At 65.4% G+C, this 54906-nt stretch carries 56 protein-coding genes (1 of these 56 running past the window's edge); 26 read left to right on the forward strand and 30 right to left on the reverse strand.

From position 1 onward, the window contains the following. Positions 1 to 96 precede the first annotated feature (96 nt). The 6 genes from MAF45_RS08105 to MAF45_RS08130 are packed head-to-tail and all read left to right on the forward strand — an operon-like array spanning position 97 to position 5578. Entirely contained in the window at positions 97 to 513 is a 417-nt protein-coding gene (locus tag MAF45_RS08105; RefSeq protein WP_237979135.1) for a MerR family transcriptional regulator, read from the forward strand. Then, entirely contained in the window at positions 510 to 1121 is a 612-nt protein-coding gene (locus MAF45_RS08110; protein ID WP_237979136.1) for a hypothetical protein, read from the forward strand. Before MAF45_RS08105 ends, MAF45_RS08110 begins: the two co-directional genes overlap by 4 nt. A gap of 2 nt (positions 1122 to 1123) precedes the next feature. Then, on the forward strand, positions 1124 to 1678 hold the full coding sequence (locus MAF45_RS08115) for a hypothetical protein (RefSeq protein ID WP_237979137.1): 555 nt from the start codon (positions 1124 to 1126) through the stop codon (positions 1676 to 1678). After that, positions 1675 to 2574, forward strand: coding sequence for a tRNA adenosine(34) deaminase TadA (tadA, locus tag MAF45_RS08120; protein ID WP_237979138.1), 900 nt, complete (start codon positions 1675 to 1677; stop codon positions 2572 to 2574). The genes MAF45_RS08115 and tadA overlap by 4 nt, the downstream gene beginning before the upstream one ends. Positions 2575 to 2620: 46 nt before the next feature. Beyond that, a complete protein-coding gene (locus MAF45_RS08125) occupies positions 2621 to 3634 on the forward strand; it encodes a S66 peptidase family protein (protein ID WP_237979139.1) in 1014 nt (337 codons plus the stop codon). Positions 3635 to 3640: 6 nt separating this feature from the next. Then, positions 3641 to 5578 carry an ATP-binding protein gene (locus MAF45_RS08130; RefSeq protein ID WP_237979140.1) on the forward strand — a complete coding sequence of 646 codons (1938 nt, stop codon included), beginning with the start codon at positions 3641 to 3643 and terminating at the stop codon, positions 5576 to 5578. A gap of 125 nt (positions 5579 to 5703) precedes the next feature. On the opposite strand, the gene MAF45_RS08135 is transcribed toward MAF45_RS08130, so the two are convergent. Then, complete coding sequence (locus MAF45_RS08135; protein ID WP_237979141.1) at positions 5704 to 6378, reverse strand: response regulator transcription factor; 675 nt, start codon at positions 6376 to 6378, stop codon at positions 5704 to 5706. Between the two features lie 180 nt (positions 6379 to 6558). Here MAF45_RS08135 and MAF45_RS08140 point away from each other — a divergent pair, with 180 nt between their 5' ends. Beyond that, complete coding sequence (locus MAF45_RS08140) at positions 6559 to 6834, forward strand: hypothetical protein (RefSeq protein ID WP_237979142.1); 276 nt, start codon at positions 6559 to 6561, stop codon at positions 6832 to 6834. A 32-nt stretch (positions 6835 to 6866) separates the two neighbouring features. On the opposite strand, the gene MAF45_RS08145 is transcribed toward MAF45_RS08140, so the two are convergent. The 18 genes from MAF45_RS08145 to MAF45_RS08230 all read right to left on the reverse strand — a co-directional run bounded on the left by MAF45_RS08145 (position 6867) and on the right by MAF45_RS08230 (position 22483). After that, entirely contained in the window at positions 6867 to 7511 is a 645-nt protein-coding gene (locus MAF45_RS08145; protein WP_237979143.1) for a hypothetical protein, read from the reverse strand. Positions 7512 to 7601: 90 nt separating this feature from the next. After that, positions 7602 to 8114: an RDD family protein gene (locus MAF45_RS08150; RefSeq protein WP_237979144.1), complete on the reverse strand. Its 513-nt coding sequence runs from the start codon at positions 8112 to 8114 to the stop codon at positions 7602 to 7604. 35 nt (positions 8115 to 8149) lie between these two features. Next, positions 8150 to 9202, reverse strand: a complete 1053-nt coding sequence (hypE, locus tag MAF45_RS08155; RefSeq protein WP_237979145.1) for a hydrogenase expression/formation protein HypE — start codon at positions 9200 to 9202, stop codon at positions 8150 to 8152. A gap of 57 nt (positions 9203 to 9259) precedes the next feature. Beyond that, positions 9260 to 10402: a hydrogenase formation protein HypD gene (gene hypD / locus MAF45_RS08160; protein WP_237979146.1), complete on the reverse strand. Its 1143-nt coding sequence runs from the start codon at positions 10400 to 10402 to the stop codon at positions 9260 to 9262. Next, a complete protein-coding gene (locus tag MAF45_RS08165; protein ID WP_283207043.1) occupies positions 10399 to 10650 on the reverse strand; it encodes a HypC/HybG/HupF family hydrogenase formation chaperone in 252 nt (83 codons plus the stop codon). The genes hypD and MAF45_RS08165 overlap by 4 nt, the downstream gene beginning before the upstream one ends. 27 nt (positions 10651 to 10677) lie before the next feature. Continuing rightward, entirely contained in the window at positions 10678 to 13053 is a 2376-nt protein-coding gene (gene hypF / locus MAF45_RS08170) for a carbamoyltransferase HypF (RefSeq protein WP_237979148.1), read from the reverse strand. Positions 13054 to 13085: 32 nt separating this feature from the next. After that, positions 13086 to 13877 (reverse strand): hydrogenase nickel incorporation protein HypB, encoded by a 792-nt coding sequence (hypB, locus tag MAF45_RS08175; protein ID WP_237979149.1) that lies wholly within the window; start codon positions 13875 to 13877, stop codon positions 13086 to 13088. Positions 13878 to 13897: 20 nt separating this feature from the next. Then, the gene (gene hypA, locus MAF45_RS08180; protein ID WP_237979150.1) at positions 13898 to 14266 is read right to left on the reverse strand and encodes a hydrogenase maturation nickel metallochaperone HypA; all 369 of its coding nucleotides are present in this window, start codon (positions 14264 to 14266) and stop codon (positions 13898 to 13900) included. Then, positions 14259 to 15398 carry a hypothetical protein gene (locus MAF45_RS08185; protein WP_237979151.1) on the reverse strand — a complete coding sequence of 380 codons (1140 nt, stop codon included), beginning with the start codon at positions 15396 to 15398 and terminating at the stop codon, positions 14259 to 14261. Before MAF45_RS08185 ends, hypA begins: the two co-directional genes overlap by 8 nt. Further along, positions 15395 to 16012, reverse strand: coding sequence for a [NiFe]-hydrogenase assembly chaperone HybE (hybE, locus tag MAF45_RS08190; RefSeq protein WP_237979152.1), 618 nt, complete (start codon positions 16010 to 16012; stop codon positions 15395 to 15397). The genes MAF45_RS08185 and hybE overlap by 4 nt, the downstream gene beginning before the upstream one ends. Continuing rightward, complete coding sequence (locus MAF45_RS08195) at positions 16005 to 16268, reverse strand: rubredoxin (protein WP_237979153.1); 264 nt, start codon at positions 16266 to 16268, stop codon at positions 16005 to 16007. The genes hybE and MAF45_RS08195 overlap by 8 nt, the downstream gene beginning before the upstream one ends. 31 nt (positions 16269 to 16299) lie before the next feature. After that, positions 16300 to 17121, reverse strand: a complete 822-nt coding sequence (locus MAF45_RS08200; RefSeq protein WP_237979154.1) for a hydrogenase expression/formation C-terminal domain-containing protein — start codon at positions 17119 to 17121, stop codon at positions 16300 to 16302. An 81-nt stretch (positions 17122 to 17202) separates the two neighbouring features. Continuing rightward, positions 17203 to 17661: a thioredoxin domain-containing protein gene (locus MAF45_RS08205; protein WP_237979155.1), complete on the reverse strand. Its 459-nt coding sequence runs from the start codon at positions 17659 to 17661 to the stop codon at positions 17203 to 17205. A gap of 52 nt (positions 17662 to 17713) precedes the next feature. Beyond that, positions 17714 to 18034 carry a HypC/HybG/HupF family hydrogenase formation chaperone gene (locus MAF45_RS08210; RefSeq protein ID WP_237979156.1) on the reverse strand — a complete coding sequence of 107 codons (321 nt, stop codon included), beginning with the start codon at positions 18032 to 18034 and terminating at the stop codon, positions 17714 to 17716. A 31-nt stretch (positions 18035 to 18065) separates the two neighbouring features. Next, the gene (locus MAF45_RS08215) at positions 18066 to 18710 is read right to left on the reverse strand and encodes a HyaD/HybD family hydrogenase maturation endopeptidase (RefSeq protein ID WP_237979157.1); all 645 of its coding nucleotides are present in this window, start codon (positions 18708 to 18710) and stop codon (positions 18066 to 18068) included. 201 nt (positions 18711 to 18911) lie between these two features. Continuing rightward, complete coding sequence (gene cybH, locus MAF45_RS08220; protein WP_237979158.1) at positions 18912 to 19622, reverse strand: Ni/Fe-hydrogenase, b-type cytochrome subunit; 711 nt, start codon at positions 19620 to 19622, stop codon at positions 18912 to 18914. 12 nt (positions 19623 to 19634) lie between these two features. Next, complete coding sequence (locus MAF45_RS08225) at positions 19635 to 21389, reverse strand: nickel-dependent hydrogenase large subunit (RefSeq protein ID WP_237979159.1); 1755 nt, start codon at positions 21387 to 21389, stop codon at positions 19635 to 19637. Continuing rightward, positions 21386 to 22483 (reverse strand): hydrogenase small subunit, encoded by a 1098-nt coding sequence (locus tag MAF45_RS08230; protein WP_245398869.1) that lies wholly within the window; start codon positions 22481 to 22483, stop codon positions 21386 to 21388. The genes MAF45_RS08225 and MAF45_RS08230 overlap by 4 nt, the downstream gene beginning before the upstream one ends. 561 nt (positions 22484 to 23044) lie before the next feature. Between MAF45_RS08230 and ccmA the strand changes: the two genes are divergently transcribed. The 11 genes from ccmA to aroD all read left to right on the forward strand — a co-directional run bounded on the left by ccmA (position 23045) and on the right by aroD (position 32025). Continuing rightward, complete coding sequence (ccmA, locus tag MAF45_RS08235; protein WP_237979160.1) at positions 23045 to 23740, forward strand: cytochrome c biogenesis heme-transporting ATPase CcmA; 696 nt, start codon at positions 23045 to 23047, stop codon at positions 23738 to 23740. Continuing rightward, positions 23733 to 24401, forward strand: coding sequence for a heme exporter protein CcmB (ccmB, locus tag MAF45_RS08240; RefSeq protein ID WP_237979161.1), 669 nt, complete (start codon positions 23733 to 23735; stop codon positions 24399 to 24401). Before ccmA ends, ccmB begins: the two co-directional genes overlap by 8 nt. Before the next feature lie 84 nt (positions 24402 to 24485). Continuing rightward, a complete protein-coding gene (ccmC, locus tag MAF45_RS08245) occupies positions 24486 to 25220 on the forward strand; it encodes a heme ABC transporter permease CcmC (RefSeq protein WP_237979162.1) in 735 nt (244 codons plus the stop codon). Then, positions 25221 to 25424 (forward strand): heme exporter protein CcmD, encoded by a 204-nt coding sequence (gene ccmD / locus MAF45_RS08250; RefSeq protein WP_237979163.1) that lies wholly within the window; start codon positions 25221 to 25223, stop codon positions 25422 to 25424. It begins immediately after the preceding gene. Between the two features lie 7 nt (positions 25425 to 25431). Beyond that, a complete protein-coding gene (gene ccmE, locus MAF45_RS08255) occupies positions 25432 to 25890 on the forward strand; it encodes a cytochrome c maturation protein CcmE (RefSeq protein WP_237979210.1) in 459 nt (152 codons plus the stop codon). A gap of 53 nt (positions 25891 to 25943) precedes the next feature. Continuing rightward, complete coding sequence (locus MAF45_RS08260; RefSeq protein ID WP_237979164.1) at positions 25944 to 27893, forward strand: heme lyase CcmF/NrfE family subunit; 1950 nt, start codon at positions 25944 to 25946, stop codon at positions 27891 to 27893. Positions 27894 to 27912: 19 nt separating this feature from the next. Then, the gene (locus MAF45_RS08265; protein ID WP_237979165.1) at positions 27913 to 28452 is read left to right on the forward strand and encodes a DsbE family thiol:disulfide interchange protein; all 540 of its coding nucleotides are present in this window, start codon (positions 27913 to 27915) and stop codon (positions 28450 to 28452) included. After that, positions 28449 to 29039, forward strand: coding sequence for a cytochrome c-type biogenesis protein (locus MAF45_RS08270; protein ID WP_370659315.1), 591 nt, complete (start codon positions 28449 to 28451; stop codon positions 29037 to 29039). The genes MAF45_RS08265 and MAF45_RS08270 overlap by 4 nt, the downstream gene beginning before the upstream one ends. Next, positions 29039 to 30313 carry a c-type cytochrome biogenesis protein CcmI gene (ccmI, locus tag MAF45_RS08275; protein ID WP_237979166.1) on the forward strand — a complete coding sequence of 425 codons (1275 nt, stop codon included), beginning with the start codon at positions 29039 to 29041 and terminating at the stop codon, positions 30311 to 30313. Before MAF45_RS08270 ends, ccmI begins: the two co-directional genes overlap by 1 nt. A gap of 133 nt (positions 30314 to 30446) precedes the next feature. Then, a complete protein-coding gene (locus MAF45_RS08280; protein WP_237979167.1) occupies positions 30447 to 31187 on the forward strand; it encodes a gamma-glutamyl-gamma-aminobutyrate hydrolase family protein in 741 nt (246 codons plus the stop codon). A 46-nt stretch (positions 31188 to 31233) separates the two neighbouring features. Then, positions 31234 to 32025 (forward strand): type I 3-dehydroquinate dehydratase, encoded by a 792-nt coding sequence (gene aroD / locus MAF45_RS08285; RefSeq protein WP_237979168.1) that lies wholly within the window; start codon positions 31234 to 31236, stop codon positions 32023 to 32025. Between the two features lie 120 nt (positions 32026 to 32145). Here aroD and MAF45_RS08290 read toward each other — a convergent pair whose 3' ends face one another. The 4 genes from MAF45_RS08290 to MAF45_RS08305 are packed head-to-tail and all read right to left on the reverse strand — an operon-like array spanning position 32146 to position 37417. Further along, on the reverse strand, positions 32146 to 32859 hold the full coding sequence (locus MAF45_RS08290; RefSeq protein WP_237979169.1) for an ankyrin repeat domain-containing protein: 714 nt from the start codon (positions 32857 to 32859) through the stop codon (positions 32146 to 32148). A gap of 29 nt (positions 32860 to 32888) precedes the next feature. Next, positions 32889 to 33698 carry a TatD family hydrolase gene (locus MAF45_RS08295; protein WP_237979170.1) on the reverse strand — a complete coding sequence of 270 codons (810 nt, stop codon included), beginning with the start codon at positions 33696 to 33698 and terminating at the stop codon, positions 32889 to 32891. A 3-nt stretch (positions 33699 to 33701) separates the two neighbouring features. Next, positions 33702 to 35564 (reverse strand): AMP-dependent synthetase/ligase, encoded by a 1863-nt coding sequence (locus tag MAF45_RS08300; RefSeq protein WP_237979171.1) that lies wholly within the window; start codon positions 35562 to 35564, stop codon positions 33702 to 33704. Positions 35565 to 35566: 2 nt separating this feature from the next. Further along, on the reverse strand, positions 35567 to 37417 hold the full coding sequence (locus MAF45_RS08305; RefSeq protein ID WP_237979172.1) for an AMP-dependent synthetase/ligase: 1851 nt from the start codon (positions 37415 to 37417) through the stop codon (positions 35567 to 35569). Positions 37418 to 38086: 669 nt separating this feature from the next. Here MAF45_RS08305 and MAF45_RS08310 point away from each other — a divergent pair. Continuing rightward, positions 38087 to 40114 carry a ribonucleoside triphosphate reductase gene (locus tag MAF45_RS08310; RefSeq protein WP_237979173.1) on the forward strand — a complete coding sequence of 676 codons (2028 nt, stop codon included), beginning with the start codon at positions 38087 to 38089 and terminating at the stop codon, positions 40112 to 40114. Between the two features lie 19 nt (positions 40115 to 40133). Further along, complete coding sequence (locus tag MAF45_RS08315; RefSeq protein WP_237979174.1) at positions 40134 to 40937, forward strand: anaerobic ribonucleoside-triphosphate reductase activating protein; 804 nt, start codon at positions 40134 to 40136, stop codon at positions 40935 to 40937. Between the two features lie 22 nt (positions 40938 to 40959). Here the strand turns inward: MAF45_RS08315 and MAF45_RS08320 are convergent, their stop codons facing one another. Continuing rightward, positions 40960 to 41550 carry a tetratricopeptide repeat protein gene (locus MAF45_RS08320; protein ID WP_237979175.1) on the reverse strand — a complete coding sequence of 197 codons (591 nt, stop codon included), beginning with the start codon at positions 41548 to 41550 and terminating at the stop codon, positions 40960 to 40962. Further along, positions 41547 to 43106, reverse strand: coding sequence for a Na+/H+ antiporter NhaC family protein (locus MAF45_RS08325; RefSeq protein ID WP_237979176.1), 1560 nt, complete (start codon positions 43104 to 43106; stop codon positions 41547 to 41549). The genes MAF45_RS08320 and MAF45_RS08325 overlap by 4 nt, the downstream gene beginning before the upstream one ends. 351 nt (positions 43107 to 43457) lie before the next feature. Between MAF45_RS08325 and MAF45_RS08330 the strand changes: the two genes are divergently transcribed. The 3 genes from MAF45_RS08330 (at position 43458) to MAF45_RS08340 (ending at position 47052) form a co-directional block, all read left to right on the forward strand. After that, on the forward strand, positions 43458 to 44933 hold the full coding sequence (locus MAF45_RS08330) for an aldehyde dehydrogenase family protein (protein ID WP_237979177.1): 1476 nt from the start codon (positions 43458 to 43460) through the stop codon (positions 44931 to 44933). Between the two features lie 505 nt (positions 44934 to 45438). Further along, on the forward strand, positions 45439 to 45642 hold the full coding sequence (locus tag MAF45_RS08335; protein WP_237979178.1) for a hypothetical protein: 204 nt from the start codon (positions 45439 to 45441) through the stop codon (positions 45640 to 45642). Positions 45643 to 46503: 861 nt separating this feature from the next. Then, positions 46504 to 47052: a DJ-1 family glyoxalase III gene (locus MAF45_RS08340; protein ID WP_237979179.1), complete on the forward strand. Its 549-nt coding sequence runs from the start codon at positions 46504 to 46506 to the stop codon at positions 47050 to 47052. A 36-nt stretch (positions 47053 to 47088) separates the two neighbouring features. Here MAF45_RS08340 and MAF45_RS08345 read toward each other — a convergent pair whose 3' ends face one another. Further along, positions 47089 to 47844 (reverse strand): Crp/Fnr family transcriptional regulator, encoded by a 756-nt coding sequence (locus MAF45_RS08345; protein ID WP_237979180.1) that lies wholly within the window; start codon positions 47842 to 47844, stop codon positions 47089 to 47091. Between the two features lie 181 nt (positions 47845 to 48025). Between MAF45_RS08345 and MAF45_RS08350 the strand changes: the two genes are divergently transcribed. Next, positions 48026 to 49516 (forward strand): FAD-dependent oxidoreductase, encoded by a 1491-nt coding sequence (locus MAF45_RS08350; protein ID WP_237979181.1) that lies wholly within the window; start codon positions 48026 to 48028, stop codon positions 49514 to 49516. A 250-nt stretch (positions 49517 to 49766) separates the two neighbouring features. Here MAF45_RS08350 and MAF45_RS08355 read toward each other — a convergent pair whose 3' ends face one another. The 4 genes from MAF45_RS08355 to MAF45_RS08370 all read right to left on the reverse strand — a co-directional run bounded on the left by MAF45_RS08355 (position 49767) and on the right by MAF45_RS08370 (position 54107). Beyond that, positions 49767 to 50291, reverse strand: coding sequence for a cysteine hydrolase family protein (locus MAF45_RS08355; protein ID WP_237979182.1), 525 nt, complete (start codon positions 50289 to 50291; stop codon positions 49767 to 49769). Positions 50292 to 50325: 34 nt separating this feature from the next. After that, positions 50326 to 50658, reverse strand: coding sequence for a hypothetical protein (locus MAF45_RS08360; RefSeq protein WP_237979183.1), 333 nt, complete (start codon positions 50656 to 50658; stop codon positions 50326 to 50328). A 19-nt stretch (positions 50659 to 50677) separates the two neighbouring features. Beyond that, on the reverse strand, positions 50678 to 51340 hold the full coding sequence (locus MAF45_RS08365) for a hypothetical protein (protein WP_237979184.1): 663 nt from the start codon (positions 51338 to 51340) through the stop codon (positions 50678 to 50680). Between the two features lie 196 nt (positions 51341 to 51536). After that, positions 51537 to 54107 carry a heavy metal translocating P-type ATPase gene (locus tag MAF45_RS08370; RefSeq protein WP_237979185.1) on the reverse strand — a complete coding sequence of 857 codons (2571 nt, stop codon included), beginning with the start codon at positions 54105 to 54107 and terminating at the stop codon, positions 51537 to 51539. A gap of 106 nt (positions 54108 to 54213) precedes the next feature. On the opposite strand from MAF45_RS08370, the gene MAF45_RS08375 reads away from it, so the two are divergent. Together MAF45_RS08375 and proC are read left to right on the forward strand one after the other, a co-directional pair. Continuing rightward, positions 54214 to 54642 (forward strand): winged helix-turn-helix transcriptional regulator, encoded by a 429-nt coding sequence (locus MAF45_RS08375; RefSeq protein ID WP_237979186.1) that lies wholly within the window; start codon positions 54214 to 54216, stop codon positions 54640 to 54642. 182 nt (positions 54643 to 54824) lie between these two features. After that, positions 54825 to 54906, forward strand: the beginning of a protein-coding gene (gene proC, locus MAF45_RS08380; RefSeq protein WP_237979187.1) for a pyrroline-5-carboxylate reductase. 800 nt of this gene lie beyond the right edge of the window; only the first 82 of its 882 coding nucleotides appear in the window; the start codon lies at positions 54825 to 54827; the stop codon falls past the right edge of the window.

Raw genomic sequence — 54906 nt, forward strand, 5'->3', positions numbered from 1 at the left:
TCAGCGCTCTCGCCGCCCGCTCATCTCTGATAAGATTCAACAATTAACTCTGCAGTTTCTTCAGGGTTTGGTGTATTGAGAAAAGAGCGAGGCGCCATGAGAATCGGCGAGCTTTCCAAGGCCACGGGGCTGCCCGTGGAAACCATCCGCTACTATGAGTCGCAGGGGCTCATCGATCCGCCGGCAAGGCTGGAGAACAACTACCGCGCCTACGGGCCGCGGCACTACTCGCAGCTGCAGTTCGTCTCGCACTGCCGCAAGCTCGGCATGGGCCTGGCCGAAATCCATGAGATCCTCGCCTACGACGGCAGCAACCCCGAGCAGGCCGCCCGCATCCACGACGTGCTGCACAGCCAGATCGCGGCCGTGGACCGCCAGATCAGCGGCCTGAAGACCCTCAAGAAGAAGCTGCTCGAACTCGAGGGCAGCTGCCATGGGCATGTCGCTGGACGCCAGTGCGGCATCATCACCGAGCTTTCGAGTCCGGTGCCCGACAACCTTAAGGACAAGTGAGCAACATGGTTCATTTCTCGACCGCCCAGGCGCTGCTTTCGGCCGGGCTTATTTTTCTTGCAGTGGCGATACCGGTCTGGGTGCTTTACCTGGTGGGTCGCAGGATCCCGCCCGCGCTCGAGCGCAGGGGCCGCAAGTCCGGCTTTGCGGGCTCGCTCGTGCTGCTGGACGCCGCGTTCGTCTTTTTCTTCCTTTACTGGGTGCTTTTTGCGGCGATAGACGCCGCTCAGGCCTCGCGCTTCCTTTCCTACCGGGTCGACGTGCCCGCCTGGCAGATCCTCGCACCGCTCATTCCCGACGTGGTCTTTGTCGCGCTCTTCGGGTGGGTCGCCGTGCGGCTCGCGCTGGTGCGCCGCCCCCGCGTCCAGGCCGAGGCCATCGCAGTGGTCTGGGTGCTGGGGCCTCTGGCCGGCATCGCCGAGGGCCTGATATACAAAGGCGCGGTTGACTGGCAGGGACTCGCGTTTTCAGCCGCCTTCGCCGCGGTGGCGACCCTCTACCTTCTGCTCTCGGACCGCGTGAACCTCACCTACGGCACGCGCCGCGGCACGACGCTGCCGGAGCTCGATCCCCCAGGCTCCCGGACCCGCCGCGCCGGAGGAAAGTGAGCATGGGCTCCTCTGGATTCAACTGGCAGGGCTGGATCGGGGCCGCGATTCTGATCGGGCTTCTCTTTGTTCTCGTCGCGAGCCTGCGGCAGAGCGCGGCCCGGGTCGACGCGGGGCGCGGCGACCTCGCGCCCTGGCGCGGGGGCATGACGGGGCTGCTCCTCGGCTTTCTTGCGCTCGTGGTCCTCATGGCCTTCCAGAACCTCGTGCTTCTTACCGTGATCGTCTCCACGCTCTGGAGGCCGATCGTGGAAATCCCGGGGGGCTCCGCGCTGTTCTTCCGCTACGTCGTCCCTGCGGCGGCCTCCTTTGCACTGTACTCGGCGGCCGTGGCGCTTCTAGTCTGGTGCCGCAGGACCTGGGTGCCGCGCGCCGCGGCGCTGCTGCTCTGGGCCGCGGGACCCGCCGCGGCCATTCCTTCCTTTGCGCTCTACGGCGTCCAGCCCGGCCTCATTGACTTCGGGATTCCCTCGGCCGTCGCGTTCGTGGGCACTTTCTTTCTCTTTTTCTCGCGGCATGTGAAGACGCTCTACTGCGCGGGAGGCTCTCGCCCATGACGGAAAGCCCTCCCGAGTGGATCGGCCGCGCCGAACTCGACCGTTTCCTCGACCTCACGGTGCGCGGGGGCTGGCCGATCGCGCGGCTGCCCTCCGCAGAGGCGCCCGACCGCCGCGCGGTGCTCGCGGTTTACGCGCTTTATCTTCTGGCCGATCCCGAAGGCGGCCCCGAGGCCGCCGCGCGCTCCTTTCTCTCTTCGGCCGGCAGCTTTTTGAGCGGCACGCCCTCGGAGCTTGCTGCGCTCGCCCGCGCCGAGGGCTGGATCGGCCCCGACGGTCTCGCCCGGGCCGCAGCCTCGCCCGGCTTCAGCGCCCGCCGTCTCGCCCTTGAAGTGGAATTTGCGGAGAATCTCAGGCGCGACCGCCGCGAGCAGATCCGCCGCGCGCTGCAAAGGAAAAACAGCCTCGTCAACGCCCCCCGCTCTCCCGAGCCCGCGCCGGGCGAGGACGAGCGCTTCATGCGCGAGGCCCTGCTCGAGGCGCGGCGCGCAGGAAGCGCGGGCGAAGTGCCGGTGGGCGCGGTCCTTGTGAGCGGGGGCGAAGTCATCGGCCGCGGCCGCAACGCTCCGCTCGCCCTCCACGACCCCACGGCCCATGCCGAAGTGCAGGCGATCCGGGCCGCCGGCGCGGGATGCTCGAATTACCGGCTCAGCGGCTGCACGCTCTACGTGACCCTCGAGCCCTGCCTCATGTGCGCCGGGGCGATCGCGCACGCGAGGCTTGGGCGTGTAGTCTACGGGGCGCCTGATCCGAAGGCGGGAGCCTTCGGAGGCGCCTGCGACGTGCGCGGGCTCGCGCCGTACCCCCGGCACCTTGCCGTCGCGGGCGGGGTGCTCGAGTGCGAGTGTGCGGGGCTTCTCAGGGACTTTTTTGCGAACCGGCGCCGATCGCAGTAGGCTTTCCACGCCCCAACCACAAACTCGGAAAAAGCAAGGCCTTGAAATGGAAAACGTGAAGCCCCTTGTCTCACTCGTGGTCCCGAGCCGCACCTATGTGCTCGAAGATCCCTCGGAAACCGACATCGAGCGGCTGGAGGGCTCGGTCCGCGGGCTTGAGGAGCTCGGCTTCGAGGTGGTCCGCACGCCCGGCTCCTGGCGGAACTGGAAGCGCTTCGGGGGCACCGACCAGGAGCGGCTCGCGGAGTTCATGACGGCGCTTTCCGACCCCGACGCCGATCTTGTGCTTCCGGTCCGGGGAGGTTACGGCATGACGCGGATTCTGCCCGGAATCGACTGGAAGCGGGTCGCGGAGCGCAATCCCGTCGCAATGGGCTTTTCCGACTTCACGGCCTTCAACATGGCGCTTTTCGCCCGCACGGGCCTGTCCTCCTGGCAGGGCCCGATGGCCGGAGGGCTCGCTCCCGGGCATACGACCCGCTCCTCCCAGAGAAGCTTCCTGCGCGCACTTACCGCCTCGGACTGGTCGCTCGACTGGGTGCAGCCGGGCGACCCCGTCGCGTTCGAGGCCGCGGGCACGATCTGGGGCGGCAACCTTGCCATGATCGTCTCGCTGCTGGGCACGCCCTGGTTCCCCAAGCCCGAAATGATCCGCGGCGGCCTCCTTTTCCTTGAGGACGTGGGCGAGGCGCCCTACCGGATCGACCGCATGCTCACGCAGCTCGAGCAGGCCGGAGTCTTCGACCTGCAGAGTGCCGTGGTCCTCGGACAGTTCACGGACTGCGGCGAAAACGGCGCGCGCGGAGACTTTACCCTCGGGGATGCGCTTGACGGACTGGCCGGGAGGCTGGCCCGAAAAGGCATCGGCTGCGTGCGGGGGCTGCCCTTCGGGCATGTCCGGGAGCTCAGCGCGGTGCCCTTCGGGGTACCGGGGCGGCTGCAGGCGCTCCCGAGCGGCAGCGCGAGGCTCAGCTCTTCCTCCACTCCGGTCATTTTCCGCGGCAGGGCAGAGCTTGAGACAAGGCTCGCGGAACTGAGCTCGCCGCACTTCGAGGACTGACGGAACATGGGGGCGAAGCTCAACGCGTTCCGCAGCTCGGTGCGGAGGGTGTTCGGCATTTCGGGAGGGCGCGAGGCGCTCGCGCACCGTACGAGCCGGGTTCTTTCCCAGCAGCTCGAGCGCGCCATGAACGTGATTGCCGTGCCCCTCATCCTTGAAGGGGCCTCCGCGGCACTGCTCATTTTTTCGCTCTGGGACCATGCGCCGCGGCTCATTCTTCTGATCTGGGGGAGCGTCATCGCGCTCTCCATCGCGGCTTCGATCGAGTTCTACCGGCGCTTCATGGCTGACAAGGCCCGGGTCGCGCGGATCCGCTTCTGGCTTCGTGCGCAGATGGCCCACAGCGTCATCACCGGGCTTCTCTGGGGGGTGGCGGGCTCCGTTTTTCCCTTTTTCGACTCGAGCATCGTCTCGCTGGTAAGCCCGGTCACCGCAGTCGTCGTGGTGGCGCTCGGCTCCTGGCCCTTCTACGCCATGTGGCTGCCCGGCCTTTCGGTTTTCTCCCTGCTTTCGCTCGGGGCCACGGGACTTTCGCTGATCGGCAGCTACTTCTTCACCAACCAGCTTTATGCAACGGTCTTTTTCCTCGCTCTGATCGCGGTGATCCTCTACTCGGGGCTGAAGCTGAACGAGCTCATGACCTCCTCGATTCTCGCCGAGAGCGAGAACCGCAAGCTCCTGCAGCGGCTCGAGCGCGAGCGCAACACCGCAGAGGCCGCACGGCGCGAAGCCGAGGAGGGGAGCCGCCGGCGCGCGGCCTTTTTCCGCGCCGCGAACCACGACCTGCGCCAGCCGCTTCAGGCGATGGGCATCTACCTGCAGATCCTGCGCATGAAGAAGACCCCGGACACTGCTCCCGCGATCGAGCAGCTCTCGGTGTGCGCCGGCTCGATCTCGACGCTGGTCGAGCAGATCCTCGCGCTCAGCCGCATGACGGCCGACGACTTCACCGTGCACCGGGAGCTTGTGTCCGTGTCCGCCCTGCTCAGGGCTCTGGCAAGCGAGTTCGCGCCGGTGGCGGCGGAAAAGGGTGTCAGCCTTTCGATCCGCCCCCTCGAGCTGCGGATCGACACCGACCGGCTGCTGGTTTCCCGGGCGCTTCGCAACCTGGTCTCCAATGCGATCAAGTACTGCGGCAGCGCGCGCCCGGAAGGCGGCGAGGTGATCGTGGCGGCCAGGCGCTGTCCCGCGGGCCGGGTGCGCATCTGCGTCTACGACAACGGCCCGGGCATTCCTCGCGAGGAGCGCGAGAAGGTGTTCCATTCCTTTTACCGCGGCAGCGCCGGAAGAAGCGGACCGGGGGGCTATGGGCTGGGGCTTGCCATTGTGAGCGCGATCTGCAGGAGGCTCGGCATCGGACTGAGCGTGGGGTCGCTTCTTGGCCGCGGGACCGTCTTCCGAATGGAGTTCGGCGCGGCCGAGCGCTCGGAGCCCGCGGGGGTGGCCCCTGCCCGCCGGGCGGCCGGCCCGGAGGCCGTGCAGCCCCTGCCGCGGCGCGTTCTCTTTCTGGAGGACAACTCGGCGGTGCGCCGCTCCGTGAGCGAGCTGCTCCGCAGCTGGGGCGCGGAGGTGGTGGCCGAGCCCTTTTTCAGCCCGCAGCTCACTGAGCGCATGAAGGCCTTTAAGCCGGAGGTGCTGCTCACTGACTACGATTTGGGCGAGGGCGTGCCCAACGGCATCGACAGCTGCCTCACCCTGGCGCACGAACTGCGCACCCCGCTGCCTGCCGTGGTGCTCACCGCGGTGCCCGACGGGGTGATCGAGGAGGCCTGGCGGGAGAGGCTGCCGACGAGGGGGCTCGCGGAGATGCCGGAAATCCTGCAGAAGCCGGCGGGCGAGGCGGAGCTCAATTCGGCCCTGCGCAGGGCCTGCGAGTCGGGGAGCACGGGCAGCGGCCCTCGCTCCCAGGCGCCTCTGCCCGACTTTTCCCGCTACCCGGCATAAAGCGCGGCTGCGCAAAGCCTGAGGCCCGGCCCCGCATGCGCCTCCCGCCTCTCTCTTCTGAAAATGCCCCGCGGCCAGGCCGCCGGACGCAGCTTTTTTCAAAAAAAGAGCCGGATTCCGGCTGCCTACAGCCTCACGTCGTAGCCCGCGCGGTGCGCGGCGATGAGCGCCTCGGTGCGGTTGCGGGCGCCGAGCGCCCGGTAGATGGCGGAAACGTGGGTTTTGACTGTGCCCTCCGAGAGCCCGAGCGTCTGGCAGATTTTCTTGATGGGGCTGCCCTTGGCCAGCTCGCGCAGCACGTCCATCTGCCGGGGCGTGAGGGCCTGGGGGGCCGCGGCGGGCTCGCGCATGGACCTGGAGGCCTCGTCGAAGAAAAGCGCGCGCTGGCTCTCCTCGATGATCCGCGAGGGCAGGTACACGCCGCCTTTGAGCACAAAGTGGATCGCGGTGGTGAGCAGCCCCGCGTCAAGCGTCTTGGGAACGAATCCGGCCGCTCCCTTCTGCAGGACTCCAAGCACAGTCCTCCTGTCGAGCAGCCCCGAAAGCACCAGAATCTTGAGAGAGGGGTGGGCTTTCACGAACTCCTCGAGCAGGCTCGTGCCCACCACCCCCGGCATCGACAGGTCCAGAATCAGCAGGTCGGCCTCCTCGCCGTGCTCGGCGAGCAGCCGCCGCGCTGAAACGACGTCGTTCGCCGCATAGACCTCGGCCGAAGGGGAGTCGGCCCGGATGAGCGCGGAGAGCGCCTCGGTGATGAGCGAGTGGTCGTCGACGACGATGAATTTGAGACTGCCGGGCAAGATAAGGCCTCCGAAGCGCATGTGCGGGAAAGAGCTTTGAGCCGCCCCATTCTATAGCGCGGGCCGCCGCCACGGGATTTTTTCCCGCTAAAATGACAGAGTCCGCAGCGTTGCGGCCTTCAGGGCCCTCGCCTGCCGCGGATTTTCAGGCTTTCTTGTTTTTACTCGGAGAATTGCGCCGTGCCGCTGCCCTTTAACGCTGCCCAGCTCGCCTTTCTGCTCTCAAGGCTTCCCGCTGCGAGCCAGCAGGCGATCAGGCTTCTTGCCAGGACGAAGGGAAAGACTCCCCAGGAGGTGTTCGCCGAGTGCCTGAAGGAATACCTCGCGGGCCGCATCCCGCCTGTGGATGTCTCGGCTGCGCTTTCCACGACGCACGAGGTCATGTACAACATGGGCTACGCCTTCGGGCGCCTGAGGACGCTCGCCAGGAACTGGTCCGAAGGGAAAGGGGGCTGAAAGGCCCCCTTTCGGGCAGTTTTTTTTTTTCCTCAGGCCCTTTGCACGCCCGGGCCGGAGTCTTCCGAGAAATCCATGTGCGAGAACGCCTCCGGCAGGTCGACCGATTTCGACACTCCGGCGGCAAGCTTCGCGAAAACTGAGACCATCCCCTCGAAATCAGCCTCGTCAACCGGTTCGCCAAAGCGCCTGAGCAGCTGCTCCCAGGAGGAGAATTTGCCGCTCACGTGGCTGAAGATCAGAACGAAGTTCTCGATCGCCGCCTCGGGCGTTCCTTCGGCGAAGGACGGGCTTTTCTCGTACAGGTTGCCGGGAATCGCGGAGGCGAGCCACTGCGCGGCCGGCGCCCCGGCCCAGCCGGGGAGCGCCGCCCCGCCGAGCTGCCCGGACAGCAGCGCGGAGAGCACCATGAGCCCGCGCATCTCGGAGTCCATCAGGGCCTGGATCTCGGGTCCGGGCTCGGGGGGCTGCTGCGCAGGCCCTCCCGCTGAGGCGCACTTTTCGTAGTGCGCGTTGATCGCTGCCGCGGACCTGCGCGAGGCCATGCCCGAGGCGCGGAATAGGGCGGCAAGGCTCTCCGGGTCCCTGAGGTTCACGGGCCCTTTTTTCGTAAGAGCTTCGAGTGCCGCGAGGACCGGCACCTCGGCCTGATCCTTCCTGCTGGTATTGTCATTCATGGCGATTTCCCGTTTCTCCCGGAGGTCGGCCGGTGAGCATCAAAACAAACGCGAAAGGGCGCGGGAAGCCGCGCCCTGAGAGGGGGTCCCTCAGCTGCCCTCGGCGCGCACGGAGATCACTTTGGTGTGGTTCCTCGCGTCCCAGGGCTGCGCCGGGCGCTTCTTGGACCACAGATAGGCGAAGGGCAGCAGCAGAGGATAGCAGAAGTACCAGTACAGGCCGAAGTATAGGAGGTCGGTCGATCGGCGTAGCGCCTGCATGAAGCCCGGCCGGCGGCCCGTTTCCGAGTCTACGACCCGCAGCCCCGTGGCGAGCTTCCCGGGCGTCGCCCCGAACCAGGTGAGCCACAGGCACTCCCAGGCGCAGTGCACGGCGGCGATCGTCGCGAACGTGCAGACAAGGTAGAGCACCATGGGGCCGGTCTTCGTCACTTCCTGCCCGGTCGACTCCTCGAGCTGCAGGAAAGAGAGGTAGACGAAGAAGCCGTTCGGAAAGCCGAGCAGGAACACGGTGAGGGAGTCGATCCCCCGGGCGATGGCCCGGCGCCGCAGCAGACGCTTGTCCTCGGGCGGTACTTTCAGAATGTCGCTGGTGCTTGCCATGGAAAAGCCTTCAATGAGCCTCCGGTCGGCTTTTTTCAACAGATCCGGGGCAGCTGGTCGGCGTTGAGCCAGTCGACCATGCGCACGCCTCCCATCAGGGTCGTCATCTGTACGTAGCCCGGGTCTTCAGCCGTTACAGTGCCGACGATAGCAGACTCTTCGCCGTGCGGTGCGGCGCGCATGGCCTTCAGGCACGCGGCGGCTTCCTCTTCGGGCACGATCGCGATCAGCTTGCCCTCGTTTGCGACGTAGAGGGGATCGAGCCCCAGGAACTCGCAGGCCTGGGCCACGTCTTCGTGCACGGGAATCGAGGCTTCGTCGAGCATGATGCCCACGCAGCTCTGGGAGGCGATTTCGTTGAGCGTCGTGGCAAGCCCCCCGCGGGTCGGGTCACGCAGCACGTGCACATGCGGGGCGGCGCGGCAGATCTCCTCGACCAGAGCGTTGAGGGGCGCCGAGTCGCTCTGGATCCCCGAGCCGAAGGACAGCCCCTCGCGCTCGGACATGATCGCCATGCCGTGGTCGCCCATCGAGCCCGAGATGATTACCCGGTCGCCGGGCCGGGCGAGCCTTCCGGAGACCCGGATCCCCGGCAGCACCTCGCCGATCCCGGTGGTCGTGATGTAAAGCCCGTCGCCGTGGCCTTTTTCAACGACCTTGGTGTCCCCGGTTACGATCTTCACGCCGGCCTCGCGGGCCGTGCGGCCCATGGACTGGACGATCCGGTCGAGATCGGCGATCGGGAAGCCTTCCTCGATGACGAAGCAGGCCGCGATATAAAGGGGCTTCGCCCCGCACATGGCTACGTCGTTCACGGTTCCCGCCACGGCAAGCGACCCGATGTCGCCGCCGGGGAAGAAAAGCGGGCGGATCACGTGCGCGTCGCAGGACACGACAGGCGTGCCGTGGATCTCGGGCAGGAAGGCCCCGTCGTGCCCCTCCTCGAGGATCTCGTTGCTGAAGGCGCGCGCGAAAACCTGGCTGATCAGCTGGGCGGTCGCGCGGCCTCCGGCGCCGTGGGTGAGGTCGATGATGCCGTGCTTCACGTCAATGGGCGTAGCGAAATAGCGCCGTTTCTCTTCTGCCATGACTTGCTTTGTCCTTAAAAAATCCTTTTTGGGGGTAGCCGCAGCGGGCCTGTCCTTTCAGGCCGCGGGGCTCTTTTCCGAGCCGCGGCGCAGCCGCCCGTAGCTGTAGAAGGCCGCACAGGCGCCTTCGCTTGAGACCATGCAGGCCCCGATCGGGTGGGCGGGAGTGCAGGCGCGCCCGAAGGCCTTGCACTCGAAGGGTTCTTTTTCTCCGCGCAGGATCGCGCCGCACTGGCAGGCCTTGCTGTCGGGAACCTCGCGCTCGACGAGACCGAAGCGCCGTTCGGCGTCGAACTCTTCAAACTCGGGGGAGAGCCTGAGGGCCGAATGCGGGACCGAGCCCAGGCCCCGCCACTCGAAGCTGTCGCGCACGCGGAAGACCCGCTCCATCAGTTTTTTCGCGATCAGGTTGCCCTCCGGGGTCACGGCCCGGGTGAATTCGTTTTCCACCTCGTGGCGGCCCTCGTTCACCTGCCGCACGAGCATGAGGATCGTCATCAGCATGTCAAGCGGCTCGAACCCGCAGATCACGACGGGCATCTTCCACTTGTCGGCGAACATCCGGTAGGGCTCCGAGCCGATCACGACCGAGACGTGCGCGGGGCCGACCAGGCCGTCGAGGACCGGAGCGGCCTCGCGCCTGGGCGCCGTGACGAGGATGTGCTCCATCGCGGCGGGCGTGAGCACGTGCGAGCAGATCACGGAAAAGTTTTTGATGCCCTCTTTCTTCGCCTGGAGCAGGCACACCGCCGTGGGCGGCGTCGTGGTCTCAAAGCCGATCGCAAAGAAAACGACTTCGCGGTCTGGGTTTTCGCGCGCGACGGCGAGCGCATCCATTGGCGAGTAGACCATGCGGATGTCCGCGCCTTCGGCCTTTGCCATGAAAAGCGACTTCCCGCCCGAGGCGGGCACGCGCAGCGTGTCCGCGTAGGTGCACAGAATCGCCTTGTGCTGCAGGGCGGCCTCCATCGCCATGTCGATGCGGCCGATCGGCAGCACGCAGACCGGGCAGCCCGGGCCGTGGATCATGCGCACGTTGCCCGGCAGCAGGTCCGTGAGTCCCCAGCGGGCGAGCACGTGGGTGTGGCCGCCGCAGAATTCCATGAAGCGGTACTGCCGGCCGGGCTGCGCGGCGTGCTCGAGTTCGGAGGCGATGGCCCGGGCCTGCCGGGAGTTCCGGTATTCGGTCACGTACTTCATGCCGCCGCTCCCGCTCCTTGGAGGGCTTCGCCCGAGCGCGCCGCCGCTTCGAGCGCGCGCAGCGTCTCCTGGGCCTGCTCTTCGTCAATCTTCTGCAGGGCGAAGCCCACGTGAATGATCACCCAGTCCCCGGGCTTCGGGTCGTCGATGAGGCTCACGTTCACTGCTTTCCTGATGCCGCCCAGGTCCGCTACGGCCTCCTCGGGAGAACTCACGCTCACGATTTTTCCTGGAACTGCAAGACACATAGCTGAAATCCTCTTTTCTGTATTGTTTTAACGACTTTGGTTCTTTGTAAATGAAGCGCCCGTGCGAAGGACGTCGCCCGGGCCGGGGACGCCCTCCCTCTGCGCCATGAGGGCGCACCAGGCCTGTCCGAGAGCGACCCCGCCGTCGCCAGGCGGCACCCGCGAGGGCAGCAGCGGACGGATTCCCCGGGCTTCGAGCAGCTCCAAGAGCCGCACCGTGAGCCTGCGGTTGAGAAAGCACCCGCCCCCGAAGCAGACGGGAAGTCCCGAGGGCCCCGTCTCGAGGAGCCAGTCCGCGAGCGCCTGCGCGAGTCCTTCGTGGAAGTCCGCCGAGGCCTGTGCGACGGCCTGAGGGTCGTTCGGAACCTCAAGGAGCCGCTCGAACAGAGGCAGCAGCGAGAGCGTTCCATCGGGCGCGATCTCCCAGGCCTTCCCCGCCGCGCGGGCGGAGACTCCCGCGGCGGCCGACTCCAGCCGCATGGCGGCGGTGGCCTCGTCCCGCTGCTCGAGGCAGAGTCCGAGAAGCGCCGAGGCGGCGTCGAAGAGCCGGCCCATGGAGGTCGTGCGTCCGGTGAGGCGCGGATTTTCGATCAGCCGCGCCATGGCGCCCGAGCCCGGCATGGACGGAAACCTCTGCGCGATTTCGCCCGCTCGGCCCAGCGCCCAGAGCACCGAGGCGGCCATGCGCCAGGGCTCGCGGGCCGCGCGGTCTCCGCCCGGTAGCGGCAGGGCCAGAAGGTGCGCGCGCCGCTCGAACCCGGCGGGCGATACGATCAGCAGCTCTCCGCCCCAGGCCGAGCCGTCGGTGCCCAGCCCCACGCCGTCCAGCGCGAGCCCGAGCGCGCTCGAGGCGATCCGGTGCTCGGCCATCACGGCTGCGATGTGCGCCCGGTGGTGCTGCACCGCATAGCGCGCGATCCCCCGCTCGCGCTCGATCCGAAGGGCGAGCTGCGTGGAGAAGAAGTCGGGGTGCAGGTCGTGGGCTACGGTCTCGGGCCTGATTTCAAGCAGCCGCTCGAGGTGCTCGACCGCGAGCTCGAGGGCCCGGCAGGAGGAGGCGTTCGAGAGGTCTCCGATGTGCTGCGAGAGAAAAGCCTCGCCGCCTCTCGTGAGGCAGGCCGTTGACTTGAGCCAGGGGCCCGTGGCAAGCACGGGCCTGCCGCCGAAGGCAAGCGGCACGGCCTCCGGCGTGTAGCCGCGGGCGCGGCGCACCATGCGCGGAGCCCCGGCCACCACCCGCACCACCGAATCGTCGCAGCGGATCAGGATGTCGCGGTTGTGGACGAGCAGATAGTCCGCGATCGGGGACAGGCGCTTCAGCGCCTCGCGGTTGCCGATCACGAGGGGCTCGCCCCCGGGGTTCGCACTCGTCATGACGACCACGAGGGGGATGGCGCGCTCCAGCCACTCGACTCCGTCGGGGCGGCCCGCCGCCTCGTGGAAGAAAAGCAGGTGCAGGGGCGTGTAGGGCAGCATGACGCCAAGCTCGGAGAGTCCCGGCGCGACCCCGGGAAGCCGGGCGTCGCACCCCGGCTTCTTTCTTGCGAGCACGATGGGCCGGGCGCGCGAGCGCAGCGTCTTCTCCTCAAGCTCCGAGAGCTCGACCAGGCTCCGCGCCGAGGCGACGCTGCCTGCCATGACCGCAAGCGGCTTCTCGCTGCGCTTCTTGCGGGCGCGAAGCCTCGCGACCGCGGCGGCGTTCTCCGCGTCGCAGACGAGGTGAAAGCCCCCGAGCCCCTTCACGGCGAGGATCGAGCCCCCGCGGATCAGAGCGAGGGCGCGCTCGATCACGTCCCCGCAGTCGATGCGCTCTCCGTCTGCGCTCCAGAGCTCGAGATGAGGCCCGCACTCGGGGCAGGCGTTGGGCTGCGCGTGGAAGCGCCGGTCCAGGGGATCGCCGTACTCGGCCTCGCAGGCCGGGCACATGCGGAAGGGCGCCATTGAGGTCTGCGGACGGTCGTAGGGGAGGGCGCGCGTGATGGTGAAGCGCGGTCCGCAGTGCGTGCAGTTCGTGAAGGCGTAGCGGTAGCGGCGGTTGCCGGGCGTGAACATGTCGCGGGCGCACTCGAGGCAGGTCGCGGCGTCCGGAGTGATGGCGGTGGTGACGGCCCCGCCACGGCTCTCGACGATCCGGAAGCCCGTCTCGCCCGTGGGCGGCAGATCGCTCTGCCTGATCGAGTCGATCCTCGCAAGCGGCGGGCAGTCCTTTTCCAGCGCCGCGGCAAAGCCCCCGACCGCCTCGGGCGCGCCTTCTAGCTCGATGCCGACCCCGGCCGCGTCGTTGTAGACGAAGCCCGAGAGCCCGCGCTCGAGCGCGAGGCGGTAGACCGTGGGCCGGAAGCCCACGCCCTGCACGAGTCCCGTGACCCGAAGCAGCTTCCGAATGTTGTGCTCTGCCTGCATCAGTGAGCGGCCCCTGCGCGCGCTTTTCTTTTTTAAAGGGAGGCGAGAGTGAGCTCGGCCTCGAGCCACTTGATCCAGCGCTCGAGCCCGTCGCCTTTCGTGGCGGAGACCCGCATCGAGCGGATCTTCGGGTTCACGCGCCGCGCGTACTCCTCGCACTTGTCGATGTCGAAGTCGACATAGGGCAACAGGTCGATCTTGTTGATCAGCATGAGGTCGGCCGCGCGGAACATGTCCGGATACTTGAGGGGCTTGTCCGCGCCCTCGGTCACGGAAATCACGACCACCTTGTGCGCCTCCCCGAGGTCGAACTCGGCCGGGCAGACAAGATTGCCGACGTTTTCAATGAGGCAGGCGCTCCCGGGCTCCGGATTGAGGTGCTCGAGCGCGTGGGCGACCATGGCGGCGTCGAGGTGGCAGCCCTTGCCGGTGTTGATCTGCACGGAGCGGGCGCCGGCCGAGCGGATGCGGTCCGCGTCGTTGTTCGTCTCCTGGTCGCCTTCGATCACGGTGATCGGAAGCTTTTTCGGATCCGCGCGGCGGATGGTGGCCGCGAGCAGCTCGGTCTTTCCCGAGCCGGGGCTCGAGACGAAGTTGAGGGCGAGGATGCCGCGGCTCGCGAAAAAGGCGCGGTTTTTTGCCGCATCGGCGTTGTTTCTCGCGAGGATGTCCTCCTCGACGCTGATCGTCCTGGAGCCCTCGTCGTGGTGATGATGGTCGTGATCGTGGCCATCCTCGCCCGCGTGGATCGTGACGTTGCTGTTTTCGTCGGTGTGGGCGTGGATATGGCTGTGGTTTCCGCCGCAGCCGCAGGTGGTACACATATCAGCAGTCTCCTTTCATTTCAAGAATTGCGTTGTTCGTCCGGGCCGGAGTCGGCTTTGAGGTCGATTACCTTCATGTCCCGGCCCTGGGTGGGTGCGAGGTGATAGCCTCCGCAAAGCGGACAGGCGTCGCCGAAGCGGTGCAGCGGCACTTCGCGCCTGCAGTCGAGGCACCAGGCCCGCCCCTCGGGCCGCTCGATCACGAGCCGGGCTCGGTCGGCGACGGTCCCTTTTTTCACGGACTCGAAGGCGAAGGAAAGTGCTTCGGTTTCGACCGCGGAGAGCTCTCCCACCGCGACCCGTACCTCGCTCACCGACTTCGCCCCCGCCTTCGCGGCGGCGCTGGAAACGATCTCCATGATGCCTTCGGCAATCGAGACCTCATGCATGGCCGCTCTCCGTGACGATCTTGTAGGGTATGCAGGCGTCGAACTGCCGCAGCACGATCTCGGCCCGGGTCTGCCAGCTCTTCCAGTCGGAGACCGAAAGGGCGTTGAGCGCCTGCTCGGCTGCGCCTCCCGGCACGAAGTTCCATTCGGTGGGCGCGACAATGGAGGCCTCGCGCACGATGCCCCCTGTGATCCTGACGCGGTGGGTGAGGGTGCCGCGGGCGGTCTGCACGAAGCTGATGCCCACCCCCGGCTCCGGGCTGAAGCCCGAGACGAGCTTCTCGGGCGGCTCGAATCCGCCGCACCAGGAGCCGAGTTCGAGCACGCGCGCGTAGTAGTAATCGAAGCAGCCGGGACTGCGCCGCAGCAGCTCGGGCATGAGCGCGGGGCAGGTGGCCCGGCGGGTGAGGGCTGAGGTCTGCGCGGGGCCGCTGAAAAGCCTCGGCTCAAAGCAGAACGCGCTCTCGCGCAGTCCCGAGGCGAGCTCCTTGCGCACAGTGGGGGATTCCGGATCGAGATCCCGCACGCCCGTTGCGCCCAGCGTGCGCGGCAGCGTGGAGAGGTAGGTGAGCCCTGAGCGCAGCGGCGCGGGCAGGCGCGTGATCCAGTCCTCGATTTCGTGCTGGCTCCGCCACTCGGAGAGCTTCGTAATCAGCTCCTCGGATCCGAAAAGGAGGTTTGCCGCGACGCCGCGGATCACGCGAAGAAGGTTCTCGCGGCCCGCAGCGTCCACGCCGCGCACGCCCGTGATCTTCATACGGAGGAACCCGAGGGGCCGCAGATCGAGCTGCTCGTCGATTCCGAGTGCGCGCGGCAGCTCGACCAGCAGGCACCTCAGGTGCTCGCTCATCGCCTCGAGCTGCACGATGGCGCCCCACTGCGCGAGCTTCTGCTCGGGCAGCCGTCCGGTTTCGGCCAGCGAGGCGGCCGCCTCCCAGGCGCAGCTCTGAGCCGCGGGGCAGAGCGCGAAAAGCATGGAGATCAGCTTTGGAATGGAAGCGTCGGCAGGGCGCCCCACGAACAGGTTCGCCACGGGAAGGCGGCGGGTGCTCCTCACGGTCACTTTTCCGGGCGCTCCGGCCTCGGGATGCATGATCACTTCGACGGTGCCGATGTCGGGAAACGCGCTCATGGGGTGTCTCCGGAGTCAGAATCAGAGGGCCGGCCGGCCGGGGCTTCGCTCCTTGCGGGCCGGGTGAAGAAGTCCCGGCGGGAGAGCCGCGACGGGTCTGCGGCCCGGGCGCTGCCCGCCCGGGGCGCCCCGCAGGCCTGCTGTCCGGACGCGTCCGCCTCCTGCCTGTCAGGCGCGGTAAGCATCGTCTCAAGCGAAATCCGCACCACGGCCTCGGCCGTCTCCTGGTCGCCCACCTCCCAGGTGGGCGAGAGCAGCGAGCAGCTCTGGTACTCGCCCATCTCGAGGTCTCGCACGCACATGAAGCTGAAATCTCCGCCCGGCAGCTCGATCGAGCCCACCTTGGTCTCCGCGATGCGCTCCCAGCTGGCCGGAGTCGCGCAGGCCCGGATCACGAGCAGCGACCAGGGCGTCACAACGCCCCCGATCCACTGTCCGTTCACCAGCCTGAAGGGCAGGGTGGAGACGTGCAGCTTCGGATTGCAGATTGGAACCCCTTTCATGCGGGTGTTCGCTATTTTCCGAAAGCCCGCGAGGAAGAACTTCTCGGGGCTTTCGCGGAAGACCCGCACGCGCACCCGGGGGCGGACGGGTTCTGCGGCTTTGTCAGTCATTTTCGTGTCCCCTTTCGCGGTCGAGGATGATGAAGGAGGAGTGCGGGCAGCCGCAGGCCGGGCAGTCGTAGTTCTGCGGGACCTCGAGAAAGGGGGTCCCGGGCGGCACCTGCCACTCGAGGCATCCTTCGTCCGGATCGTAGACGAAGCCGCAGACCTTGCACTGCATGCGGGTGCGCGGGCCGATTCTCTGCTGCTCGAAGCGCTCGAGGTAGTAGAGCGGGTCGTTCGTGAGGCCTGCGTTCTTTTCTGTCATCTCCAGCTCTCCCTCCGTGTTTTCCAGGGCATCAGCCGATCGCGCCGCGGGAAATGTCGATTTCCACCCACTCGATCATGTCGGAGAGCTTCTTCACGGCCTCCGCCAGGTCGTCGGGCGTGCTCGGGATTTCGGGCGGCAGCGGCGAAACCACGACCTGGTCGAGCAGCTCGCGGCCCGCGTTGTTGAGGATTTTGCTTCTCCAGAGGCCGCGCACCCGGGTCTGCGTGATTGTGCTCTTCGCAAAGCCCTGCATCTGGACGTGGATCGAGCCTTCGCCCAAGATCTCATTGATGTAGGCCTTGTCTGCGGGCGACAGGGGCTCGCGCGAGAGCTCGACGGCGTGGGGGATCGCGTGCGGGTCGAAGCGGGTCATGTCGCAGTGCCGCAGCTGCGAGCGCAGCTCCGAGAAGATCGCGGGCGTCGCGAAGAGTCCGTCGGGCTTCTTTTCGGGCTCGACGATCGTATCTGCTCCCTCGGTGCGGCTGAAGCGCAGCACCACCTCCGGAATGTAGGCCGTCACGATCATGTCCTGCTGGCCCACGAGCATGCGCCAGAGCGTCGGCACGCCCGTTTCCTCCATGCGGATGCGGCCGCCGTCCATCGTGATGCGGATTTCGCCGCTCTCGAGCGTGTCAAACAGAAATTTCTTGAACTCGTCGCTGCGGCCGTTCAGGTCCGTTACCTCGTGCAGCCCGCCGCCGTCGCGCTGGGTCTTCTCGAGCAGCGCCCGGGTCGCCTTGAGCCACTCGAGGGCTTCGCGGGCCACGGCGACCTTTTTTTCGTCGCGCACGAAACTGCGGGCCTGTTTGCCTGCCTCAAGAATGCTGCTGGCGGAAATCACATTGTCCATGGAAATTGTGTCCTGAGATGGTTTGTGCGCTTTGGACCGCCGGGCTCCGGTTTGGGGGAGACCCGTGGGACCGGAGCGCGGTCAGTTGGATTGGATGGAAATCGTGTGCCTTGCGGGCTGCTGTCGAGCGCCGATCTCGGTAAGCCCCTGGATGTACTCCGACCACCCCTTGAGGCCCTGCAGCGCCCCGAGGAACTCGCCGTCGCGGAAAAAGCCGACGGCCGGCAGCCGCGTCAGTCCGTAGCGCGAGGCGATCGCGCGGCCCACCCTCGGGTCGGTGAAACCGCGGCCGGAGAGATAGGCGCCGAACGCGCGGCCGATCTCGGGCGCAATCACCGCGATGTCGATGCTTTCCTTGAAGGTGGTGGGATTGTCGGCGAACACGGCGAGCACGAGCCCCTTCTGGGACGCGAACGCGCCGAGGTTCTCCTCGGTGACGCGAGTGAAGCCCTCGGCGCCCCAGAGCCTCTGGAAGACCGGATGGCGGTCGACGTCGACCTGGGTGATTTCACGCGTGGGTTCGTTAAGCTTGACTGGCATCTTTTTCTGTGTCTGTTCCGGTGGTGGGTGAAAATCGATGGAAGCACGCGGTTCACGAGCCGCGGGGGCCGGGCTTGAGAAAGTCCGGCAGCTCCCCGGTGTGGGCCGTGATGTCGGCAAAGGCCGCATCAATTCCTTCGCGGGTCGCGGTGCCGTCCATGACCGAGGAGAGGGCCCCCAGGGCCGCGCGCATCTGCAGCGCCTCGCTCTGCTCCATCGGGCGCACGGCGCTGCCCTGGAAGACGAGGAGCCAGTCGCCGGGCTTCGCCCGGCCTGTGAGCTCCGTGTTCACCCGGACTTCCTCCGGGCCGTTGCGGCAGCAGGCGCTCAGAGCGTCGCTTGAGACCACCTGCATGGGAATTGCGATGCACATGTGCTTGAAATCCTCCTTCGATCGGCCGCGCTCAATTGCTGCCGCGGCGCGGCTCCTGCGGGGTGCAGAAGCGCGGGTCTGCGAACCGGCAGGCCTCGTCTTCGGTCGGGCGCCCCTGCTCGTAGACGTCCTGCTCGAGGCAGGATTCCGCAAGCGGGGCGACCTTCTCGCCCTCGCCGCGCGGCTCGAGCTCGACTCCCCAGAGCGACAGCTCGCGCTCGGCCGCCTCCAGCACCTTCGGGATCGCGGCCTGGGCCGCGGGGGTGAGCGAACCGCCGTAGTCTTCGATGTTTTCGGGCTGGCAGCCGAGCACCGTGACATGCTCGGGATAGCGCCCGAGCAGCATCGCCGTAGCAAAGAGGTCGTTGAGCCCCGCCTGGTGCACGGACACCTTCGTCGCGAGCCACGGTCGGATGCTCTGGTCGGCAAAGCGCGTCACCTCGCCCGGGCGGCCGTGGAAGTCGCAGCAGTCGAAGACAAGCAGCCGCTCGGCGTTTTCGATGTATTCGGCAAGAAAGTAGCCGAGCACGCCCCCGTCGATCACCTCGACGCCGGCCGGGACCTTCCACCTGCGGTGAAAGGCGTCGACCGCTCGCACGCCGAAGCCTTCGTCGGCCCAGAGGATGTTGCCGACGCCCATGACGACGACTTTGTATTTTTTCGCGACCGCAGGCACCTTGCCTCTCCTTGAATTTCAGGGAAGGGGACGCGCCGTCAGAAGCGGGCGGTCCCAACGCCCCTTAGCAGACGCCTGTTAGGTTAACAAAAAAAAATCGGCGGGACTTCCACCATGGGAGGGAAGTCCCGCCGTGAGGTTCATACCCCTCTCGTCGTAGATAAGAATGTCATCCGCGGCGGGAGAGGGGCGCAGCCAGCCTTACTTCGCGTGCTTGAACATGCGCAGGCCGTTCGTAATGGCCGACATCTCGGTGGCGCCGCCCATGATGTCCTCGCGGCTGGCCATGTAGAGGTGAGCCACCATGAACAGGCAGAACACGTACATCAGGGCATGGTGCGTCGTGCGCACGGCCTGGGAGTCGCCAAAGAGCGGAATCACCCACCCGGTGAGCGTCTCCCAGCCGGTCCCCGCGCCGAAGGCCTGACCGTAGAGGGCGAAGCCCGTGATGATGATCCCGAAGGATCCCAGCACGAAGAACGCGAACATCGCGATCGCAGCGAGCGGGTTGTGGGCCGCGTACTCCGGGGCGCTCTTCTTGATGAAGAGGTAATAGAGCGCCTGGTTCACGATGCCCTTGATGAACTTCCAGGACCACAGCGGCGGCAGGAAGATCTGACGCGCGTAGCGGTTGCCCATGAAGGCCCAGAAGATGCGGTAGATGAACAGGCCGGTGAAGGCGAACGCCGCAATGAAGTGAAGCATGCGGATGTAGCCGAACTGATAGGTCTGCCACGTGTCAGCCATGTTGGAGCTGAGCGGGCGGCCGATCAGGTAGCCGGTCACGATCATCGTCACCATCGTGACGACCATGAGCCAGTGCCAGACGCGCACGGGAGCTTCCCATACGTAGATAGGCTGGCACTTGCCGTCCGAGAGGTCGACCTCGTAGGTGGTGTTGTCGATTTTCATGAGGATGCCTCCTTACTCGGAAACGACCTTCGTGATTTCCTTGCCGTCGGCCGAGAAGAGATGCGACGCGCAGGCGAGGCACGGGTCGAACGAGTGAATCGTGCGAAGGATTTCGACCGGGCGCTTCGGATCGGCGATCGGGGTTCCCTTGAGGGAGGCCTCGAACGGGGCGATCTCGCCGTCGTCGGAGCGCGGCGAAGCGTTCCAGGTGGTGGGCACGATGGCCTGCCAGTTGGTGAGCTTGCCGTCCTTGATGACGCACCAGTGGCCGAGCGCGCCGCGCGGGGCTTCGCAAAGGCCCACGCCCTTGCACTCCTTCGGCCAGGTCGAGGGCTCCCACTTCTCCATGTTGGCGGCGGCTTCGTCGCCCGCCTTGATGTTGGCGGTGAGGTCGTCGACGTACTGCACCATCTTGTCAGCGACCCACTTCGCCTCGAGGGCGCGGGCGGCCGTACGGCCGAGGGTGGAGAAGGCGGCTTCCAGCGGCAGGTTGAGTTCCTGCAGCAGCTGCAGCGCGGGCTGCTTCACGTGATCGACGTCAAGGGCGATGCCGACCGCGAGGCGGGCGAGCGGGCCCACTTCCATCGCGTGACCCTTCCAGCGCGGCGCCTTGATCCAGGAGTACTTGCCGTTCGTGGTGAGCCAGGAGAACTTCGTGCGGGTGCCTTCGGCGCCCTTGGGCAGCTCGTAGTGCGGCGTGGTGTCGCCTTCCCACGGATGCAGGCCTTTCTTGCCGTCCTCGTACTTGAACCACGAGTGATCGACGAACTCCTGGATTTCCTCGGTGTTGCGGGGATCGACCGGCATGACCTCCTTGAGGTTGCCGTTGAGGATCGCGCCGGAGGGCATCTGGCAGCTCTTGTTGTCCCACTGGTTCGCGATCTCCGGGAAGTCGCCGTAGCACAGGAAGTTCTTGTAGCCGCCCACCTTCGTCCACTCGGGATAGAAGGCAGCGATCGCCTTGAGGTCGGGCAGGTAAACGTTGTTCACGAAGTCGACGGCGTACTTGGCGATGTCGCGCATGTAGTTGAGCGTCACTTCGTTCAGGCCGTTGCCGGCGGCGCCCGTGCCGCTCACGTTGATCGGGCAGGCAACGCCGCCCACGAGGTAGTTCGGGTGCGGGTTCTTGCCGCCGAGGATCGTGTGGATCTTGATCACTTCGCGCTGGAAGTCAAGAGCCTCCAGGTAGTGAGCGGTCGCGAGCAGGTTCACCTCGGGGGGCAGCTTCATGGCGGGGTGGCCCCAGTATCCGTTCTTGAAGATCGAGAGCTGGCCGGTGGCGACAAAGTCCTTCAGGCGGCGCTGAATGTCGCTGAAGTAGCCCACGCCGTTGAGCTCATGGTGCGGCGCGATCTTCGCTTCGATGGCGGCGGTTTCGCGCGGATCGGCCTTGAGTGCGGAGACGACGTCGACCCAGTCGAGCGCGTGCAGCTGATAGAAGTGCGTCACGTGGTCCTGAGCGTAGAGCGTCGCGTTCATCAGGTTGCGGATGATGTTCGCGTTCTTCGGGATCTTGATGCCGATCGCGTCCTCGACGGAGCGCACGGCGGCGAGCGCGTGAATGCCGGTGCAGACGCCGCAGATGCGTTCGACGAAGGCCCAGGCGTCGCGGGGATCGCGGCCCTTCAGAATGACTTCGAGCCCGCGCCACATCGTGCCGGTGGAATAGGCGTCGGCGAGCTTGCCGTCACTGCCCATGACAGCCTGAACGCGCAGGTGGCCCTCGATTCGGGTCAGCGGGTCAACGACGATACGGGTTTCACTCATTTGCCTTCTCCAATGTGCTTGTTATTGCCTTTCGCGCGGGCCTGGACCACGGCGCTTGCCGCGATATGGGCAGCCGCGGCGACGCCCACGACGGCCATCACTCCGAGGCCGACCTTGTCGACGGTCGCCTCGACGCCGCCCCAGCCCGGAGGCAGGACGGTGGTCTCGTGGTCATAGAAGGAGCCCTTGTCGAAGAAGTTCGCCTCGGAGCAGCCGATGCAGCCGTGGCCGGACTGGACCGGCCAGGACAGACCTTCGTTCCAGCGCAGGGTCGAGCAGGAGTTGTAAGTGGTCGGACCCTTGCAGCCCATCTTGTAGAGGCAGTAGCCGAGCTTCGCGCCCTCGTCGTCGAACTTCTCGACGAACTGTCCGGCGTCGAAGTGGCCGCGGCGGTAGCACTTGTCGTGGATGCGCTGGCCGTAGAACATCTTCGGACGTCCCTGGCGGTCGAGCGGGGGCAGGCGGTCGTAGGTGAGGATGTAGGTGAGCACGCCGGTCATCACCTCGGGAATCGGCGGGCAGCCGGGCACGAGCACGATCGGCTTGTCGGAGATCACTTCGGTGATCGGCACGGAGCCGGTGGGATTGGGCTTGGCGGTGTTGATGCAGCCCCAGGCGGCGCAGGAGCCCCAGCCGATCACGGCCTTGGCGTCCTTGGCGACGCGGATGAGCTTGTCGCGGAAGATCTGGCCCGAGGGCACGCAGAACGTTCCGTCGTTGCCGAGCGGCACGTTGCCTTCGACGGCGAGGATGTATTGGCCCTTGTACTTGGTGATCGTATCTTCGAGCGCTTCCTCGGCCTGCTCGCCGGCGGCGGCCATCAGCGTGTCGTCGTAGTCGAGCGAGACCATCGACAGAACCACGTCCTTGATGATCGGGTGGTAGGAACGGATAAAGGACTCCGAGCAGCAGGTGCATTCCAGACCGTGCAGCCAGACGACCGGGACGCGGGGTTTGGTCTGCATCGCTTGGGCGATGTCCTTGGCGCCGGCGCTGCCGAGCCCGAGGCTCGCGGCGGTCAGTGAGCAGAACTGCAGAAAGCTTCTGCGGCTCACGCCCTGGCGGCGAAGGGCCTCATACTGAGTTTCAGCCATAGCTATCTCCTCTTTCAAGCCGTCTGTTCGACCGGCCCGCGGTTCCCTGTTCTTTAGGGGACCCGGCCGGCTGCGGCTTTGGATTTCGCTTCTGTGGTGGGTAAAAAAACCTGGGAGTGAGGTGCACTCGTCTCCCGTCGATCCCCACTCTAAGGGAAGACCCGGCAAAAATAAATACCTGTCGGATTTTTCAGAAAGACTAAGTGTTAACACTAGTGTATTTTTGTACAGTATTAATGGTTTGGCCGATGATTATCCCTTTAAGGGTAGTAATTTGATGCGAGTCAAATTGGAAGAGGGAGCAGACTACCCTTAAAGGCGGTATAGGGCGGCGGTAGTTTAGGCAGGTATAAGGGAAAATACTAATGTTTCCCTGTTCCATGAATCGGGCCGGGAGCCTTAAGCGAGGCTTAATGACGATTCCCTAAACTTTCGCAGACAAAGTAAGTACCGCGTCTGCGAAGGCGCGGCGCACTCCGGTCTCTATATAGATAGAGAGCCGGCTGCAAAAAAAGAAAAAGCTGGCAGACGTGCCGTCTGCAACATGAGACGATCCATCCGATGAACAGACAGGAGCAAAAGCCGCTTGCCGCCCCCCAGCTCACCCTCCGGGGGGTGGCCTGCGTGAGGGGAGAGCGTTGCCTCTACCGGGGGCTCTCGCTCGAGGCCCGCGCCGGTGCAGTCGTTCGCCTTTTCGGGGAGAACGGCGCGGGAAAGACCACCCTCATGAGGATCATCACGGGGCTGCTCGAGCCCGAGTCGGGCGAAGTGCTCTGGCGCGGCCGCCCGATCAGGGAGCTGGGCGGGGACTACCGCGCGGAGCTTCTTTACATCGGGCACATGAACGGCCTGAAGGAGGAGCTCTCCTGTCTTGAGAACCTCCGGGTGAACGCGGCGCTTTTCGGCCGCCCGGCAGACGAGGGCGGGTGCCGCGAGGCGCTTCGCCGCGTGGGGCTTGCGGGCTACGAGGACGAGCCCGCGCGCTCCCTCTCCCAGGGTCAGCACAGGCGCGCGGCCCTCGCGCGGCTCTACCTTTCGGAGCCGGTTCCGCTCTGGATCCTCGACGAGCCCTTCACGGCGCTCGACCCCCGCGGAGTTGAGGCCCTGTGCCGCCTCATCGAGGCGCACGCCGCCTCGGGAGGAATCACCGTGATGACGACCCACCAGGCCTCCGGGCTGAGCGCTCCCGGGTATTTCGAGTTTGACGTCTCGGCTTTCGCGCCGGGGCGGAAAGGCCGGGAGGCGCGCCATGCTTAAGCTGTTTTTTGCCGTCGTGCGCCGCGACCTGATGCTGGCCATGCGCCAGAAGGCCGACCTGCTGCAGACTGTCTTCTTCTTTCTTGTCGTGATCACGCTCGTGCCCCTGGGCGTGGGGGCGGAGACGGGGCTGCTGCGCAGCATCGCCCCGGGCATCGTCTGGGTGGCGGCGCTGCTGGCGGCGCTTCTGTCGCTGCCGCGGCTGTTCGCGCAGGATTTCGCCGACGGTACGCTCGAGCAGATGATCCTCTCGCCCGACCCCCTCGCGCTCATCGTGCTGGCGAAGGTTTTCGCGCACTGGCTTACCACGGGAATCCCCATCACGGTCTTTTCGCTGCTCGCGGGCCTGATGTTCGATCTGGAGCCCGCCGTGACGGGGGCGCTGGCCGCCTCGCTGCTGCTGGGCACCCCGGTGCTCTCGCTGATCGGGTCGGTGGGGGCCGCGCTTACGCTGGGGCTTCGGGCGGGCAGCGTCCTCACCTCGCTGCTGGTTCTTCCGCTTTACATCCCGGTGCTCATTTTCGGCGCCGGGGCGGCGGGAGCGGTCGCCGTATCGGTGGCGCCCGGCGCCTACTTTCTCATCACCGCGGCTCTTTCGCTTTTTGCACTCGCGGTGGCCCCCTGGGCTGCTGCCGCGGCGCTGCGCATTGCGGTCTCCTGAAGGCGCGGCGGGGAGAATGGGGCGGAGTTCCGCGGGGGACAGGTCGACCGATTGAAGAATGATTGGAGAAAAGAGGCTGACGCCATGAGCTTTCCTTGCTTTACGGATCCGGAGCGCTTTTACAAGTCTGTGGGCCCCCTTGCCAAAGGCTGTTTTGCGGTCTCGCTCGTCCTTTTTGCGGTCGGGTTTTACATGGGCTTTTTCGTGACCCCGATCGACTATCGGCAGGGCAATTCCTACCGCATCATCTTCATGCACATCCCGGCCGCTTGGATGAGCCTCTTCATTTACGTCATGATGGCGCTCTACACGGTCTGGGGGCTTGTCACGCGCTCGAAGATGGCCCCGGCTTTCGCCGTGGCGATGGCTCCGACCGGCGCCCTGATGGGCTTCATCGCACTTTTCACCGGCTCGATGTGGGGCAGGCCCACCTGGGGCACCTACTGGGTCTGGGACGCGAGGCTCACGAGCATGCTGATCCTCTTTTTTCTCTATCTCGGGTACATCGCGCTGCACGAGGCGATCGACGACTACCGCAAGGCCGACCGGGCTGCCGCGGTGATCGCGATCGTGGGCGCGCTCAACGTGCCTGTCATCTATTTTTCGGTGCGGTGGTGGAACACCCTGCACCAGGGCGCCTCCATCACCACCCGGGGCACCTCGATGGAGACCACGATGTTCTACACCGTGCTCATCATGGTGGCGGCCCTGTGGATTTACTGCACGGGAGCGGTTCTTGAGCGCACCCGCACCGAAGTGCTGAGGCGCTGCCGCCGCGAGCCCTGGGCCCGCGCGGTCGCGCTCCAAGGAGACCGTTAAATGCATTGGGAAAGCGCATCAGCCTTTTTCGCGATGGGCGGGCACGGCTTCTGGGTCTGGATGGCCTGGGGCGTCGCAGTGCTCGCGATCGTCCTTGAACTGATCAGCCTGCGGCGCGGCAGGCGCTCGGCGCTGGCCGAGATCCGTCGGATCGCGCGCCTGGAAGACGAACAGGCCGGGGCCGAGCTCCGGCCGCGGGAGTGAAGCGATGATGGCAGGAAACCGCTCAAGAAGAAAGATCCTCATCCTCGGGGGGCTGGCCCTCGTTGCGTGCGGCGTGGCCGGAGGCCTCATTTACTCGGCCATGTCGGAGAACGTGGTCTTCTTTTACTCGCCCAGCCAGGTCGCGGCCGGCGAGGCCCCCAAAGGGCGCGCCTTCCGCGTGGGAGGCATGGTGAAGACGGGCACGGTGAAGATCTCCCCCGACGGGATGGCCACTACTTTCGTCGTGACCGACGACAGCCATGACGTCGCCTGCTCTTACAAGGGGGCGCTGCCTGATCTTTTCGCAGAGAACACGGGCGTGGTCGCGCAGGGCAGGCTTGGCGAGTCGGGGATTTTCGTCGCCTCCGAGGTGCTCGCGAAGCACGATGAAAACTACATGCCGCCCGAGGCGGCTAAAGCGATGGAAGACGCGAAGAAGGCCCGCGCGGCCGCCGCTCCGCGATGACGCCCCTTGCTTCAGCCCGCAGGGGAAGGTTTTAGACAACGGGAGAAAGTTCTGTGATAGCCGAAATTGGACATTTTGCCCTGATACTCGCCCTCGTCCTGTCCCTCGTGCAGGGCGTGCTGCCCATGGCAGGCACGTATCTGGGCGTACGCAGCTGGGCCGACCTCGCGCGCCCGGCCTCGATCGCCGTGGCGCTGTGCCTTACGCTCGCCTTCGGCACGCTCGCCTGGTGCTTCTTTGTGAGCGACTTCTCTGTGCTCAATGTCGCGAACAACTCGAACTCGATGCTGCCCTGGTACTACCGGCTCGCGGCGACCTGGGGTTCGCATGAGGGCTCGATCCTCTTCTGGGTCGTGTGTCTCGGATGGTGGTCCTGCGCGGTGGCCTTCTCCGCAAAGCGCTTCCCTGAAGTGACGCAGGCCCGCGTGCTCTCAGTGCTGGGTCTTGTCGCCACAGGGTTCCTGCTTTTCATTCTGACCACTTCCGATCCCTTCCTGCGGCTTTTCCCGCCCGCGCCTGAGGGGGCTGACCTCAATCCCCTGCTGCAGGACCCGGGAATGATTTTCCATCCCCCGCTGCTCTACCTGGGCTACGTGGGCTTCTCGGTGCCGTTCGCTTTTGCGATCGCGTCGCTGCTCTCGGGCCGCCTTGACATCGCATGGGCGCGCTGGATGCGCCCCTGGACCACGGCGGCCTGGGTGTTTCTCACCGTGGGCATCGCGCTCGGCAGCTACTGGTCGTACTACGAGCTCGGCTGGGGCGGCTGGTGGGCCTGGGATCCGGTGGAGAACTCGTCCTTCATGCCGTGGCTTACCGCGACTGCACTGATGCATTCGCTCGCGGTGGCTGAAAAGCGCGGCTGCTTCAAGATCTGGACGGTCTTTCTTGCGATCGTCACCTTCTCCCTGTCCCTGCTCGGAACCTTCCTCGTGCGTTCGGGCGTGCTCACTTCCGTGCACGCCTTCGCCACCGATCCGGCCCGCGGGCTCTTCATCCTCGTGTTCCTGTGCCTCGTGATTGGGCTCTCGCTCGTGCTCTTTGCCTGGAAGGCCCCCGAGGTGGGCAGCGGCGGGAGCTTCGCGATCGTGTCCCGGGAGTCGATGCTGCTCGTGAACAACATCTTCCTGCTGGTCGCGATGGCCGCAGTGCTGCTGGGCACGATCTACCCGCTTGTTCTCGACGCGCTGGGACTGGGGAAAATTTCCGTGGGCGCGCCGTACTTTGATGCGGTGTTCGGACCGATCATGATGCCGGTGGTCTTTCTCATGGCGATCGGCCCGATGACGCGCTGGAAGGAGGCCGATCCCGTGGCCATCTGCCGTGAGCTCTGGCTCGTGCTGCTGCTGTCGGTCGCCGCGGCCGTCGCCGTGCCGCTCGCGATGGGAAGCCTGAAGCTCTGGCCTGCGGTGGGCGCCTTCCTCGCCTTCTGGGTCCTCTTTTCGATCATCCACGAGGCGCGCGCCGGATCCCGCAACGCCTCTTCGTTCCTCGCCGGCCTGCGCCGGCAGAGCGCCTCCTGGTGGGGCATGCAGCTCGCGCACCTGGGCATCGGCGTCACGGTCTTCGGCATTGCGATGGTGATGGGCTATCAGGCCGAGCGCGACGTGCGCATGCACCCCGGCGACGTGGTGACGGTGCGATCGACCACTTTCCGGTTTGACGGCGTGACCGAGCAGCGCGGCCCCAACTACCTCTCGCGCAGGGCTGACATCACTTTGATCGAGGGCGGGCGCGAAACCGGCAAGCTCCATCCGGAAAAGCGCGACTACTTCTCCTCGCGCGGCATGCCCATGACCGAGGCTTCGATCAGGCACCGTCTGACCGGCGATGTCTACGCGGCGCTCGGCAATCCGACCAGCGACGGGGGCTGGATCGTTCGCGTGTACGCGAAGCCCTTTGTGCTTTTCATTTGGATTGGAACGCTGCTGATGGCGCTGGGCGGAATTTTCTCGATCTGCGACCGGCGCTACCGGCGCTCAAGCCGCGCCGCGGACGCGGGCTAGGCAATTAGGACGCAAAAAGATGAAAAAACTCAAGTATCTTCTTCCGCTTGTTCTTTTCGTGGTGCTCGCGGGCTTTCTGGTGAAGGGGCTGTACCTCGATCCCCACGAGGTGCCTTCGCCCCTGATCGGCAAGCCTGCCCCCGCCTTCGAGCTGCAGGATCTCTACCACATGGAGCGCAAGGTCTCCAGTAGCGAGCTCAAGGGGCGGGTGTGGCTGCTCAACGTTTGGGCCTCCTGGTGCGAGAGCTGCCGCGAGGAGCATCCCTACATCATGAACCTGCGCCGCTCCGGGGAACTGAAGAGCGTTGTCGTGGGACTGCAGTACAAGGACAAGGCGGCCCCGGGGCTGGCCTTCCTCTCGCAGTTCGGCAACCCCTATGACTACGTGCTGCGCGACCCCGAGGGCAAGCTTGGAATTGACTACGGCGTCTACGGCGTGCCGGAGACCTTCATCGTGGACAAGAAGGGCGTGATCCGTCACAAGGTGATCGGGCCCATGATGGAGAAGGCCTGGAAGACGGACGTGAAGCCCCTGCTCGAAAAACTGGAGGCGGAATGATGACGAATAAATTGAAGCTGGCGGCCGCGGCGGCTGCGGGCGCTCTCCTTCTCGCGGCGGCTTCGGCCGGCGCGCAGACCGCGCCATCGGCCTCTGCCCCGGCGGGCTCCTCTGCCGCGGCGGCCTCCGCGGCCGCTCCGGCAGCGGGCCGCGAGGCGGCCTCCGACGAGTTCGATCCGGCAAAGAACAAGCGGCTGCTGAAGATCTCGGAGAACCTGCGCTGCTTGGTCTGCCAGAACCAGACGATCGCGGACTCGAATGCGGACCTGGCGATCGACCTGCGCCGCCAGGTGCGCGATCAGATCGCACAGGGGCGCACCGACGAGGAGATCATCCGCTACATGACGGACCGCTACGGGGACTTCGTGCTGTACAAGCCCCCGTTCAAGGCAACAACCGCGCTGCTCTGGCTCGGGCCTGCGGTTCTGCTTGTGCTGGTGCTCGCCTGGTACGTCGTCACGGTGCGCCGCAGGAGAAAGGGCGGGGGCCAGAAGCCCGCGCCCCTGACCGATGAGCAGCGCAGAGAAGCGCTGCGGCTTTTGAACGGCGGCTCGGACGAAAGCCGCGGCGGAAAGGGAGATGCGTGATGGCAGCCTTCATCATTACCGCGGTGATTCTCACCGTCCTGGCCCTGCTGCTGCTTTTCTGGGGAGCAAGAGGCGGCTCCGCCCGCACGGGCGATGGCGGCCGCGTGAAGACGAACCTTGAGGCGCTGCAGGGCGAATACGCCGCCCTGGAGAAAAACCGCAGCGAGGGACGCCTGAGCCAGGCCGAGTACGAGGAAGTCCGCGCGGAGCTCGAACGGCGCGTGCTCGAGGAGACGAAGCCCGACACGGGCCTTGAGAAAGCCGACCGCAGGCAGCGCCTCGGCACCTTCCTCTTCATCGCGCTTTTTGTCCCGATCGCCGCCGGGGTGATCTACTGGCGTTTCGGTACATGGGACGCCTTCAACCCCGAGGTGGCCCAGGCGCAAAGCAGCACGGGCGGGCACTCGATGGCAGAGCTCGATGCTCAGCTTGCCCACCTGGAGCAGAACCTGAAGGACAATCCCTCGGACGTGAACGGCTGGATGCTCTACGCCCGCACGAACGATGCGCTCAAGCGCTTTGACAAGGCCTCGGCGGCCTACGAGAAGCTGGCCTCGCTGCTGCAGGGCAGCGCCCGCGCCCAGGTGCTCGCCGACTGGGCGGACTGCCTTGCCGCGCAGACCGGCAACCTGTCCGGACGGCCCGAGGCGCTGGTTGACGAGGCGCTGAAGATCGAGCCCTCGCTTTGGAAGGCCCTCGCCCTCAAGGGTACGGCGCTTTACAACCGGGGCGAATACCGGCAGGCAGCCTCCGTCTGGGAGCGGATCCTGCGCACGCAGGAGCCGGGCAGCGAGGACTGGGGCAACACCATCGCGATGGTGAACGACGCCCGCGCGAAGGCCGGAATGCCGCAGCTCACCGAGACCGCCCAGGTCAAGCGCCTGGAGGAGCGCCCGAGCGGCAGCGCCGCTGCGTCCGCCGCTGCGGCGAGGCTCTCCGGCACGGTGACAATTTCCCCCGACCTGAAGGCCAAGCTCAGCGGCGACGAGACGGTCTTTGTCTTCGCCCGCCCCATCGAGGGCTCGAAGATGCCGGTCGCGGTGACGCAGCTGAAGGCCTCGGAGCTTCCCGCGTCCTTCACCATCGACTCCTCGATGCGGCTGCCGGGCGGCATGGGCGGGCTTGAATCCCTCAGCCGCGTGGTTGTGGGCGCGCGGGTTTCCAAGACCGGCAACCTGATGCCGCAGCCGGGCGACCTCGAGGGCTATACGCCTGCGGTCTCGGTCGGCAGCTCGAACCTTGTGGTGAAAATCACCTCCGAGGTCTCGCGCTGAAAGGCCGGGGCTAGGGAAAGCCCCGCCTTCCAGGAGGCGGAGCTGCAGGCGGTGAAAGGCGCCCTCCGGGCGCCTTTCGCTTAAGATGGCAGTGGTGCCTTTTGCCTTAACGAAAGAAAGAGAGGAACAAAGAGTGACGAAGCGCAGGCCCCGCATAGCTGTTACCGCCACCGCCGGCGAAGTCCCGCAGATGCCCGCGATGACGGCCTACAATGAATCCGACGGCCTCCTTGAGGTGATTGAGTCGCTGGGAGGCGTGCCGGTAATTTTCGCTGAAACGGAGCGGGTGCCTCCCGAAGCCTACACGCAGCTTTTCGACGGCTTCATCGCGCCGGGAGGCTGCGATGTGGCGCCGCATTTCTACGGCGAGGAGCCCCGGCGCGGGCTCGGGCGGACGACTCCGGTGCGCGATGCCTTTGAAATCGGGATCATCCGGGCGGCTAGATCGCAGGGCCTGCCGGTTTTCGGCATCTGCCGCGGTCTGCAGGTGATCAACGTCGCCCTGGGCGGCACGCTCTACCAGGACATCCCCACGGAACTCCCGGGCTCCTTCGTCCAGCACAGCCAGAAGGCAGCGCCGGACCGCCCCGTGCACCATGTCTCAATTGAGCCGGGGAGCCGCCTCGCGGCTATTTTCGGCGAAGAGGCTTTTGTGAATTCGCGCCACCATCAGGCGGTGAAGGATCCCGCTCCTTCCCTCGCGGTCGCGGCGCGCGCGAAAGACGGCGTGGTTGAGGCGCTTGAAAGCGGGGACGGCCTCGTCTCGGCCGTGCAGTGGCATCCGGAGGATCTCTGGCAGAGGGATCAGGCGCAGAGGCGCCTCTTTGAGGTTTTCATGGATCTCGCCGCGGCGGCCGCCGCGAGACGCGCCTGAGCGGGACTAAAGCAAAAGCGCCCCGATCGACAGGGAGGAAAGGGTCATGAGCGACAGTGAAAAGGGCCTGTACCGCGTGCCGGGCAAGGGCTACGTGATCGGAGCCGGCCGTCCCGGCATCCTCGTCTCCGCCTCCGGCGACACGCCCGGAGCGATACTCGAATCAGTCTCGAGCCTGAGCGAGCGCCCCGAGATCGCAGGCATCGAGCTGCGGCTCGACCGGCTGGACCGCGGCCGCAACAGCGACGAGATTCTCGAGCTCGCCGATCTTGTGAACGTCGCCTGGGCCCGCGCGGGCGCCAAGCTCCTCATCGTCACCGTCCGCTCCAGGGGCGAGGGCGGCGAGGCCTCCTTTTCCGGCCCGGAGTACGAGCGGCTCGTGGGCAGCCTCGCGCGCAGCGCCCGCGCCGACCTGATCGATGTCGAGCTCTGCTGGGGCGAGGGGATCGTGAGGCGGCTTGTGCAGGCCGCGCACCTGAGCGGCGCGGGCGTGATCGTGAGCCGGCACGATTTCGAGAAGACACCGGAGCTCGAGGCGATGCTCTCGGTGCTGCGGCGCGAAGCCTCGCTCGGGGCCGATGTCGCGAAAATCGCCGTGATGCCGAAGACTCCGGAAGATGTCGCACGGCTGCTGCTCGCGACCGCGCGGGCCCGCGCGGAGCTTCCCTGCCCGCTCATTACGATGGCGATGGGCGCTCTCGGGGCTGTATCGCGCGTTTCGGGGGAAATCTTCGGCTCGGCGCTCACCTTCGCCCGGATCGGGGGCGGCTCGGCCCCGGGGCAGCTCGAGGCCGGGGAGGCTGACGCCGTAATGCGGGCGCTGTCGCTGCAGCGCTGAAACGCAGGGCCGGCGGGCGGACTTTAAGAGCCCGGCCCGGCATCAGACCCATGAAAAAACGGATCCCGCGCCTGCGCCGCGCGGCATCCGTTTTTTATTGCCGGGCTGAAGGTCCGGTTTTTACTTCGCGCACTTGTTGGTTGCGAGCAGGTCGATCAGCTTCGTGTCGAGCGTGGTCGTGTTCGCCTTCACCATGTCGGCTGGGCTCTGGCCGCGATCGTTGCAGAGATCCTTGCGGGCGCCCGCCTTGAGGAGCCGCTCAATGCAGGCGCGGTTGGCGATCCGCGCGGCCATGAACAGCGGGGTCACGCCGGACTTGGTGCGGACGTTCGGGTTGGCGCCCTTCTTGAGAAAGAGATCCACGAGCTCGGGCGAGCCCGCGGCCGCCGCATAGTGCAGCGGCGACCAGCCCGAGGACCGGTCAACGATCGCGCCCTTTGCGAGCAGCTCGTTCACGAGCGTGCGGTTCTTCTTATAAGCGGCCACCATCAGGGCGGATTCCCCGGAGGCGTTGGCCTTGTCGACGTCGATGCCCTTCGCCTTGAGCAGCAGCGGGATCACCCTGTCGTTGTCAGCGCGGATCGCGTAGACGAGGGCGGGATCGCCGTTGGGCATCTTGACGTTGGGGTTGTAGCCCTGGTCGAGCATCTTCTTGACGACATCGGCGCGGTTGTTCTTCACCGCTCCGGTGAAGTTCGCATAGGCCTCCTCGGCGCCTGCCTGAGCGGACTGCGCGGCAGCGGCGGGCAGCGCCGTGAGGGCTGCGGCCGGCGCAAGCGCCGCTGCAGCGGCCGCCAGAGCTGAAAACAAAGAGGTTTTGACAAATTTCTTCATGCTGGTTCCTGAAAAACACGCGCCTTGCCTCACGCGGGTCCGCCCTGCTGCTGCGGACAGGCGCCGCCGGGGAGGCGGAAAAACTTTATTGCGTTCTGCGTGGTGGCGGACGCCGCCTCTTCGACGGTGCAGCCATGCAGTTCTGCTATTTTAGCCACTGTGAAGGAGACGAACGACGGTTCGTTGCGCCGGCCGCGCATGGGGACGGGGGCTAGGTAGGGGCAGTCGGTCTCGGCAAGGATCCGGTCCAGGGGTACCGCCCGGCAGGACTCCTGGATCAGGGCGGAGCGCCTGAAAGTGACGTTGCCGTTGATGCCTACCATGCCGCCTGCGTCGAGCACCCGCCGCGCGACCTCAGGACTTGAGGAAAAGCAGTGCAGCACGAAGCCCGTCTCGCCGGCGTTCTCCGACCGGAGAATGTCGGCGGCCTCGGCCTCGGCCTCCCGGGCATGCACGATGAGGGGCTTGCCCAGGCGCCGCGCGGCCTCAATGTGCCGCAGGAAGCGCTCGACCTGCCAGTCCCGCGGGGGCTCGCACCAGTGGAAGTCAAGCCCCGTCTCGCCTACGGCGACAAAGTCCTTCGGGCTGTTCGCGCGGACGATTGCCTCCACGTCCGGCTCGGGTTCCGTGTCGCGGTATTCTGGATGGTAGGCCCAGGCACCCCAGAGATATCCCGCGTTCGCGGCCACAAGCGAGCGCAACGGCTCGAGCTCGCGCGTTTCGCAGCCGATCACCACCGCGCCGCACAGCCCGGCCTCCTTCATGCGTGCGATCACCTGTGCGCGGTCCTGGTCGAATTCCGGAGCGTTGATATGGCAGTGGGAGTCAAAGAGGAGCATCTCTCAGGCTGGGCTGTTCTGATAGAGCCGCTCGATCTCACCGAGGAAGCGGCTAACGATCTGCTGGCGGCGCAGCTTCATCGTGGAGGTGGTGAGGCCGTTCTCCGGAGTCCAGTGCTCGGAAAGCAGCATCACCGCGCGCGGCACCCCGTACTGCGGGAAATGTTTCGTACGGGCCCGGATGCGCAGGATCGCCGCGCGCCTCGCCTTCGGGTGCCTGAGCGTCGCGGGGTCGGCCGGATCAAGTCCGAGACCGCGGCAGAACATCGCCCACTGCTCGGGGTTGACCACGACGAGGGCCGAGATGAAGGGGCGGCCTTCGCCTACCACGAGGACCTGCTCGAAGAGGGGATCGCCCTGGATCGCATACTCGAGGTCGACCGGCGGGATTTTCTCGCCCGTCGAGGTGACGATGATCTCCTTGATGCGGCCCTTGATGCGGATGCGGCCCCCGTCGGAGAGGTCGGCCTGGTCTCCGGTCTTCAGAAAGCCGTCTTCGGTGAACGCTCCGCGGGTTGCCTCCGGGCGGTTCCAGTAGCCGTCCATGAGCTGGGCGCCGCGCACGAGCAGCTCGTCGTTTTCGCCCAGCTTGGCTTCGATCCCGGGCATCGGACGGCCGACGGTGGCGGGGTGGTTCCCAGGGGTTTCGGAGACTGAGATCACGGGCGCGGACTCGGTGAGCCCGTAACCCTGCCGCAGGTTGATGTCCATCGCGCAGAAGAACTTCGCCACCGAGTAGTTGAGCGCGGCCCCGCCGCAGATCAGCTCCCGGATGCGGCCGCCGAATATCGCCCGCACGCGGCCGGCCACCTTTTCGTCGAGCTGCGGCCACACCGCCTCGTCGAGCTCTTCGCGGGCCGTGTGCTCGACGGGCAGGTCGTTGATGCGGCAGAAGCGCCTCCAGCCGGCCTCCTGCGCCCAGGCGAGCGTCTTGAGAGCTTCCTCGCCCCCTGCGGAGGCGTCGTTGAAGAATTTCGTGTGGATTTTCTCAAGCACCCGCGGCACGGTGTTCATGTGCGTGGGGCGGGTGTGCTGCATGTCCTCGAGCAGCGTGCCCACCGAGCGCGCGATCGCAAGACACGCGCCGTTTGCGATCGAGTAGTAGTAGGCCACGGTCCGCTCGAAGGCGTGCGAGAGCGGAAGATAGGAGAAATAGGTGTCCTTCGAGCTGAGCGGGAAGACGTGCGACATTTGCTCGAGGTTCGCGATGATCGCGCGGTGCGAGAGCATGACGCCCTTGGGCCGCCCGGTGGTCCCGGAGGTGTAGACCAGCGCGGCGAGGTCCTGGGGGCCCGGCCGGTTCTCGGGCCGCAGCGCGGCCGACTCGCCCGCGGCGAGGAAGTCCTCGAGCGAAACGACTCGCTCGGGGTACGGCGCGTCCTTTTCGCTGGGAGAGTCCGAGATCAGCACGACCGTTTCGAGCGCGTCGAGCCCGTGCTCCGGGGCGGCGTCGCGGATCGCGTGCCAGCGCGCCTCTGAGGCCGACATCAGGGCCCGCGCGCCGCTGTCCTGCAGCACGAAGGCGCAGGCTGCCGGCGTGTCGATCGCGTGCATGGGCACGGGCACGAGGCCGCTTGCGAGCAGCGCCTGGTCTGTGAGGATCGCCTCAGGCCCGTTCGTGAGGAGCACCGCGACGCGGTCCCCGCGCTGCAGCCCGAGGGCGGAGAAGGCTTTCTGCCAGCGCCGTACGAGGCCGAGCGATTCTTTCCAGGAGATCCTGCGCCAGCTCTCGGAGCGGCGGTCGAACCACTCGTAGGCCCGGCCGTCAGGCCAGAGCCGGGCGGCTCGCTCGAGCAGATCGGGCAGCACCCGGCAGCCCTCTGGGTACTCCACAGGCCTCATATCCAAACGGTTGCTGTATGTCATGTTTACTCGCGGGAGCCGTAAAGCTCTTCAATGTCCTTGTTGAGGCGCTGCAGGATCACGCGGCGCTTGAGCTTGAGCGTGGGGGTGAGCGCCCCGTTGTCGATCGTCCAGGGCGACAGGGTGAGAAGCACGTCGCGCGGGATGCCGTAGTTCGGAAAGCTGCGGGTGGCGGCCTTCACCAGGTGCACGACCGCCTGCCGCACGGGCCGGGCCCGGAGCGAGGCGGGATCCGCGGGGTCGACGCCGAGCTTCGCGCAGAGCGCCTCCCAGGCCTGCTTGTTGGGCACGATGATGGCTGCAATGTAGGGGCGGTTGTCGCCGATCACCATCACCTGGTCGACGAAGGAGTCGACTTCGATCGCCTGCTCGAGATCAGCGGGCGGGACCTTCTCGCCTGTCGAGGTGACGATGATCTCCTTGATGCGGCCCTTGATGCTGATCTGCCCGTCTTCGTAGATTTCCGCGACGTCGCCCGTGTGCAGCCAGCCCTCGGAGTCTTTCGCTTCGTCGGTGGCCTTCGGGTTGTGCCAGTAGCCCTTCATCACCGAGGGGCCGCGCACGAGAAGCTCGTCATCCTCGCCCAGCTTCACCTCGAGGTTCGGCAGGGCCGGACCCACCGTGGTCGGGTGGATTGCGCCTTTTTTGTGCACCGAGATGATCGGAGAGGCCTCGGTCATGCCGTAGCCCTGGACGATGGTGACGCCGAGGCCCAGCAGGCACCGCGCGACAACCGGGTTGAGCGCGGCGCCGCCGGACACGAAGACGTTAATGTGGCTGTGCTCGCCGAAGGCCGAGCGCACCTTGGCGCCGACGAGCCGGTCGAGAGGGCCGGCCACGATCGGGTCGAGGAACGAGAGCCGGCCGGGCGCGGCCGGCAGCCCGTTTTCGCGGCAGAAGCGCCGCCAGCCCACGTCTACGGCCCAGTTGAAGAGCGCCTGCGCAAACTTGGGCTGTCGGCGCACCTCCTGCATGATCTTCGCGTAGATCTGCTCGTAGACTCGCGGGACCGCCATCATCACGTTGGGCGCCGCGTACTTGAGATCCTTGGCGAGGGTGGCGATCGAGCGGTAGAAGATGATCGGGTTGCCCATGCCCATGCCCACGTAGTAGGTCGTCGTGCGTTCGAAGGTGTGCGACAGGGGCAGGAACGAGAACCAGCGGTCGGTAGGCTCGGGCTGCAGGTGCTTGAGCACGGCCCGCACGTTGCTCAGGATGTTGCGGTGGGTGAGCATCACGCCCTTGGGGCGCCCGGTGGTGCCGGAGGTGTAGACGATCGCCCCGAGGTCTGTGTCCTTCGGGCCGGGGGGCAGCGGCGTGCCGCGCCCGCGCTCCAGGAAGGTCTCGAGCGTGATGACCTCGATGCGGTCGGCGGGGTCGCTGGGGACCTCGTCGTCGGTGATCACGACAAGCTTCAGATCGGGCAGCTCCACACCGCAGTCGCGGATGCCCTTCCACTTCAGATATTTGTTCGTGACAAGAACGCGGCTGCCGGAGTCCTGCAGGATGTAGGCCGAGGAGCCCGGGGTGTCTATGGCATGCAACGGCACCGGCACGAAGGCATCGGAGAGCACGCCCTGGTCGAAGCAGATCGCGTCCACGCAGTTCGGCATCAGCATCGCGCAGCGGTCGCCGCGCTCGAGCCCCGCCGCGGCGAAGGCCTCGCGCCAGCGCTGCACCCGTTCGTTCATTTGCTCGTAGTTGAGGCTCACCCAGCGCTTTTCGCGGTTGCTGTACTCCCTGAATGCTTCGAGACGGGCGTGGCAGGGGATGTGCTGCGTGAGCAGCTCGGGGAGCGTCTGCACCAGTTCTAGGCTTCTCAGGCGCGCTTCGATAGTGTCAGATGGCTGGTCCAATTTCTTATCCTTTTTTAATGTCCGCTCTGTCCCAGGCCGCCCTGATCCGGACGGAGGAATGACCGGGCTTTAAGGCATTTTGACATGATTTCGGCGAAGCTGGGGGAAGAGGATAACGCAACGGCCGCGGCCGGGCGCGAAAGGCCGCGCCGGAGCAAAAAAAAACGGCCCAAGTCTGAAAAGACTTGAGCCTGCAAAAGCATGATCACTTTTGTCTGGCGGAACCGCCAGCCCCTCGAAAGGGATCACGCAGGGAGAAACTCTCAACTGGCCGGCACTGGAGGTGTTACCGCACTCCTTGCCGGACGCCTGAAAGTTTAGCCTTGCCTAGATAAAATCAAATAGGTAAAAACACCTATATTTCATTCATTACGCCGCGGGCTCCCGAGAGTGTAGGTGTTTTCACTAATGCCTGAGATAACTTCGGACACAAATTGTGGGCGCAGAGCGCCCGGAGAGCCTTTTTTCGGTCCAAAAATTGGGGTCTGCCTCACCGGGCCGCGCGTGCGGCGGCACAGTCGTTCCCGCGCCCGCATGTTATAGTTATCAGACTGTCTTTGCTTACGCTATATTTAGATAATGAACGGACATAAAACGCTAAATATTGTGTTTGAATAGATTAACTCTTCAATTTTAAAAGATAAAATTTTCTCTTAAGGAGCCCTATCCATGGAACAGGTTCAGGAGCCTCTTCACATCATCAAACGCGACGGAAGCATCCGGAGCTTCGACCCGGACAAGATCGTGATCGCGATCACGAAGGCCGGCAAGGCGACCGGGGAAATCGGCCCCGAGCAGGCCCGGGAGCTCACCGTGCGCGAGGTGATGCCGAGGATCCGTGCCCTGAAGACCCTCACGCCCGACATCGAGCGAGTGCAGGACGCCGTCGAGAAGTCGATTTTCGCGGCCGGGTATTTCGACACGCTGCGCGCCTACATCGTCTACCGCGAGCAGCATGCGAAGAGCCGCAACGCAAAGCACTCCTGGGTGGATGTGGAAAGCTCCATCAATGAGTACCTGAATCATCTTGACTGGCGCGTCAACGCCAATGCGAACCAGGGCTACTCGCTGGGCGGCCTGATCCTCAACGTCTCGGGCAAGGTGATCGCCAACTACTGGCTCAACGCCGTCTATCCCCCGGAGGTGGGCCTCGCGCACCGCAACGGCGACATCCACATCCACGACCTCGACATGCTCTCGGGCTACTGCGCGGGATGGTCCCTGCGCACGCTGCTGCAGGAGGGTCTGAACGGCGTGCCCGGCAAGGTCGAGGCGGGAGCTCCGAAGCACATCTCGTCGGCCACCGGGCAGATCGTGAATTTCCTGGGCACCATGCAGAACGAGTGGGCGGGTGCGCAGGCGTTCTCCTCCTTCGACACGTATCTCGCCCCGTACGTCCGCAAGGACCACGTTTCCTACGAGGAGCTGCTGCAGTCGATCCAGGAGCTCATCTACAACCTGAACGTTCCCTCGCGCTGGGGCACGCAGACCCCGTTCACCAACCTCACCTTCGACTGGGTCTGCCCGGAGGACCTGCGCGGCCAGCACCCGGTGATCGCGGGCGAGGTCCAGCCCTTTACCTACGGCGAGCTCAAGCCCGAGATGGACATGATCAACCGCGCCTACATCGAGGTCATGATGAAGGGCGACGCCAAGGGGCGCGTCTTCACCTTCCCGATCCCGACCTACAACATCACGAAGGACTTCGACTGGGACAGCCCGAACACGCTGCTGCTGTTCAAGATGACGGCCAAGTACGGTCTGCCTTATTTCCAGAATTTCATCAACTCCGACCTGAAGCCCAACATGATCCGCTCGATGTGCTGCCGCCTGCAGCTCGACCTGCGCGAGCTGCTCAAGCGCGGCAACGGTCTGTTCGGCTCGGCCGAGCAGACCGGATCTGTGGGCGTGGTGACGATCAACACGGCCCGTCTCGGCTATCTCTTCAAGAACGACCGCGAGGGCCTCTATCGGCGGCTTGACCATCTGCTCGAGCTCGCCCGCGACTCGCTCGAAATCAAGCGCAAGGTGATCCAGCGTCACATTGACGCCGGGCTCTTCCCGTATACGAAGCGCTACCTCGGCACGCTCCGCAACCACTTCTCGACGATCGGCGTGAACGGCATGAACGAAATGATCCGCAACTTCACGGACGATCAGCACGACATCACCGATGACTGGGGACATCAGTTCGCGCTCGACTTTCTGGACCACGTGCGCGAGCGCATGGTGGAGTTCCAGACTGAAACCGGCCACCTTTACAACCTTGAGGCGACGCCGGCTGAGGGCACGACCTACCGCTTCGCCAAGGAGGACCGCAAGCGCTTCCCCGACATCCTGCAGGCCGGCACTCCGGACCACCCGTACTACACGAACAGCTCCCAGCTGCCGGCGGGCTTCACCGACGATCCCTTCCTCGCCCTCGAGATGCAGGACGACCTGCAAAAGAAGTACACGGGCGGCACCGTGCTCCACCTCTACATGAACGAGGCGGTTTCCTCGGCCGAGGCCTGCCGCGACCTCGTGCGCAGGGTGCTCACGAACTTCCGCCTGCCTTACATCACCGTGACGCCCACGTTCTCGATCTGCCCGAAGCACGGTTATATCTCGGGGCGGCACGACTACTGCCCGATCTGCGACGCGGAGCTGCTGGCAAAGAAGAAGGCTCGCGCGGCAGAGGCGGCCGGAGCCGACTGAAAAACGAGGACGCCAGCCGATGAGGACGAGCCAGGACGGAGGGGAAGAGTGCGCACGGGCCGAGTGCGCTGCGGGGGCCAGCTCTTTGCAGGGCGGGGCCCCGGAGGCCCGCGCGCTGCGGCTGGGCGCTATCACGCCCTTTACAACGATTGACTTCCCGGGCCGGCTCTCCGCGGTCGCCTTCCTGCAGGGCTGCCCCTGGGACTGCGTGTACTGCCAGAACCCGTGGCTGAGGCCTTTCAGGTTTGATCCGCGCTACGAGCACTCGAGCTGGGAGGAGCTGCAGTCGCTTTTGAGCCGCCGCCGCGGGCTGCTCGACGCGGTGGTTTTCTCCGGCGGCGAGCCGCTGGCCGATCCGGCGCTTCCCTCCGCGATCCGCGAAGTGAGGAAGATGGGGTTTCTCGCCGCCGTGCACACCTGCGGGGCCTACCCGCGTGTGCTCGAGCGGATACTGCCCGAGCTCGCCTGGGTGGGGCTTGACGTGAAGGCCCCGCTCGACGACGCGGCCGGCTTCCGGAGGATCATCCGCGCGGAGGGCGGGGCGCCGAGGACGAAGCGCTGCCTCGAGCTGCTGCTAGGCAGCGGAGTGGCGTTTGAATGCCGCACGACCTGCCACCCGGACTTTCTTTCCGAAGCGGCGCTGCTGGAGATCGGGCAGTCGCTTGCAGAGGCGGGGGTGCGCAGCTTTGCGCTGCAGCCCTTCAGGCAGCCCCCGGGGCTCGAATCCGAGGCGCTGTTCTCGAACTGCCCGCCTGACTACCCGTCGCTCGGCCTGCAGGAGAAGCTGCGTCCGCTTTTCGACCATTTCGAAGTCCGCCGCTGAACGGAGCTACGCCTGCGCTTCCTTACTGCTGCGTGAAAAAGAGCGCCCGAATCTCCCGGGCGGCCTCGGGATTGCCGTGTTCGGCCGACAGCACGTACCAGGCTGAGGCGGTTTCGAGGTTCCGGGGCACTCCCCAGCCCCGCCGGTAGGCGTCGCCGAGCAGCTTTTCAGCATTCGCGGAGCCCGCCTCCGAGGCCCGCTTCAGCCACCAGATCGCGTAGCGCTGGTTTTTGTGCGCGCCGAACTCCCCGGTGAGCAGTATGCGGCCCACGTCGAAGGCGGCCCTAGGGTTTCCGTTGTTGAAGGAGCGGATCAGCCACCAGATGCCCTTGACGGGTTCGCGCCGGGTGCCGACTCCCTCGAAGTAAAAGAAGGAGAGCTGCTCCTGGCAGAGCGCGTCGCCCATGATCGCGCAGGCCCGGCTGTTGTGAAACTCCGCGCGCAGCCCGGCCTCGGTGCCGCCGCTCTGCGGCTCGGGGACCGGGGTGACGAGCGCATGAAAGCGAAGCGCCGCGGCGGCCGCCGCGGCCAGCAAAAAGACTCCTGCAGTGCGCCTGAAGCGCCGCGTGAGGCTGCGGCTCACGACCTGTGGGGAGTCTGACTCGGGGGTCATGCCCTGCCGCTGCCTGCCCGGGCCGGATGGTGGTAGAAGTGCAGCGCCGCGGAGGCCGCGGCAAGCAGCACGGCGGCCGTTCCGAAGGAGGCCGCCCAGTTGCCGTGCGTGAGTCCCGCCACAAGGTAGCCCGTGAAGGCGCAGGCCGCGATGGTGCAGGAGTAGGGCAGCTGCGTCGAGACATGGTCAATGTGGTTGCAGCCCGAGCCCGCCGAGGACAGGATGGTGGTGTCGGAAATGGGCGAGCAGTGGTCTCCGAAGACGGACCCGGCGAGCGTGGCCGAAAGGATGACGATCATCATGTCGGGGGCGACGCTCTGGGCGATCGGAATCATGATCGGAATCAGGATCCCGAAGGTGCCCCAGGCCGTGCCGGTCGAAAACGAGAGGAACGCGGCCACGAGGAAGATGGCTGCGGGCAGCAGGATCGCGGTCATCGAGCCCGACTGGACCAGCCCCTGGATGAACTGCGGCGTCTGCAGCATGTCGCGGCATACCCCCGAGAGCGCCCAGGCGAGCACGAGAATCATGTTGGCGGGCAGCATCACCTTCACGCCCTCGACGAATCCGTTCATGTACTCGCGGAAGGAGAGCACGCCGCGCGGCACGAACATAAGCAGCGCCACGATGTGCGCTCCGAAGCAGGCCCACACGAGGGCCTTGGAGGCGGAGGTGTTGCCGAGGGCATCCACGATCGTGTGGAACTTCGGATCGTCGCCCCAGTAGCCGCCCACATAAAGCAGGGAGAAGACCGCAAAGCCGACGAGCGCGAGGATCGGCACCACCATGTCCCACACGCGCCCCTTCGAGCCTGCGCGCTCAAGCGCGTCGGAGTTCACCACGCCGCGGCCGGCCCCGAGCGAACCGCCCTCCATCGCCTCTTTTTCGAAGCGGCGCATCGGGCCGAAGTCATAGTTCGTCCAGCTGATGAAAATCGCGAGCGCGATGGCGAGAATCGCATAGAAATTCCAGGGGATGGCGGCGGTAAAGGCGGCGAGGTCGTTGCTGAAGGCCCCCGTCGACTTGAGCGAGGAGCCCACCGCGGCGGCCCAGGAGGACACCGGAGCGATGATGCAGACGGGCGCGGCCGTGGTGTCCACCAGGTAGGCGAGCTTGGTGCGCGAGATGTGGTGCGCGTCGGTCACGGGGCGCATCACAGTGCCGGTGGTGAGGCAGGAGAAATAGTCGTCGATGAAGATGCAGATCCCGAGCCCCGTGGTGGAAAGCAGCGCCCCGCGCCGCGTTTTGATGCGCGACAGAGCCCAGGCCCCGTAGGCCTTGGTCGCGCCCGACAGCGAAATGCAGTAGACGAGGGCGCCCAGCATCGAGGTAAAGAGGATGATGGTGAAGTCAAGCTTCGCGACCATCACGCCGAAGGTCGAGGACACGGTTCCCATGACAGGGTTGGCGCCTGTGCCGAGCGCCCAGATGAGCGAGCCCGAAAGTATGCCGATCAACAGCGAGGAGAGCACCTCCTTGCTGATGAGTGCGAGTCCGATCGCGATGATCGGGGGCAGTATCGAGAGCCATCCCGCCGCGTAGGGAGTGATTTCCATTTTTTCTTTAGATCCTTGGGGGTTTGTGTTCCGGCCCCGGGCGGCTTTCGCCGGGGACAGCGTATGCGCGATTTTAAGCAACGCATGCGCCATCCCTCAAGGCGGAGTCCGGCGGCCGGGCGTCTTTAGTCATTTAAATAAGCTACACGTAAACACTTATAAAAAATTAATCATAAATGTCTAGTTATTTAGTATTTACACATAAAAAACATACATTTATCAATTTTCTCCAGAAAATCTAATTATTGATTTAAATCAAATTTATTTTATCGCCGAAGGTTATTGTTTTTTTATGACAACAGGGCGCGAGGGCGCCTTTCGAATCACAACGGATGCTCCTTTGGAGGATTTATGAACAACATCTGTGACAGTTTCTACGGTCTGTTCATCAACAACGAATTCGTGAAGGCTTCGGACGGCGGAGCCTTTGCCTCGCACTGCCCCGCCAATGGGGAAAAGTTGGCCGACGTGGCGTCCGCCACCGTTCAGGACCTTGACCGCGCGGTCAAGGCCGCCGACGAGGCTTTCAAGACCTGGAGCCGCACCTCGCCCGCGTACCGTGCGGGACTGCTGCTGAAGATCGCTGACGCGATTGACGCGAACGCGCAGCGCCTGGCTGAAATCGAGTCGCTCGATAACGGCAAGCCCTGGCGCGAGACGAAGAACATTGACATTCCGGCCGGCTCTGACCACTTCCGCTATTTCGCGGGAGCGCTTCGCGCGGCCGAGGGCCGCGCCGCGCAGATCGACGAGAACACCCTCTCGCTCGTACTCCACGAGCCGATCGGCGTCGTGGGGCAGATCGTGCCCTGGAACTTCCCCTTCCTCATGGCCTGCTGGAAGCTCGCCCCGGCGCTTGCGGCCGGCGACACGATCGTGTTCAAACCCGCCTCGGCCACGCCGCTGAGCATTCTCGAGCTGGCCAAGTTGCTGAAGGAGATCCTTCCCGCCGGCGTCGTGAACGTCCTGCCGGGCTCCGGCCGCGTGCTGGGCGAGGCGATGCTGCACCACCCCGGCTTCGCGAAGCTCGCCTTCACGGGCTCCACTTCGGTGGGGCGCAACGTGGGGCTGGCCGCCGCGCAGCGCATCATTCCCGCCACGCTCGAGCTGGGCGGCAAGTCCGCGAACATCGTCTTTGACGACTGCAATTTCGACAAGGCGATCGAAGGCGCGCAGATGGGCATCCTGTTCAACCAGGGCCAGGTCTGCTGCGCGGGCTCGAGGCTGCTCGTGCAGGACACGATTCTCGACCGGTTCGTTGCGGCCCTTAAGAAGGAGTTCGAGTCTGTGAAGGTCGGCATGCCCTGGGAGCCGGGCGTGCAGATGAGCGCGCAGGTTGACGAGAGGCAGGTGAAGACCATTCTCGACTATGTCGAGATCGGCCGGAAGGAGGGCGCCACGGTGCTCACGGGCGGCCGCCGCCTCACCGAAAACGGCCTGGACAAAGGCTGCTTTGTCGCCCCCACGATCCTCACCAACGTGAACAACAGCATGCGCGTGGCCCAGGAGGAGATCTTCGGGCCGGTGGTGGTCGTGATCCCGTTCCACACCGAGGAGGAGGCCGTCGCGATCGCGAACGACTCCAAGTACGGTCTGGGCGGCGCAGTCTGGACGCAGGACATCAACCGGGCGCTGCGCGTTGCAAAGGGCGTGCGCACCGGCCGCATGTGGGTGAATACCTACAATGAGCTGCCCGCCCACGCTCCGTTCGGCGGCTACAAGGAGTCGGGCATCGGCCGCGAGACCTATCTGTCGATCCTGAACGCCTACACGCAGACGAAGAACATCTTCATTTCGCTCTCTGAAAAGAGGATGGGCATGTACTGACGTCCGGGCGCCGGCCTCCGGCCTTCGGGCCGGGGGCTTCCTGCGGTCCCCCGCGGGAGGAGGCGGCGAGATGCGAAAAGCCGGGAGCGGGGCTTCAAGAGAACTGGAGCCGTCACCGCAGGCCCGGCTTTTTTTAGTTTGAAACAAAATGTTAGGGAAACCCCGTCCGCAGCTTTAAGGGGGTACAATTAACCTCGTCTTAGAAGGCATCCCACCCCGTCCCGGTTTCAGGTGAATCGGACGGAATCCACCGCCGTCCCGCTGTGTCATCCGGGCGGCGTTCCGTAAAAGTTCCCCTTCCTGTACCTGAAGCCTCCGGCATGGGCGCCGGCGTCTCTTTTGCTCGCGCCGGTCTCTCAGGCCCGTTCCTCTGTCACGCTTTTGACAGATTCCTGTCATGGAAGCGCCATCCGCGGCGGGCACAATGGGCATGGTTCAAAGACAGCAGCAGTTCAATCTCTCCGCCAGAAAAGCAGGCGGTGCAAAAACAAGAAGGTAATAAAAAATGATGGAAAAGAAAATTGATGAAAAGAAGGGGCTTGCCCATGACTCGCTCGCCGCGCTCGCGGTGAGGCGCTACGGGCTTTCCTCCCGAGCCCGGCAGACCTGCAGGGCGTTCTCCGACAGCGGCCGCGACAACTACCGCGACATCGCCTGGCGCGAGGCGGTCAGAGGGCTCGACGACTTTATGAAAGAACGCGCGCTCTGATCCTCAGAGCTCTGACCCGGGGCCTTCGCGGTCCCGGCGGCATAAGGCGGCTTCGCCCCGAAAAAGGGCCGGGCCGCCTTTTTGCTGGTGCGCCCAGCAGCGCACGTGTGACCAGTGGTGAAAGTCCACCGTCCGCCCGATCGAGGGAAGGACTAGCGACTCGGCAGAGTCAGGGAGGTAACAAACTGATGAAGAAAGCCGACAGCAAAACGTCAGCCTGACGAACAGGAACTGGATATGAGGCGGCGACTCCGGGAGAGCAGGCCACATTCTGTTAACCCCATATCGATACGGAAGGAGCCGTCGTAGATCCAGCAGGCAGGACGCAAAGCGCACGTGTGAGACCTGGGGAGATCCTTGACGATGCCGCAGGGCTGCCGCGGTCGAGAGGCCAAGGCATATAGACAAGGAAGTCAGCAGAGGCCGTAGTAGGCGGAAGCGCCGAAGGGCCGAATTTGAACTTGTAAGTAGAGCGTACAGCTCTCCCGAACCCGGCGACAGCAGCTGTAAAAGTCGAACGATAGGAAGTAGATCGCCTCCGGCGGCAATGGACGGAATTCGAAAGCCCTCCACATGCGGCAAGCGTTCGACAACAGCTTCTTCAAGCGGATGGGGCTTTTCAGCGCCCTCGAGATGCAGTAAGCCCGCCTCTTACGTTTGAAAACCGAAAACCGCCGGATGCCGAACGGCATGTCCGCAGCCCTCACTGGGACAGCGGTGTAGGAGGGAGTGACCGTGAGGTCACTCTCTACCCGATTCCGGCCTTTCGCGCGACTTCCCTCCGTGTATCATCAGGCCGGAAGGGAAGGAAAAGCGCCCTTCCCAGGATGAATTCATTTATTTCAGCACAGGGGGGTAAGGATGTCCAAAGCGAGCGTTTTCTTTGCCGACGGGTTTGAGGAGATTGAGGCCCTCACGGCGGTGGACCTGCTGCGCCGGGGTGGCGTGCAGGTGGACATGGTCTCGGTGGGAGAAGGGCTTGAGCGCACGGGAGCGCACGGCGTGAAGGTGCTCTGCGAGCACACGCTCGCCCAGGCGCGCTGGGACTCGGCCGACATGCTCGTCCTTCCGGGGGGCTGGCCCGGCGCGGAGAATCTCTGCCGCTCGGAGCCCCTTCGCGCGAAGCTGCTGGAGTTTGCGGCCGATCCCCGGCGCTGGATCGGGGCGATCTGCGCCGCACCCTACGTGCTCGGCTCCCTGGGGCTGCTGCGGGGGCGCCGCGCGACCTGCTACCCGGGCTTCGAGGAAAAGCTTGAGGGCGCAGTGGCCACCGGCGCCCGGGTGGAGCGGGACGGCCGCATCATCACGGGCCGGGGTCCGGGAGCTGCCACGGAGTTCGCGCTCGCGCTGCTTGAGGCGCTCGAAGGCGGGCAGAAAGCCGGGGAAGTGCGCGACGGTCTCACGCTTTAGTCCGGAAAGAGCCCTGCGCCGTTTCGCCCGGGGCCTTCAGTCCGCCATAGGCCTCAGCTCCGAAGGCCGGTAGTTCTCGAGCTTTGAGCAGACGGCCCGCCCCGGGCCGTCAAGCCAGTCGTAGACCGGATCGAACAGCGGCCCGCGCGCGATGATGGTTCTGCCGCTTTTCTCGATGAGCCCCTCGCGCTGCCAGCCCGCGAGGATCCGGCTCACGCTCACCCGGGTGAGGTTGACGATCGTGCCGAGCTGCGAGTTGTTCAGCAGCAGCGGCAGCACCGTTCCTTCCTGCCGGATCGGCAGCCCGTAGGCGGCGAGCAGTACCTTGAAGAGCACGCGCAGCCGCATTTCGGGCTCAAGCGAGAAATTGGCCGCCATGCCCTCGATGTGCGACTCCTCCTTGGCCGTGATGTCATGCATCAGGGCTCGTCCAAACTCCGGGCTGCGGGCGGCCTCCTCTTCGAGCGTCCCGGGCGGCATCGCCAGCACCACGCTGTCCTGCCAGGCTCTGGTGCGCACGTTCACCCGCTCGTCGACGGCGGCGGAAATGTCGCACATGCTCCGCCCGGGCACGATCAGCGAGAGCGTGGAGGCGTTGCCGCGCACGAGGTTCGGGATCTCGTAGGCGCACAGTCCCCGCAGCAGCAGGAAGCACTTCGGGTGCTCCCCGCCGCTTTTGAGCACGTCGCGCTTTTTCACGTTCAGGAGCACGCCGCGGCGCCGGTAGAGCTGCGCGATGGGTTCTGGAACCGCGGGCGCGACCCAGGGAAGGCTCTGGAAAATCAAACGCATGTCTGCCTCAGGGGAGGCTCCGGGGCGAGTCCGTGCAAAACTGTAACCCGAGTCCCGGGACCTGTAAATTTTTGTATAAGAAGTTACATTATTATCCGGATTCTCTCCAGATAATTAAACAAGCCGCCGGGAGTAAGTCCGGCGGGGGAACCCGAATTATTTCCGAAGGGGAGAGAACCAAATGAAATGCAGGAACGTCATTCTCGCCGCGGCGCTTGCCGCCGCGTTTGCGACCCCCGCGCTTGCCGCTGACCGCACGCTCAGCACCGACATCGTCGTGATCGGCGCGGGTTGCGGCGGAACCGCCGCGGGCGAGGCCGCCATCGAAAAGGGCGCCAAGGTCATCATGCTTGAAAAGCAGGGCATCACGGGCGGTACCTGCAAGTTCTCCGAGGGCATCATGGCCGTCGAGTCCAAGATGCAGCGCGACTGGAACTACGGCCTCACGAAGGACCAGGCCTTCCAGATGATCATGCGCTACGGCCACTGGCGCGGCAACGGCCGCGTGGTGCGCACCTTCGTCGAGAAGACGGCGAGCACGATCGACTGGATGCAGTCAAACGGCGTCGAGTTTGAGAAGCTCTTTTCCAACTATCCCGACGGTCTCTACACCTGGCACATTTACAAGGGCCGCGGCGCAGGCTGGCTCGCGAAGTACCAGGACCGCTTCGTGAAGCAGGGCGGGCAGCTGCTGCTCAACACCCCGGCCACCGGCCTGATTCAGGGCAAGGACGGCGTCGTGCGCGGCGTGATCGCCACTGAGAAGGACGGCAGCCGCCTCACCATCAATGCGAAGGCCGTGATCATCGCGACCGGCGGCTTCGGCGCCAACAAGGAAATGATGCAGAAGTACATGCGCTTCCCGGGCGTGGACGGGCTTGCCCAGACCGGCAAGACCGGCGACGGCATCCAGATGGCCTGGAAGGCCGGAGCCGACAAGGACGGCACGGAGGTTCAGGCCTCTTATCGTCCGGGCCCGAAGGGCGTGGGCACCACCAACCAGGTGGCCGCCTCCGCCAAGCAGCCTCACCTCTGGCTTAATCCGCACGGCGACCGCTTCGTCGACGAGACCGTGATGCTCGAGTGGCCCTTCGCCGGCAACGCTCTTGAGAGGAACGGCGGCAAGATGTGGGTCGTGTACGACTCCGACACGCTCAACTACATGAAGACCAAGGGCATCGACCTGGGCGTGGGCGTCATGGTTCCGGTCGCCACCAAGCTCACGAAGTTTGACCAGGAATGGGGTGCTGCCGAGGCGGCGGGCTGGGCCAAGCGCGCCGACACGCTCGACGAGCTTGCGGCGAAGACCGGCATGGATCCGAAGCTGCTCAAGAAGAACGTCGATGAGTACAACGGCTACGCCGACATCCGCCACGACGGCCTGTTTGCGAAGAGCGCGAAGTATCTCCGCCCGGTCCGTAAGGCGCCGTTCTACGCGATCCAACTCGTCGCGGCCTCGCTGGGAACGCTGGGCGGCATCAAGATCGACGACAAGTGGGAAGTGGTTCGCCCCGATGGCAGCGCGATCAAGGGCCTGTATGCGGCCGGCAACGACGCGGGCGGCATGTACGGCGACTCCTACGACCTGCTGATGGCCGGCTCGACGATCGCCTGGGCCGTGAATGGCGGGCGCATCGCAGCTGAAAGCGCCGTGAAGTACATCGGAAAATAAGAAGAAATAAAAGAATCTCTCCGCTGCTTTTTCCGGCCCCTGTCCGCGCCGCTGATCCCTTCGTGAGGGAGAGGCGAGGCGGAAAGGGGCCGCGGAAAGCCCTGCGGCCCGCCTTCGTCGGCGGGCTGTTTTTTTAGCAGCTGCAGAAAAAAGCCCGCGGCCTGCAGGCTTTTAGGCCGGCGGGCAGCCCGGAGGCGGGGAGCCCGCCTTCCGTCCTCGCTCCCCGCGCTTGAGGGCGGAGCCTCTTTTTTCAGTCCTCGATTTCGACCTGGCAGGCTGCCATGGCGAGCAGGGCCGTGCGGTGCCGCTCCGGAGTCGAGCCTGCGCAGAGCCCGGAGCGGACGCGGATGCGGGTTTCAGGCGAAAAGGCCCTGATCAGCATCGCGTTGCTGATGACGCAGATGTCGGTGCACACGCCCGTGAGAAGCACTTCTTCGAATTCCGCGAGGGCCTGCGCGAGCCTCACCGATCCGAAGGTGTTTTTCTCGAACACGGGGGCGAGCGCCGCATAGCGCTCGAGCGGCTCGCACAGCTTCCAGCCGTCGCTGCCGCGCAGGCAGTGCGGAATGGGCAGCTTGCGGCCCTCCTGGGTCTGACGGTAGTCCGGCCCGTGCGTGTCCATTGTGAAAAAGACCTCTGCGGGATCTTCCGAGAGCGCGTTGCTGTGCAGCAGCGCCTCGATCCGCGGCAGCGCCTCCCCTGCCTCCTTCGAGCCGAGCACGCCGGTTACGAAGTCCTTCTGCATGTCGATTACCGCAATCGCTTTTTTCTTCATAATCGTTTCCTCCATGCGGGCTGGCGGCAGAGCCTCAGTCAGTGTTGTATGTTTCTATGCAGCGGAAGCGCAGCTTCGCTCCCGCGCCGCGCGTGAGCTTGCCCGCCGCATCCTTCTCGGGCTGGATCAGGACGCTCTCGAGCGGCTGCATCCCCATTTTGCGGTCCGCGCAGAAGCTGCCGGCCGAATCGCTCAAGCCTTCCTTCACGCGCATCGGGTTGCTCTCCCAGGGCCAGACTTCGGTGCGCTCCCAGATGTTGCCCATGATGTGATGCTGGCTCACCTGCGCAGGGTTTGACAGCGTCGTGCAGGCCGACAGCGACAGGGCGGCCGCGAGGGCCGCCGGAATCATCCACAAAAGGCGCATGGCGGAATCCTTTCTTTTTTCAATATCCGTTCAGGTTGAACTGAAGCAGGTTGTCGTAATTAATGCGGTGGCATTCCTGGAGCCTTCTCACGCGCACGATGGACTCCCCGGGCAGTTCGGTGATGACCGCGCCGCAGGTGCGGTCGCCCTTGATGCCGCCCCAGGAGAAGGCAAACTCGTAGGAGGCGCCCGCCTTGGGCGTAAAGCGAAAGCCCGTTCGGCAGATTCCGCCCAGATCCTTGGGCATTTCGTCGTCGGGGCCGAGCTTCACCTTCGGGGCGCTGCCGGGAATCCGCTCGTAGGGCAGGGAGTACTGTATTTCGATTTCGCGGTCCGCGGGAACCTTGATCTCGGCCCAGCGGTTTTTGTCAGGGTAGCGCCGGGTGGCGCTGCTCGCGGGCATGCCAAGGGACCTGCCCTGGTAGGGCAGCGAGGCGGGGGCGGATTTTGTCACGCCCTCCAGGTAGTAGAGCACCTGGTTGCGTTCGGGCTCCCAGCTGAAGCAGAAGTCGGCGTCGTCCTGCGTGACCTCCTTCACGGCGATCTGGCCTTCGCCGCCCACCCTCACGAAAGCAGTCTGCCCTTGGGAGGGCTGCACGTAGTGGTTGACCGGCGGCGTTGTGGAGCAGCCCGTTATGAGAGCCGCGGCAGCGGCCGCGGCGCAAAGCTCTCGCAGTGGCAAATCAAACTCCTTTGTTTGGGTTGAAGCGAGCTTCAGGGAAAACTCTGTCCTTGGCATTGTACCCATAAAGGGCCGCCCGGGCGGGGTGCGCGCCGCATCCGCGAAGCCGGGGGCTCAAATAAAAAAGGCGCCGGACTTCTCCGGCGCCGCGAGGTCGGGCCGGGCCCTCGAGGGCCCGGGCGCTGCCGCCTTCCGCTCAGCCCGCGGGCGTGGCTTCGTACCCCGCCTCGGCCACGGCCTTGGCGAGCGTGTCGGCCTTCACAGTCTCCTCGCAGGTCACCTGGGCGCTTGCGCCCTTGAGGTCCACCGCGGCCTGCTCGACCCCGGGGACGGCCTCGAGCGCCTTCTTGACGCGGGCCTGGCAGTGCTGGCACATCATGCCTTTCACGGAAAGGGTAATAGTCTGAGACATCTTCGAACTCCTTTTGTTGTTGGAAGTCTGAACCGGGCAGGACGAAACGGCGCCCGCTGGTACAGTACGGCAGAGGGCAGCTTCGCTGCTGCCCTTGAAAAAGCGCAGCCTGAGCGCGTTGGTGACAACGCACACGCTCGACAGGCTCATCGCGGCAGCGGCAAACATGGGGTTCAGCACCAGCCCCCAGTGCGCGAAGACGCCGGCTGCAACCGGAATGCCGAGCGTATTGTAGATAAAGGCCCAGAAAAGGTTCTCGTGGATGTTGCGAATCACGGCCTGGGAGAGCCGCCGCGCGTCGGCGAGCGCCATGAGGCGCTTCTGGGCGAGCACGACGTCGGCCGAACCGAGCGCCACGTCGGTTCCGGTGCCTATCGCGATGCCTACATCCGCGGCTGCGAGGGCCGGGGCGTCGTTGATCCCGTCGCCCACCATCGCGATGCGGCGGCCCGAGGCCTTGAGCTCGGCAACGATCGAGGCTTTGTCCGCGGGCAGGAGCCCGGAGCGGACCTCGTCGATCCCGGCCCTCGCGGCGATCGCCCGGGCCGTGAGATCCCGGTCTCCCGTGAGCATCACAAGCCTCAGGCCCTGGGCTTTGAGCGCGCGGACCGCTTCGGCCGCGTCTTCCTTGAGAGGATCCTGCAGCGCGATCAGGCCGAGCAGCGACCCCGCGCGGGTGAACCACAGCACCGTTTTGCCTTCGCGCGAGAGCCGGTCGTCGAGCGCGCGCGAGGCGGCATCGAGCTTTACGCCCTCCTTTTCCAGAAGCCTGGCGTTTCCGGCAAGCAGCGCTTCGTCCCCGAGCCGCGCCGCAAGCCCCCCGCCCGGAATCTGGCGGAAGTCCTCGAGGCGGACGGACTCCAGGCCCTCGTCCGCGGCCCGCGCGACGATCGGAAGGGCAAGCGGATGCTCGGAGAGCTTTTCAAGCGAAGAGGCCAGCCGCAGCAGCTCCGCGCCTGAGCCCCCTTCGGAGGGCAGCACGTCGGTGATTTCGGGCGCACCCTTGGTGAGCGTGCCCGTTTTGTCGAGCAGCATCGTGTCGACCTTGCCCAGCAGCTCGAGCGACCGGGCGTCCTTGATCAAAATGCCCAGGCGGGCGGCGCGGCCCGTGCCCACCATGATCGCGGTGGGCGTGGCGAGCCCGAGCGAGCAGGGGCAGGCGATCACAAGCACGGAAATCGCCATCATGACGGCAAAGGACACGTCGCCGCGGATCAGGATCCAGGCGGCCAGCGTGAGCAGCGAGATCCCTATCACGACCGGCACGAAGACCGCGGAGACCTGATCCGCGAGCCGCGCGATCGGCGCCTTGGTGGAGGTCGCCTCCTCAACGAGGGCGATGATGCGCGACAGCGTCGTGTCGCGCCCCGTGCGCGTCACCGCGACCCGGAGATGGCCGGAGCGAAGCTGCGTCGCACCCGTGATCGTGTCGCCCTGCAGCTTCTCAGCGGGCAGCGGCTCGCCGCTGATCGCTGACTCGTCGACCCAGCCCGAGCCTTCGGAGACGATGCCGTCGGCCGGGATGGTCTCGCCCGACTTCACAATGAGGATATCGCCCTTGACGACCTCGTCAATCGAAACGGACACCTCTTTGCCGCCGCGCAGCACCACGGCTTTCGAAGGCCTCAGCTTCGCCAGCGCCGTGACCGCTTCGGTCGCCTTCGACTTGGCCCGCGCCTCCATGTACTTGCCGATCGCGACCAGGGTGGGGACCATCGCGGCCGAATCGAAGTAGAGGTTCCCGTAGAGGGACAGAACCCGGCCGGTGCTGCCGTCGGCCAGCGCAAAGGCCATCTCGTAGAGGCTGTACAGGCCGTAGAGCCAGGCCGCGGCCGCGCCCTGCGCAACGAGCGTGTCCATGTTGGGGTGCCCGGAAAAAAGCGCCTTGAAGCCGCTCACGAAATAGTGGCGCTGGATGATGAGGACCAGCCCCGACAGCAGCATGAGCGTCAACGTCACGGGAAGCGCGCCCCGCACCCCGGAGAGAAACCCGGGCAGGGCTCCGCGCATGGCGCTCATTGAGATGACCATGAGAAGGAGCGACACGGCGGCCGAGGCGACGAGGGCGCGCCAGCGCCTCTTCGCCTCGAGCGCGGCCTCCTGCTCCTGGGAGGTGCGGGCGGCAGGGCCCGAGGCCGCCCCGTCCTTGGGCGAGGCCCCGTAGCCGATCGAGGCGACCTTGTCGCAAATCGCCTGGCTTGAAGTCTTTGCTTCATCGTACTCGACGGTGAGCGAGTTCGCGAGCAGGTTGACCACGGCGCTTTTAACGCCCGGCATTTTTCCCACCGTGCGCTCAATGGCGGCCTGGCAGGCGGCGCAGCTCATGCCGGTCACCCGGAAATGCTCTTTTTTCACGGTTTATTCCTTGAATCTTTCCATCTGATTCTGGACATTCTATATATTGCTGTTAAAATAGCAATAATGATTTAAAAGGAACTTACTAATAAAAAGTATACCTATCATGATGGAAAAGCATGGATGCGAATGCTGCGCTGGCCACTCGCTGGCCGAGCCCGACGGCGTGAAGACCTACTGCCCGGTGGAGACCACCCTGGGCCTGATCGGCGGGAAGTACAAGGCCCTGATTGTCTGGAGGCTCATGGAGGGGCCGCTGCGCTTCTCCCAGCTCTCGAAGATCGTAAAGTGCGCCTCGCCGCGGATGCTCACCCGGCAGCTGCGCGAGCTCGAGGCCGACGGCCTTGTCTCGAGGCGGGCCTATGCCGAGGTTCCGGTGCGCGTCGAGTACTCGCTCACCCGCATGGGCGAGAGCATCTATCCGATTCTCTCCGCCATGTACCGCTGGGGAAGCGGCTACCTCGCCGAGCAGGGCAAGAGCGTGGGCTGCGCGATGCGCCCGCCGCAGGATGAGGCAGGCGGCTTCGGGGTCTGAGGAGGCCTAAGCCTTCCCCTGCGGGAAAAAAGGCGGGGCTGAAGGCCGGCGGCCGGGGCGCGCTGATAGAATGAGGGGACGCCTGAGAAGGGGCGCCGCACGGTGAAAAGACCCGCGGCACGCATTTGGGCTCCTCCTCTCAGCCTTTTTTCCGAACGCTGCGTAAAAAGGAGAGAAAAGCAATGAAGCTGGGTGTGATCGGCGCCGGCAACATGGGCCGCGCCATTATCTCTGGCATCCTGTCCTCGGGACTCGTGAATAAAA

Source organism: Mesosutterella porci, from assembly GCF_022134585.1.
Taxonomy (GTDB): Bacteria; Pseudomonadota; Gammaproteobacteria; order Burkholderiales; family Burkholderiaceae_F; genus Mesosutterella; species Mesosutterella porci.

Bases quoted from the DNA above. Each gene is read 5' to 3' on its own strand.
- MAF45_RS08105 (WP_237979135.1), top strand. From the start codon at position 97: ATGAGAATCGGCGAGCTTTCCAAGGCCACGGGGCTGCCCGTGGAAACC.
- MAF45_RS08115 (WP_237979137.1), top strand. From the start codon at position 1,124: ATGGGCTCCTCTGGATTCAACTGGCAGGGCTGGATCGGGGCCGCGATT.
- tadA (WP_237979138.1), top strand. From the start codon at position 1,675: ATGACGGAAAGCCCTCCCGAGTGGATCGGCCGCGCCGAACTCGACCGT.
- MAF45_RS08125 (WP_237979139.1), top strand. From the start codon at position 2,621: ATGGAAAACGTGAAGCCCCTTGTCTCACTCGTGGTCCCGAGCCGCACC.
- MAF45_RS08130 (WP_237979140.1), top strand. From the start codon at position 3,641: ATGGGGGCGAAGCTCAACGCGTTCCGCAGCTCGGTGCGGAGGGTGTTC.
- MAF45_RS08145 (WP_237979143.1), bottom strand. From the start codon at position 7,511: ATGAATGACAATACCAGCAGGAAGGATCAGGCCGAGGTGCCGGTCCTC.
- MAF45_RS08150 (WP_237979144.1), bottom strand. From the start codon at position 8,114: ATGGCAAGCACCAGCGACATTCTGAAAGTACCGCCCGAGGACAAGCGT.
- hypE (WP_237979145.1), bottom strand. From the start codon at position 9,202: ATGGCAGAAGAGAAACGGCGCTATTTCGCTACGCCCATTGACGTGAAG.
- hypD (WP_237979146.1), bottom strand. From the start codon at position 10,402: ATGAAGTACGTGACCGAATACCGGAACTCCCGGCAGGCCCGGGCCATC.
- MAF45_RS08165 (WP_283207043.1), bottom strand. From the start codon at position 10,650: ATGTGTCTTGCAGTTCCAGGAAAAATCGTGAGCGTGAGTTCTCCCGAG.
- hypF (WP_237979148.1), bottom strand. From the start codon at position 13,053: ATGCAGGCAGAGCACAACATTCGGAAGCTGCTTCGGGTCACGGGACTC.
- hypB (WP_237979149.1), bottom strand. From the start codon at position 13,877: ATGTGTACCACCTGCGGCTGCGGCGGAAACCACAGCCATATCCACGCC.
- hypA (WP_237979150.1), bottom strand. From the start codon at position 14,266: ATGCATGAGGTCTCGATTGCCGAAGGCATCATGGAGATCGTTTCCAGC.
- MAF45_RS08185 (WP_237979151.1), bottom strand. From the start codon at position 15,398: ATGAGCGCGTTTCCCGACATCGGCACCGTCGAAGTGATCATGCATCCC.
- hybE (WP_237979152.1), bottom strand. From the start codon at position 16,012: ATGACTGACAAAGCCGCAGAACCCGTCCGCCCCCGGGTGCGCGTGCGG.
- MAF45_RS08195 (WP_237979153.1), bottom strand. From the start codon at position 16,268: ATGACAGAAAAGAACGCAGGCCTCACGAACGACCCGCTCTACTACCTC.
- MAF45_RS08200 (WP_237979154.1), bottom strand. From the start codon at position 17,121: ATGGACAATGTGATTTCCGCCAGCAGCATTCTTGAGGCAGGCAAACAG.
- MAF45_RS08205 (WP_237979155.1), bottom strand. From the start codon at position 17,661: ATGCCAGTCAAGCTTAACGAACCCACGCGTGAAATCACCCAGGTCGAC.
- MAF45_RS08210 (WP_237979156.1), bottom strand. From the start codon at position 18,034: ATGTGCATCGCAATTCCCATGCAGGTGGTCTCAAGCGACGCTCTGAGC.
- cybH (WP_237979158.1), bottom strand. From the start codon at position 19,622: ATGAAAATCGACAACACCACCTACGAGGTCGACCTCTCGGACGGCAAG.
- MAF45_RS08225 (WP_237979159.1), bottom strand. From the start codon at position 21,389: ATGAGTGAAACCCGTATCGTCGTTGACCCGCTGACCCGAATCGAGGGC.
- MAF45_RS08230 (WP_245398869.1), bottom strand. From the start codon at position 22,483: ATGGCTGAAACTCAGTATGAGGCCCTTCGCCGCCAGGGCGTGAGCCGC.
- ccmA (WP_237979160.1), top strand. From the start codon at position 23,045: ATGAACAGACAGGAGCAAAAGCCGCTTGCCGCCCCCCAGCTCACCCTC.
- ccmB (WP_237979161.1), top strand. From the start codon at position 23,733: ATGCTTAAGCTGTTTTTTGCCGTCGTGCGCCGCGACCTGATGCTGGCC.
- ccmC (WP_237979162.1), top strand. From the start codon at position 24,486: ATGAGCTTTCCTTGCTTTACGGATCCGGAGCGCTTTTACAAGTCTGTG.
- ccmD (WP_237979163.1), top strand. From the start codon at position 25,221: ATGCATTGGGAAAGCGCATCAGCCTTTTTCGCGATGGGCGGGCACGGC.
- ccmE (WP_237979210.1), top strand. From the start codon at position 25,432: ATGGCAGGAAACCGCTCAAGAAGAAAGATCCTCATCCTCGGGGGGCTG.
- MAF45_RS08265 (WP_237979165.1), top strand. From the start codon at position 27,913: ATGAAAAAACTCAAGTATCTTCTTCCGCTTGTTCTTTTCGTGGTGCTC.
- MAF45_RS08270 (WP_370659315.1), top strand. From the start codon at position 28,449: ATGATGACGAATAAATTGAAGCTGGCGGCCGCGGCGGCTGCGGGCGCT.
- ccmI (WP_237979166.1), top strand. From the start codon at position 29,039: ATGGCAGCCTTCATCATTACCGCGGTGATTCTCACCGTCCTGGCCCTG.
- aroD (WP_237979168.1), top strand. From the start codon at position 31,234: ATGAGCGACAGTGAAAAGGGCCTGTACCGCGTGCCGGGCAAGGGCTAC.
- MAF45_RS08290 (WP_237979169.1), bottom strand. From the start codon at position 32,859: ATGAAGAAATTTGTCAAAACCTCTTTGTTTTCAGCTCTGGCGGCCGCT.
- MAF45_RS08295 (WP_237979170.1), bottom strand. From the start codon at position 33,698: ATGCTCCTCTTTGACTCCCACTGCCATATCAACGCTCCGGAATTCGAC.
- MAF45_RS08300 (WP_237979171.1), bottom strand. From the start codon at position 35,564: ATGACATACAGCAACCGTTTGGATATGAGGCCTGTGGAGTACCCAGAG.
- MAF45_RS08310 (WP_237979173.1), top strand. From the start codon at position 38,087: ATGGAACAGGTTCAGGAGCCTCTTCACATCATCAAACGCGACGGAAGC.
- MAF45_RS08315 (WP_237979174.1), top strand. From the start codon at position 40,134: ATGAGGACGAGCCAGGACGGAGGGGAAGAGTGCGCACGGGCCGAGTGC.
- MAF45_RS08320 (WP_237979175.1), bottom strand. From the start codon at position 41,550: ATGACCCCCGAGTCAGACTCCCCACAGGTCGTGAGCCGCAGCCTCACG.
- MAF45_RS08325 (WP_237979176.1), bottom strand. From the start codon at position 43,106: ATGGAAATCACTCCCTACGCGGCGGGATGGCTCTCGATACTGCCCCCG.
- MAF45_RS08330 (WP_237979177.1), top strand. From the start codon at position 43,458: ATGAACAACATCTGTGACAGTTTCTACGGTCTGTTCATCAACAACGAA.
- MAF45_RS08335 (WP_237979178.1), top strand. From the start codon at position 45,439: ATGATGGAAAAGAAAATTGATGAAAAGAAGGGGCTTGCCCATGACTCG.
- MAF45_RS08340 (WP_237979179.1), top strand. From the start codon at position 46,504: ATGTCCAAAGCGAGCGTTTTCTTTGCCGACGGGTTTGAGGAGATTGAG.
- MAF45_RS08345 (WP_237979180.1), bottom strand. From the start codon at position 47,844: ATGCGTTTGATTTTCCAGAGCCTTCCCTGGGTCGCGCCCGCGGTTCCA.
- MAF45_RS08350 (WP_237979181.1), top strand. From the start codon at position 48,026: ATGAAATGCAGGAACGTCATTCTCGCCGCGGCGCTTGCCGCCGCGTTT.
- MAF45_RS08355 (WP_237979182.1), bottom strand. From the start codon at position 50,291: ATGAAGAAAAAAGCGATTGCGGTAATCGACATGCAGAAGGACTTCGTA.
- MAF45_RS08360 (WP_237979183.1), bottom strand. From the start codon at position 50,658: ATGCGCCTTTTGTGGATGATTCCGGCGGCCCTCGCGGCCGCCCTGTCG.
- MAF45_RS08375 (WP_237979186.1), top strand. From the start codon at position 54,214: ATGATGGAAAAGCATGGATGCGAATGCTGCGCTGGCCACTCGCTGGCC.